The sequence below is a fragment of the Enterobacter cloacae complex sp. Mu1197 genome (assembly GCF_040059225.1).
Taxonomy (GTDB): domain Bacteria; phylum Pseudomonadota; class Gammaproteobacteria; order Enterobacterales; family Enterobacteriaceae; genus Enterobacter; species Enterobacter quasiroggenkampii.
In genome coordinates, this window is the sequence record NZ_CP157375.1 from 1,944,240 (window position 1) to 1,999,476 (window position 55,237).

Consider the following 55,237-nt stretch of genomic DNA (forward strand, 5'->3'; position numbering starts at 1 on the left):
AAAGAGATGCTCGGTCTTAACATCGTGGAATTTGCCGGCGACGATGCGGCGCTGATTGAGAGCCAGGTCACCACGCTCTGCCAGCGGCTGGATGAGCTGATTGCGCAGGGCGAAGGCGGTGTGATTGGCTGGCAGCTCTGTAACGATCTGGCCGGAATTGAGCGTATCTATGCGATGCGTAAAAAAGCCGTGGGCCTGCTCGGCAATGCGAAAGGGGCGGCGAAGCCGATTCCCTTTGCCGAAGATACCTGCGTGCCGCCTGAGCATCTGGCGGATTATATCGTCGAGTTTCGCGCCCTGCTGGACAGCCACGGCCTGAGCTACGGCATGTTCGGCCACGTCGATGCCGGGGTACTGCACGTGCGTCCGGCGCTGGATATGTGCGACCCGCAGCAGGAGATCCTGATGAAGCAGATCTCCGACGATGTGGTGGCCTTAACCGCCAAATATGGCGGTCTGCTCTGGGGAGAGCACGGGAAAGGATTCCGCGCGGAATACAGCCCGGCATTCTTCGGCGAACAGCTCTATGCGGAGCTGCGCAAGGTGAAGGCGGCTTTCGACCCGCATAACCGCCTCAACCCGGGTAAAATCTGCCCGCCTGAAGGCGTGGACGCGCCAATGATGCAGGTGGATGCCGTCAAGCGCGGCACGTACGACAGACAGATCCCGATTGCGGTGCGCTCCTCCTGGCGCGGCGCGATGGAGTGTAACGGCAACGGCCTGTGCTTTAACTTTGATGTGAAAAGCCCGATGTGTCCGTCAATGAAAATCACCAGCAACCGTATCCATTCTCCAAAGGGGCGGGCGACGCTGGTGCGTGAATGGCTGCGTCTGCTGGCCGATCGCGGGGTTGACCCGCTCAGGCTTGAGCAGCAGCTTCCGGAAAAACGGGCCAGCCTGCGCTCGTTGATTGAACGCACCCGCAACAGCTGGCATGCCAACAAGGGCGAGTATGATTTCTCCCATGAGGTGAAAGAGGCGATGTCCGGCTGTCTGGCCTGTAAAGCCTGCTCAACCCAATGCCCGATTAAAATCGACGTGCCGGAATTCCGCTCGCGCTTCCTGCAGCTGTATCACACCCGCTACCTCCGCCCGGTGCGCGACCATCTGGTGGCAACGGTGGAAAGCTACGCGCCGCTGATGGCGCGCGCGCCGAAGACCTTCAACTTCTTTATCAACCAGCCGCTGGTGCGCAAGCTCTCCGAAAAACATATCGGCATGGTCGATCTGCCGCTGCTGTCGGTGCCGTCTCTGCAGCGCCAGCTCGTCGGGCATCGCTCGGCGAACATGACCCTGGAGCAGCTGGAGGCACTCACGCCTGAGCAAAAAGCGAAGGTGGTGCTGGTGGTGCAGGATCCGTTTACCAGCTACTACGATGCCCAGGTGGTGGCGGATTTCATCCGCCTGACCGAAAAGCTGGGGTATCAGCCGGTGGTCCTGCCGTTCTCACCCAACGGTAAGGCGCAGCACATTAAAGGCTTCCTGACGCGCTTTGCGAAGACCGCGCAGAAAACCGCTGACTTCTTAAACCGCGTGGCGCAACTCGCGATACCGATGGTCGGCGTCGACCCGGCGCTGGTGCTGTGCTATCGCGATGAATACAAGCAGACGCTGGGCGACAAGCGCGGTGATTTCCACGTTATGCTGGTGCACGAGTGGCTGCCGATGGCCCTGGAAGACAAAGCTGTTCAGGACGTCAGCGGTGAGCCGTGGTATCTGTTCGGACACTGCACGGAAGTCACCGCGCTGCCGGGCGCCCCCGCGCAGTGGGCGTCCGTCTTTGCCCGCTTCGGCGCGAAGCTGGAGAGCGTCAGCGTGGGCTGCTGCGGCATGGCCGGCACCTACGGGCACGAAGTGAAAAACCACGCCAACTCGCTCGGTATCTATGAGCTGTCCTGGCATCAGGCGATGCAGCGTTTGCCGCGAAACCGCTGTCTGGCAACGGGCTACTCCTGTCGAAGCCAGGTGAAACGGGTAGAAGGTAACGGGGTACGTCACCCATTGCAGGCTTTACTGGAGATAATTGGATGATCTGGAAACGTGCCGTGACGCTGCAGGCGCTGAACGCCATGGGCGAGGGGAATATGGTGGGGCTGCTGGATATCCAGTTCACCCGCATTGGCGACGATGATATCGAGGCCACCATGCCCGTCGATCGTCGCACACATCAGCCGTTTGGTTTATTGCACGGCGGGGCGTCCGTCGTGCTGGCCGAAACTCTGGGCTCGGTGGCGGGATATCTCTGTACCGAAGGGGAGCAGAAAGTGGTCGGACTCGAGGTGAATGCTAACCATATCCGCTCGGTACGCAGCGGGCGCGTGCGCGGAGTTTGCCGCGCGCTGCACGCCGGTAGCCGCCATCAGGTATGGCAGATTGACATTCTCGACGAGCAGGATCGCCTGTGCTGCTCGTCGCGGCTGACGACGGCGGTCGTGTAAAGTTTTCAGATGTTTTGCCTTTGGTCAAAAACTAGTCAGTGGGTTGTGATATACTGGTCAGGTTTTGTACATAAGCGAGGACATCATGGATACTGAAATAACCCCAACACAGCTGGCAATTGAATATTTACGTCGCGATAAGAGCAATCTGTCCCCGGCGCAGTACCTGAAAAAGCTGAAACAGCTTGAGCTGGAATTTACAGATTTGCTGGCGCTCTCTTCGAATGAGCTGAAAGAAGAGATCTACTTTGCCTGGCGGTTGGGCGTTCACGTCCATTGAGAGAGTAATGTTGAAAAGGCCGCAAGAGCGGCCTTTTTTGTGTCTGACGTTCAGTATTTAGCGGGGAGCTTGTTGATTTTAATAAGCCTGCCTTCTTCCATTTCGATAAATCCGCCGGTTTTTAAATCCGCCAGAATGCGCATCACGCCGCTGCGGGAGAGCTGGGTTTTCTCCCTGATATACCTTTCCGCCGTCACGCTGCCGCGATAGCTCTCATCTTCATCCATCAGTTTTATGAGCTGCTGGCGAATCATCTCATACGCCGTGGGCGCGCCCTGCGGCATCACGTTGTTATAAAGACGGCTATAGACAAACATCAGCTGTTGAGAGAGCAGTCCCCATAGCCCTTTTTCTTTAATAATGTCAGCTACCTGTTCAGTAGGGATACTGCCAATCAGGCAAGGGCTCACCGTGATGAGGTAATCATTAAAATAGATGTCTGTCAGGTTAGCCAGACCAAACAGGGTAGGGCTGCGGGAGGTCGAGAGCATCATGTTATCGCTGCTGCGGTAGATGGCAATCGTTCCCTCAAGGATTAAATAACAGATCCCCTGACCGTCAACCTCTAGGTTAAGTCGTTCGCCGCGGCCCGTTCGACGCACGGTGCAATAGGGCTCCAGATGCGCGATCAGTTCCTGGGCGTAAGGGGAGCCGCGAGACGATTTATCTGTATAGGACATAGCCGTAAACCTGGAAGATAATCTTATGCTTATAGTTTCGCTCTTCTCTCGCGCTATCTCCAGATATTATTGTGATTTCAGTACTTCCGAGGTAAATGGTTAATTTCTATCAGCACGCCACGTTCCATGGTGATGTATTTCCCCGTACGCAGTTCTGCCAGAATCCGCATAATCCCGCTGCGGGAGAGATAGGTACGGCTCTTAATATAGGCCGCTGCGGTGATGTTTTGTCTAATTGTCTCAGGTTCCTGCATTAATTCAACCAGCTGAAAGCGGATGATATCGTATGCGGACATCTGTGAAATTTGAGCGCAGTGCTCGTACACCCGCGATGCAGTATAAATCAGCAATTTAGAAAAGTGTTCCCAGAGATCGTGCTGTGCAACCACTTTATTAAACGCATCCAGCGACACGCAAGCGAGTTCTGATGTCTCCAGGGCCCTGACGTAAAGATGTTCCGATGAAAACTGACTGCTGACACCCAGTATAAAGGGAGCCGATTCCGAATTTAACACAATACCGTCGCCGCGGCGGTGCAACGCCACGCTGCCGTGTAACAGCATAAAACAGTGGCGTTCGTCATTTCGGTAATACTGTACGACTTCACTTTTCGAAAGAATGATCTTCTCTGCGCCAGGAAGGACATTATCAATTAAACGCTCTATGTGTCTTAAGGGTTTTAATCCCAGCACCAACGATTTCTCATTGTCTAATACGGCTGCAATTCGCGTGTTCATAATATACCTCACGTCAACAGATGCGATCGTTTTCCAATCGACATGGAGAATTATCTTAAAAAGCTGCGAAGCAGGGAATAACACTCAAAAGTCTAATAATAGACCGGAGGTGTTGAGAATCTTAACGCTATGAATTTTATCGTTAAACGGTGAAGGTCTAAAAGTAGACTGGCGATAAAACACGCAATCAAAATGTTTATTATTTGTTAAACCCCAGTCTACAGCTAGACCTGAAAAAAGATTGTTTCGTAGAAAAGTGTTGTATAAATTTTGACTCGTCGACAGAAACACAAATCTGAAACGCTCGACACGATGAGAGCTATATTTTGTTTCTGATGGCCTCTGAAAAAGAATGGCAGAATGAGGAACGTCTGTTTTGCCTGAATATCAGTAATAAATAAAGTAATACAGGAAATGGCTTTATGAAAAAGAAAATTATTGTTGCCATCTTTACGGCAGGCTCTGCATTGACAATGACTCAGGCTTTCGCGGCGGCAGGTACGATTAATTTTAACGGTAATATTTTGGATAATGCCTGCGATGTAGATGTGGCATCTCAGAATCAGGTCGTGGTTCTCGGCGATTATTATAAAACAGAATTTCCGACAACGGGTTCCAGAACCGCAGCGACGCAGTTCGATATCGTACTGAAAAACTGCCCGGTGACCGTTACCTCCGCGAAGGTGCGTTTTGACGGCACGCCAGATTTAACCGACGGAAACCTGCTGGCGATTGATTCCTCCGTTGTGGGAGCAGCAACGGGCGTGGCCATCAACCTGATGACGGCCGATAAGGCCGATCTGCCGCTGCATGGTAGCAACAGCTATTCCTATGTGCTGAGCAGCACCGCTGATAATACGCTCAATTTCTATGCTCAGTATATTTCAACTGCGGCATCAGTGACCGCGGGCCCGGCTAACTCGGTTGCTAACTTCTCTGTGGTTTATAACTAAGTCTTTTGCAGTAATCAGTATGGGGCCACCCGGCCCCTTTGTTTTATGAGGTATTCAATGCGTTTTATCACAACAATTGGCCTGGCCGCGGCAGCGTTACCGCTGACATTTTCAATGGCCAATGCTGGCGTCATTATTGGCGGCACACGCGTTATTTTCGACGGTGCAAAAAAAGAAGCATCCATTAGCGTGGACAATGCCGATAGCGTGCCCTTTTTAATTCAGTCGTGGATTGACGTGCCGGAGGGGAAAACAGATAAAGCGCCTTTTATCATTACGCCTCCGCTTTATCGACTGGATGGTGGCCAGAAAAATATCGAACGCATTGTCATGACCGGGTCACTCCCTCAGGAACAAGAAAGTTTATTTTGGCTCAATATAAAAGCCATTCCTTCTGCAACGAAACAGGCTAATTCACTGCAAATTGCAGTTAAAACGCGTATCAAGTTGATTTATCGCCCGGCAAGTCTTCACGCGTCAACGCCCGAAGATCAGGCCGGAAAATTAACATGGCAACGCAACGGGAATGAAATTCAGGTAATGAATCCGACTCCCTATGTCATCAATTTTAATGAAATATCCGTGGGCGGAAAAAAACTGGACGATGTTTCGTATGTATTACCCGGCGCGTCGGCCCGATTTCCGTTATCTCATGGAACCCGCGGAAATACGCTGACGTTTAACGTTATCAACGATTATGGAAGCCCCGGCGCGTTGCATCAAGCCAGTTTGTGATTTTGGCAAACGGTAATACCCGCATTACTCAGGTCATCCGCAATGAAAATACAACATCATAAAGTACGACGCCTGGCGACACTCATCGCTCTGGCGATGACGGGGTCTTCTCCCACGCTTTATGCCAGCGAAACGTTTAATACTGAACTGGTTGAGCTGGATAACCCAGGCATGGGGAAAGCCGATTTATCCGCGTTTGAAGCAGGCTCTCAGGCGCCGGGTACGTACCATGTTGATATTATTCTTGACGATCGGCTCATTGAGACCCGGGATATTACCTTTGACGCAGCGAAAACGCCCGACGGAAATGACGTATTACAGCCGTGCCTGAGCATTGAACAATTAAAACAGTGGGGCGTGAAGACAGCGCTGTTTCCTCAGCTGGCCTCAGCGAAAAGCACCTGTGCCGATCTTATGGCCATTCCGCTGTCCTCGACGGATTTCCAGTTCAACGCGCAGCGTCTGGTTATCAGTATTCCGCAGGCCGCTATCGATATACCGGCGCGTGGCTATGTGCCGCCGGAAATGTGGGACGAGGGTATCAATGCCGCCATGCTCAATTACAGCCTGAGCGGGGCCAATACCTGGGCGAAAACCGGTGAGGCTGCCAGAACTGACAGCCAGTATGCCAACCTGCGTCCGGGGATCAACATTGGGCCGTGGCGCCTGCGCAACTACACAACCTGGTCCCGGGAGGCGTCGGGTCAGGATAAATGGGACACCGTATACACCTATGCACAGCGGGCTGTTATTCCCCTGAAGGCGCAGTTGACACTCGGCGACAGCTCTTCCCCGGCTGACGTGTTTGACAGTATGCCTTTTCGCGGCGGTCAGTTGGCATCCGACGATGACATGCTGCCGGATTCTCTGAAGGGCTACGCGCCCGTGGTTCGCGGTATTGCGCGCACGAATGCGCAGGTGGTGGTGCGCCAGAATGGCTATCAGATCTATCAGAGCTACGTCGCCCCGGGGGCGTTTGAGATTACCGACATGTATCCGACGGGCGGTGCCGGGGATCTTGACGTGACAATCAAAGAGGCGGATGGAAGCGAACAGCATTTCACACTGCCTTACGCCTCACTGCCGGTGCTGCAGCGCGAAGGGCGTCTGAAGTATGCCATCACGGGCGGTCAGTATCGCGCCTACAACAGCAGCGTGGAAAAGACGCCTTTCGGGCAACTGACAGGTATTTATGGTCTCCCGCATGGCCTGACGCTATACGGTGGCGTGCAGGGATCGGGCAAGTACCGGTCGTTCGCCGTTGGGGGGGGAACAAACATGGGGGATTTTGGTGCGCTCTCCACCGACGTCACCCAGGCCTGGTCTACACCGGATAACACGGCAAAAACCAGCGGGCAGTCCTGGCGCGCGCGGTATAGCAAGAACTTTATCGATACCGGAACGAACTTCTCGATTGCGGGGTATCGCTATTCGACCAGCGGCTACTACGGGATGCAGGAAGTGCTGGATTCCTGGGGAGACAGTACCGCGCTGCAGGACAGGAGGCGTAACCGCGCCGAATTGACCATGAGCCAGACGCTGGGCGGGGATTTAGGTTCTCTGACCCTCAGCGCCGCGCGGGAAGACTACTGGAATTCGGATAAATCGATGGCGTCGTGGAGCGTCGGGTATAACAACTACTGGCATAACATCAGTTATGGCGTGACCTGGACATACAGCAGAAACGCTAGCACAGCCTCTTATGGTAGCGGGAGCAGCAAAACGTATGACCACGACCAGCTTCTGGCATTTAACGTCAGTGTGCCGTTGGATAAATTCCTCCCGCAGACGTGGGCAAACTATGGCATGAACGCCAGCAAGAATAATGGCACCACGCACAACCTGGGTATGAACGGCGTGGCCCTGGAAAACCATGCCCTGAACTGGAACGTGCAGCAGGGCTACGGTACGGACGGCGTCGACTATACCGGCAACATGAACGGTGACTACAAAGGTACCTACGGCGAAGTGACTGCGGGCTATGGCTACGACAGGAGCAGCGAGCGCCTGAACTACGGCCTGCAGGGGGGGATCCTGGCCCACGCGGACGGTATCACCTTTTCCCAGCCGCTGGGGGAAACCAATGCCCTGATTAAGGCACCCGGCGCCCACGGGGTGGATATTCGAAACCAGTCAGGTATGCGAACGGACTACCGGGGCTTTACGGTAGTCAGCAATCTCTCCGTGTACCGTAAAAACGACCTCACGCTCGATCCAGAAAATATGCCTGACGACGTTGAGCTGGAGATCAATACGCGTACGGTCACGCCGACGCGAGGGGCGGTCGTCAGGGCTGATTACCTTTCCAAAGTGGGGCGCAAGGTGCTGATGACCCTGATGGACAACGGCCGCTTCGTTCCGTTTGGGGCGGTGGTGACGCTCGCCGAAGACGGTCGCGGTGGCTTTATCGTTGGCGATCGAGGACAGGTCTATTTAACCGGCATGAGCGAGCAGGGGACACTGATCGTGGCATGGGGAAATCAGTCCGCCCAGCAGTGTCGCGTGGATTTCACCCTGCCGAAACAGGCCACCTACGGTGGCGTCACCCTCATTAACGCCCTTTGCCGTCAGGAACTTTAAGATGAAAACGATGAAATTTATGCTGTTGCTCTGTTTTTTTGCGGGCTGGAATTATGCCCACGCCGGGACGTGCACGACGATCGTACCGCAGACGTCTACGCTGTCGGTAGGTACCCTCACCGTGCAGCGCGATGCGCCTGTGGGAACGGTGATATTTTCCGGGGCAGCGTCAAACACGGGATCCTATCTGACCGGCTGCAGCAATCCATTAATGCTAGGTTTTAGCATGCGTTATAACGGCGCCACGCTCAGTACCTATGGGAATCATGTTTACAACACCAACGTCAGCGGGATTGGGATCCGATTTTCATCGAATAATTATTTCGAAAACCCGAGCAATACCTTCTCATATAACGCACAAACCTCGTACGTCGACTGGTATGGCGGAAAAATTGAACTGGTGGTGACCGGGCCGGTTTCCTCAGGGGCGCTCACGCCCGGCGTAATCGGTGTGGTAACCCTTCAGGGCAGCGACGCTATTTATCGCGATGGTCTGATAACGCAGTTGAGCAACGGAACGATCAATGCCCTGGCGTGCACGATCAATACGCCACAGTTGACCTTCGCCATTGGAAATATACCTGCCTCTTCCTTTAACGCAGGCGTGGGAACGTCGCCGGCAGGGGCGCAAAATACGCAGAATCTCGGATTAAACTGCAGCGCCGGGACCAATATCAACGTCACGTTAAGCGGCATCCAAAACCCGGATATCAGCAATACCAGCGTGATGGCCCTTACGGGGCAGGGTAATACCGGAACGGCAAAAGGGGTGGGCGTTCAGCTCCTCTATAACGGTACTCCGCTAGCCATGAACAGCCGCCTGCTATTAAAACAGTCCGCGGGTGGGGTCGAAACACTCCCATTAACGGCCCGTTATTATCAAACGCTGGGGACCGTTCAGTCGGGAACGGCAAACGCCTCGGCCACGCTTAATTTAACCTACCAGTAGCCGGTGAGAAGATGAAAATATCGAACAAAAAAACTCTCCTGCTTGCCCTGTTGAGCTGGAAGGCGTTTTCCGCCGATGCGGTCAATATCGGCGTAACGGGAAATATCGTTGCGTCGCCCTGCGTATTTAACGGGGGGAATACGAATCTGGATATCAACCTCGGCAATATTCAGGCTTCCAATATGGTGACGCCAGGGTCCACGTCAGACCCGGTTGCGTTCGATCTGCTCTTTACAAGCTGTCCGCTGGGAACCCGTAGCGTCACGGTGACGTTCGCAGGAACCCCTGATCCCGCAGCAGGCGCGGACTACTACATGAACAGCGGCTCGGCCACCGGCGTTGCCGTCGCCATGAGTGACGCCGCAACCGGCTCGCTTAAAGGGACGGGCTCCAGCATCACAAAGACCATTGCGGCAGACAGCACTGCAACAATGCCTATGCAGGCCTGGGTAAAATCCGCTTCAGGCGGTACTACGCCCGGAAGCATCAGTGCCGTTGTCGTGATGACGATGCAGTACAACTGAATGTCAGTGATACCTGTTTATTAAAGATGTTGGTATGAACTATGTTAAATATTCTGATTCAGGAAACGGATCTGTTTTTTCAGGCAGGGCTGCAGGATTTTTTAGAGAGTTTTTTTAAGCATAACTTTCATCGCACTATCACATTTAAACCTGGCTTAACCCATGAAAATGTCAGTCAGGCCGATATTATTATCCTGTCATTATGTCAGGGTGAGACACTGACCTGTTTTCCCGAGTTACTGGCCCGGCAAAAAGGGATTGTGATAGGGTTCGTCGACGATGAGCAGTCGGTTTCGGCGTTGCCCTCCTGCTTTCAGGACATCATTTTACTTCCTCGCCGTGCATCGATTGATCGTATCAGTGGCGAACTGTTTATCGCGTGGTTCAGGACGCGACTACCGGGTTACACGTGGACTAACAGGAACTGTTTCAACTGCCAGCATAAAAGTTTATCCCGGCAACAAATTCGTATTATGGTGAATTTTTACAGAGGACTGTCGGTTATGCAGACCGCTCACGCGCTTGATATGAGCGAGAAAACGGTCTTTACCCACAAATATATGATGATGCAAAAATTTAATCTGCGAAACGATTACGAGATGATCGCATTGCTGAGAAGGTTGATGGAGAAAAAGAGCCGGCCGAACCTGCTTCGCGAATTGCTGGAAAACAATGATGCACGACCAGGCAACTTTCTATCAAAATCTATCAGGCAACTTAACAATATTGAGTAACACTCCTCTTTGCATTTCGATATAGCCGCCTTCTTTTAATGCCGACAGTATGCGCATCACGCCACTACGGGAGAGGTGGGTTTTATCTCTGATATAGCTTTCTGCAGTAACGTTGAGTCTGAATGAGGATTCTTCGTTTGAGAGGGCATAAAGTTGTGCGCTTACAATGTCATAAGCGGAAGGTCCCGTTAAATCTTCATAACTGTGAAATAGCTTACCTGCCAGGCCCATCAGATGATATGCCAGGGGCTCCCAAAGGTTATGATTCTTAATTGTCTCATTAACAAAATCCGTTTTGAGGGTAACGATGTCACAGTTATTAAACGTTTTGATATAGCCGCGCATCTGGGTCTGATGCAGATTACTGAGGCCGATCACCGCGGGTCCTTGAACCGTTGCCATCGCTAAATCGTCGTTGCCGCGGTGAATCATGACGCGTCCTTTGAGTAATACATAACAGAGACGTTCATTGCCAACCACAAAATTTAATCGACGGCGTGGCAGCACTTTTTTCAAATCTGAACCGTGTTTAAGATAATCGATCAGCAATTTTGTCGCTGATGAAGGATCACATACCCATTTTGTGGAGAACTCATCGAGCATACGTGCGCCTGTCCGTCAAACCTTCCAGTAGTCATGGGATTCAGTATAGCGTGGATCCTGCTGAGTCTTCCTGAGGCGCCAATTTTGTTCAGTATTTCAGCGGTAAGTGATTGATAGAAATCAAAATTCCGCGTTTAAGCTCAACGCATCCGGCATCCCGAAGATCTGCAAGAATCCGCATTATACCGCTACGAGACAGGTAGGTTCTGCTTTGGATGTAATTCGCTGCGGTAATATTGCTGCGAATTCGCTCCGATTCGTTCATCAGCTCAAGCAACTGGAACCGGATTATCTCATATGAGGACATCTGCGATATCAACGTGCAATGCTCGTAAACGCGAGAAGCGGTGTAAATCACTAACTTACATAAGCTTTCCCACAGTCCAAAACTCTCGATAAGCAGATTGAATCGTTCCAGTGGAAGGCGACTCATCACAGCATTTTCATTCACTCGGACGTAAAGGTTTTCGGTCTGAGAGAACTGATTACTGATCCCCATAATGAAAGTCGCTTGTTCAGAGTTAAGCACCATACCATCGCCTCGACGATTCAGCGTGACGCCGCCTTGATGAAGTATATAGCAGGTTCTTTTTTTACCGGAATGATAGCGCAGGATTTCGCCTTTATTCGCATTAAAACGTGTGGCAAAGGGAGCGATTTGTTCAATCATTTTATCGATATCACTCACGGGCTTGAATGCATGTGCAGGTGTAACCTCAGTAAATTCCCCCGTTGAAATTTTAGTATTCATATTAATCACTCCAGACGCTCTTTGAGTCAGTCAAAAAGATGTGTCAGGGATTATCTAACCGCGAAGAGTGTAAATAAATAATAGGTTGGTTTCATAATGGACCCGGCCATTAACAAATATTTAATAATCTGGCGAGGGGCGTTTAAAATAATTTTTTCGCGTTAAGGAAATGTTAACATTAAAGTCTACGGTTGGGCTAAAAAGCATTTGTCGGGAAAATTAAACTTCTGTAAATTTCGCCTCAGCAAGTGAGAGGATGAAAACAAAGTTATCGAATAAATATCTTTGCGTTCTGCTTACTGCACGTTGGAAATGAGATATCTGGCGCAAAAAATAAATGGTCTAAATCCATCTGGATGTTGCCGCCTAAATTTCGGTAATTTATAAAGTTATTAAGGAAATTAATTCATGAAAAAGAATATTATTGCTGCTGCTTTCGCTGCGACTGCTGCTCTGACCATGTCTAATGCTTTCGCTGCTGCTGGTACCGTTAATTTCACCGGCGAAATCATCGATGCAGCGTGCACCGTTGACGCGGGTTCTGTAAACCAGACCGTTGATCTGGGCCGTTACAGCAAATCTGAATTTACCGCTGCTGGCGATAAAACCGCTGCGACTAAATTCTCTATCGTTCTGACCGACTGCCCGGCAACCGTAACAGGTGCAACTATCAAGTTTGACGGTTCTGCGGACCCAGCAAACTCCAACCTGCTGGCTGTAACCGGTGGCGCAACGGGCGTTGCTATTAACCTGATGACGGCTGATAGCCAGGATCTGCCGTTGGCGGGCGTAAACAGCCACGTATACAGCCTGGCTGAAACTGTACCAAACACACTGGACTTCTTTGCTCAGTACGAAGCAACGTCTGCAACTGTCGGCGTAGGTCCAGCAAACGGTGTAGCGAACTTCTCCGTTAGCTACCAGTAATCTTCCTGACCGGAAACATATATGAGGGCCGGTATACGGCCCTTTTTTATCGAGGTGTAAAATGAATTTTCTTAGCAAAACTTTAATTGCCTGCGCAGTAATTTCAGCAAGCGTGTCCTTTGCCAATGCGGGTGTCATTATTGGCGGAACGCGTGTCGTCTATGATGGCAATAAAAAAGAAGCTTCCATTGATGTTAACAACCCGGATAAGACGCCGTACCTTATTCAGTCGTGGGTTGAAACATTAAATGGTGGCGCTGAGAAAGCTCCTTTTATTATCACCCCTCCGTTGTATCGACTCGATGGTGGCCAGCAAAATATTGAGCGTGTCGTAGTGACCGGCAACTTGCCACAGGATAAGGAAAGTCTTTACTGGCTAAATATTAAAGCGATACCGTCAGCGCCCAAAAAAGATAATACGCTGCAAATTGCGATCAAAACGCGCATTAAGCTGATTTATCGTCCGGCAGGATTAAAATCTCAGCAGCCGCAGGAGTTGAGTCATCAGTTAACCTGGCGCCGCAATGGAAACCAACTTCAGGTTACCAACCCAACCAGCTATGTCATTAACTTCAATGAAATCAGTCTGGGTGGTAAAAAAATTGAAAATGTTTCGTATGTACTTCCTGGGGAATCAATGAATTTCACGCTGCCTGCTGGCGCTAACTCAACCTCTATTAATTATAAAGTCATTAATGATTATGGGGCGGTGAGTGACGTGCAAAGCGCAAGCTTGTGAAAATAATTGGTTTTGGAATGTCGTTTCCAAGGTGACGTGAATGATGATAGTAAGGGAATATAATAATTTTAAACCTGCGCGATTGGCTTTATTAATTGCATTTGCCCTTGCTGGCTCAATGCAGAATACCATGGCGCGTGATTACTTCAACCCGGACCTGGTTGAACTCGATAATCCGCAAAATGGGGGTAAAGCCGATCTCGCTGCGTTTGAAGCGGGCTCGCAGGCGCCGGGAACCTATCACGTCGATGTGATGCTGGATAACGAACTCGTTGATACGCGAGATATCGAATTCAAAACCTCAGGTGCTCCCAATGATGAGGGGAAATTAGAACCTTGTCTGACCGTGGAGCAGCTTAAAGAATGGGGCGTAAAAACCGAGCTGTTCCCGGCGCTGGCAGTGGACAACGAGCGTTGTGCGAACCTGCACGCGATACCTTCCGGATCCACTGAATTTCAGTTTGGCGCGCAGCGTCTGCTTATCAGTATCCCTCAGGCGGCAATTTCTCGTCAGGCCCGCGGATACGTTCCACCGGAACAGTGGGATGACGGAATCACGGCTGCACTGCTCAACTACAGCCTGAGTGGGGCCAATAACCGCTCGCGCAACGGGAGCAGTGATACCAGCAACACGCAGTACGCTAATTTGCGTCCGGGAATCAACATCGGGCCATGGCGTCTGCGCAACTACACGACCTGGTCACGAGATGAAGATGGCAAGGACAAATGGGATAGCGTTTATACCTACGCCCAGCGCGCGATCGTACCGCTAAAAGCGCAGATGACGCTCGGGGACAGCACTGCGCCTGCTGATGTTTTCGACAGCATGCCGTTCCGCGGTGCGCAGCTGGCATCCGATGATGATATGCAACCTGACTCCCTCAAAGGGTACGCACCCGTCGTCCGAGGTATCGCGCGTACCAATGCGCAGGTTATTGTCCGTCAGAATGGGTATGAGATTTATCAGACCTACGTTGCGCCTGGCGCCTTCGAGATTACGGATATGTATCCGACAGGGGGAGCTGGCGATCTGCAGGTCACGATAAAAGAGGCCGACGGTAGCATTCAACAGTTTACCGTTCCCTTTGCGTCACTGCCTGTACTGCAGCGAGAAGGGCGATTCAAGTACGCCGTCACGGGTGGGCAATATCGTTCCTACAACAGTAGTGTAGATAAGACGCCGTTTGCGCAAATTACGGGCATCTATGGCTTACCGTATGGCTTAACGGCTTACGGCGGTGGTCAAACGTCGAGCCACTACCAGTCGGTCGCTGCCGGTATGGGTAAGAATATGGGGGATCTCGGCGCAGTTTCTGTCGACGTTATTCAGGCATGGTCCACCCCACAAAATCTGCCGAGCGATAGTGGCCAGTCCTGGCGCGCCCGCTACAGTAAAAACTTTGTCGAAACTGGCACTAACTTTGCTATTGCAGGCTACCGCTATTCGACAAAAGGTTATTACGGAATGCAGGAAGTGCTTGATTCCTATGGTGATACGGGTTCATTGCAGAACCGGCGTCGTAACCGTATGGAGCTGACGATGAACCAGTCTCTGGGCGGCTCGTTAGGCTCGATCATGGTGAGCGCTGTCCGTGAAGATTACTGGAATTCCGGGCGAGCGATGGAGTCCTGGAGTCTGGGGTATAACAATTTCTGGAACGGCATCAGCTACGGTTTAACCTATACCTCCACGCGAAACGGGAACCCTGGAACATACGGTAACCCTACGAGCTATGACAAAGACCGAATGGTGGCGTTTAACATCAGCGTGCCGCTGGATAAATTCCTGCCGCAGACGTGGGCAAACTACAGCGTTAATAACAGTAAAAATAACGGAACGACCCATACAGTTGGCATCAACGGGACCGCGCTGGAAAACAATGCCCTGAACTGGAACGTTCAACAGGGGTATGGCAGCAATAATGTCGGATACAGCGGCAACGTGAACGGTGATTACAAGGGTACCTATGGTGAGGTGACGGCAGGGTACAGCTACGACCAGAACAATGAGCGTCTGAACTATGGTATTCAGGGCGGCGTCATCGCGCATGCTGACGGCGTGACGTTATCGCAACCGCTGGGTGAAACGAACGTCCTGGTAAAAGTCCCGGGGGCGAAAGGTCTGACGGTGCGAAACCAAACGGGCGCGAAAACGGACTATCGGGGATATACAACGGTAAATAACGTCAACGTCTACCGTAAAAACGATATTGTAATCGATCCAGAAAGTATGTCCGATGATGTAGAACTGGATCTCACGACCCGAACCGTTGTGCCAACGCGTGGGGCTGTTGTTCGCGCTGAATACACTGCCAACGTCGGTCAACGTGCATTATTTACGTTATTGCGTGGTAACGGAAAGCCTGTTCCATTTGGGGCGATTGTCAGCGTCAATGGGATTAAAAACAGTGGCTTTATTGTCGGTGATAATGGACAGGTTTATCTCACAGGCTTAGGCGAGAATGTCGACCTTATTGCTCAGTGGGGTGAGGGTAGTGATAAACAGTGTAAAGCCTCATATATTTTAAAACCTACCGATGTTAAAAATAACATTGCGGTTGTCAGTACTGTCTGTCGATAGGAAAGAAAATGAATGCATTTAAATATTTTTTGCTGTTGCTTTTGACATTAATATCCGTAGAAAGCTTTGCAGGCTGTACGAACAATATCTCTGCGCAAAACTTTAATTTGAATTTTAGTACAATTACTGCGCAGCGCGATGTGGCGCCGGGAACGGTTGTCGCTGCACAGTCGGGTATTTACAATGTGAATTTCTCATGTACTGATTCCACGAATAATTATCAGGAAGCGATGAGTGGTAGTTCCCTTGGGAATAGTCTCTATGATATAGGCGTAAGTGGATACGGCATTCGTGTGTCAGAAAATGATTCAGGCGGCGGTTTCCATCATTACTTTCCGATGTCATTTACTATTGGCAGCTATAGTGCTTCTTATATGTATAAAGTTGAGTTGGTCAGGACTACCGCTCCAGCTGTATCAGGTGCACTTCGCAGTGGACAAATTGCTAACATATCTATTTCAAACCAATTTTTCATTGCGACATGGAACATTACTGGCGGAAGCATTACAACACTTGCCTGCAGTCTTTCTTCGGGCTCGCTGAGTTTTCCGATAGGTAATATCCCTGCGACAAGCTTTGGCTCAACAGTGGGTACAACGCCAGCCAATGCTCAGGTTGCCCAGAATCTCGGATTGAGCTGCAATCCTGGCGCAAATATCAACATTTCTTTAAGTGGACAGCAAAACCCTGATGTGGCCAATACCAGCGTTTTAGCCTTATCGGGCCAGGGTGGTCCGGGGGTGGCACAGGGAGTGGGGGTGCAAATATTATATGGTGGCACACCTCTCAATCTTAATAATACCGTTTTCCTTAAGCAATCTGGCGGTGGGCTGGAGTCATTCCCAATCGTAGCCCGTTATTATCAAACTAAGACGGCAGTGAGTCCAGGTACGGCGAATGCAACCGCAACATTAAATATTACTTATCAATAGGAGGGTAAATCATGAATTTTAAACTTATGGCTATTGCGGCGATGGTATCTTTTTCATCCATGGCGGCTGATACGGTAAATATTAACGTTACGGGTACTATTGTTGCTTCTCCTTGCGTAATCAATGGAGGAAGTGCCAACCTGAACGTGGATTTAGGTTCGACTATTCAGGCCTCTACACTTGCCAGTGCGGGAGCAACCTCTACCCCCGTGGCATTTACTCTTCCGATAACAGCATGCCCTGTAGGAACGAGTAGTGTGCAAGTAACCTTCAGCGGAACGCCGGACCCTGTCGCAGGTGCCAACTATTATAAGAGCACAGGGACCGCGACTAACGTAGCGGTGGGGCTGTATCAGGCCAGCAATGGCAATCTGTTGGGGAACGGGAGTTCTGTGACCCAAACCGTTCAAGGCGATCGTACCGCCTCGTTAGCTATGCAGGCAAAAGCTTATTCTGCATCGGGTAGCGTCATGCCGGGAACCATTAATTCCGTTATTGTTGCCACCATGCAATATAACTGATTAATTATGATTAAAGCTGAACGCCCGCTTATAAGCGGGTGCCAGAGGTGTGCTATGTTTATAAAAAATTATTCGGTCGTATTGGTTTTTTTAACCTTACCGCTAATGGGTAGAGCGGACTCCAATATTAATATTTCCGGCCAGGTCATTGCCAGCCCGTGTGTCGTTGACACGGGCACCGTTTCTAAAGTGGTCAATCTGGGGGAAGATACCAAGCAGAATCTCATTAATGCCGGTGATGGGGGCGTCTGGTCTGACTTTGATCTGCTGGTGCAAAGCTGCCCTGCAGGCACCAGCAGCGTAACGGCCAAATTTACCGGTAATGCCGATACGCAAGATCCCACCGCATGGAAAAACAGCGGGACCAGCAACAATGTTGCATTACGTATCGCCAGCAGGGATCATGCGACAACATATAGCGTAAACAGCACAATGCAGGTGAATGTCGATAGCAGCACGCGCAGTTCAACCTTTCCGCTGTCAGCGAGAATGTTTACGCCGCAAGGAAATTCCACTGCCGGAACGTTCCTGTCGGTAATGAACGTTGATTTTACCTATCAATAACGGCTGAAATATCTTTTCCAAGAAAAATAAGTTTGAGACTTCCATGCTGATAAATTCCTTGCTTGAGCATGCTATATGTGGTGTTCGGTTCCAGCCTATCTATTCTTCACAGGAAAAAAAGATAAAGGCATGGGAAATGCTAAGTGCCTTACGCCAGGGGATCGACTGCGAAACCTTTTTTGAAAAGATGTCGTTAAATGCTAGCTTTCGTTTATTATGCTGGCAGTTGCGTATAGCTTCTCTTTGTGTAGACAGTGAAGCGTATTTTATTAATGTGCCTGCGAAATTACTCTGTCGTTCAGTTTTGATTGATGAACTATTGCCCAGCCTGCATTCTGGCATTGTTATTGAGATACAAGATCCCTGTAATTTTATTTCATTGTCAAAAAAAGAACAGGAGATTTTTTACTCCATGCATCAAAAAATAAAAAATACAGGTGCAAAGATATGGCTGGATGATATTAAACATGAGCATTTGTCACTGCTGGGTGAACGCATTTGTTTATTTGACGGTGTCAAGGTAGATAAAATGAGTCTATGGGAAAACAGAGGTTCCCCATGGGTATTAAAGTCAATGATTGCCTACTGCTCGTTGATGGTAGAGCAGGTGCTTATAGAAGGCATCGAAGATAACGAACTACTTGCTTTGGCTCAGGGTACAGGATGCAATTTAATGCAAGGATTTCTTTGGCCTGAGAAAAGGTTGAGTATTGATTATGTCCCGGTCTGATAAATGATAAATGTTTTAATTAAAGAAGAAGATTTTTTATATCACCATAGCCTCAGGTCATTTATTAGCGATTTTTTTAAAAATGAATATGCGAAAAATGTCCATTTTCTCAAAGGCTACGCGCCTGAGAATATTTCCCGGGCGGAAATTATCGTTTATGCGTTCAGTAAGGGTGAACATCATACCTGCTTTCCAGAATTAAAAAGCGCGCGTAAATGCGTCATCATTGGTATTACTGAAGCGGAAGAACCGTCATCATCGTTTTTACCGTTCTGCATTCAGCAGACTTATTTTGTATCACGCTCAGCGCCACTCTATCTGTTGAAAAGGGTATTCCGTCAGGCATGGGTGGCCTACAGTGCGTCAGCTATCCCTGTCTTTTTAAAAGCCTGTGAAAGCTGTAAGCATAAAACGTTATCACAGCGCGAACTCAATATTATGGCCGGTCTTTACAAGGGGGAGTCCGTCAAAAACATAGCCAGAGAGATGATGCTCACGCCAAAGACGATCTATGCCCATAAGTATGCTGTTATGCATAAGTTCAACCTGAGCAGTGAACACGAGTTGCTTGAGCTCCTGAACCGCTTACTGGAAAAACGGTGTAACCCCAATTTGTTTCGCGAAGCATTAGAGCAGTTTCGTTAGCGTTTACCCGGCTCCAAAAACACTTATCATTGGGCCGGGTAGACCAGAAGCTACAGGGTGTTTTCCTTAGATATTCACCGCGTTAATCAGCCGCGACTTCATGGACTGATACGCCGACGCGGCATAGTCCTCCGCCCAGCGCTGGTCCTCAATCGCCTCCAGTTGCACCGCGCAGTACTTCGTTTCCGGGGTTTTGGAGATGGGATCGAGGTTGTCCTGGGTCAGCTCGTTGCAGGCGCCAATCCACCACTGATAGGTCATATAGACGGCCCCGGCGTTGATACGCTCGCTGATGCTGGCGCGGGTAATCACTTTCCCGCGACGTGAACGTACCCAGACCAGCTGCCCGTCAGTAATGCCCAGCTTTTCTGCATCGGCAGGGTTCATTTGCACCCGACCCGGCTCGTCGGCCAGGCTTTGCAGCGCGGCGCAGTTCCCGGTCATGGAGCGGCAGGAGTAGTGTCCCACCTCGCGTACCGTACACAGCACCAGCGGGAAATCCGCATCCGGGGTTTCCGCCGGCGCGCGCCACGGTGCGGCAAAGAGTTGCCCTTTACCGCTCGGCGTGTCGAACTGATTGTCTTTGTACAGGTACGGCGTACCGGGGTGATCCAGCGTCGGGCAGGGCCACTGCACGTGGCCCATCTCGCCCATTTTTTCATACGTCACGCCGTAGAAGAGCGGGCACAGCGCGCGCATCTCATCCCAGATCTGCTGGTTGGAGTCATAATGCATCGGATAGCCCATCTCGGTGGCGAGCAGGCTGATGATCTCCCAGTCGCGCTTCACGTTGCCGCTGGCGTCGATGGCTTTGCCAAAACGCTGGAAGCCGCGATCGGCACAGGTAAAGACGCCGCCGTGTTCACCCCATGAGGTGGCCGGGAGCAGAACGTCCGCCACCTCTGCCGTTTTGGTCATAAAGATGTCCTGAACCACGACAAAATCGAGCGCCTCAAAACCGCTGCGCACCAGGCCGAGATCGGCTTCGGTCTGAAGCGGATCTTCTCCCATGATGTAATAGGCCTTAACCTTGCCTTCCAGCGCAAGGTGAGGCACTTCGGTAATGCGCGTCCCGACGCGATCGTCCATCGCATTGACGTCAATTCCCCAGGCGTCGGCGAACTTCTGCCTGACCGCCGGATCGGTCACATCCTGATAGCCGGGGAACATATTCGGCAGAACGCCCATATCGCAGGCACCCTGGACGTTGTTTTGACCGCGCACCGGCCCGACGCCGACGGCGGGGCGACCGAGATTCCCGGTCAGCAGCGCCAGGCTGGACAGCCCTTTGACCACATCCACAGCCTGACCAAACTGGGTCACGCCCATCCCCCACATCACGGTGGCGGAAGGGGCCGCCGCGAAGGTGCGCATTGCCTGGCGGACGTCACGGGCGGGGATGCCGGTAAGATGTTCGACCTTTTCCGGCGCATAGTCTTTTACCGTTTGCCGGTAGGCCTCAAGCCCCTCCGTAAAGCGCGCCACGTAGCTTTTATCGTACAGCTCCTCTTCCAGCAGCACATAGCCAAAGGCGTTCACCAGCGCCATGTTGCTGCCATTTTTCAGCTGCAGATGTTGGTCGGCAATACGTGCCGTTTCAATACGCCGCGGATCGCAGACAATAATTTTTGCGCCGTTTTCACGCGCTTTCAGCACGCGGCGGGCGACGATAGGGTGGGAGTCCGCGCAGTTATAGCCAAAGACCAGCAGGCATTTTGAGTTTTCAATATCGCTAATGGAGTTGCTCATCGCGCCGTTACCGAGCGTTTCCTGTAAACCGGCGACGGACGGGCCATGACAGACGCGCGCACAGCAGTCCACGTTGTTGGTGTTCAGCACCGCGCGGGCAAACTTTTGCATCACGTAATTGGTTTCATTGCCGGTTCCGCGAGAGGATCCGGTGGTCATGATCGACCGCGGCCCGTGCTGCGCTTTAATACTGCTGAGCCTGTGGGCGGTGTAGCGGATCGCCTCTTCCCAGGTAACGGGGGTGAAGGCTTCGCCTTTGCGGTAGCGGATCATGGGCTGGGTGAGGCGGGGGGTGAGCAGACGGGTATCGTTAAGGAAGTCCCAGCCGTAAAATCCTTTCAGACATAAAGTGCCCTGGTTTGTGACTCCCGCTGCTGCTTCGGCACGGATGATACGGTTATTTTCAACGACAAGGTTCAATTTACAGCCTGCACCGCAGTACGGGCAGACGCTGGCGATCTTTTTCATCAATAACAGACCTGTTAAGAAATGAAGCAAAGTTGACTGGAAACCCAGTCCCGTATGCGGAAATAAGCAGGAACCGTGCCAGGTTGGTTTTGCGTGGATTACAGGGGGTTATGCGGGGAGGGCGCGTGTCATCGTCAGGCCGATCGTCAGTTTTGACGATGACACGTTAGGGGGCGTGGCGAGCAGGAGCTCAGAGATCGTCCATCGTGTAACCCACCACGATTTCCAGCGTCTTACGAATCACATCCGCCTGAACCACGTCATTGGTGGCTTCCAGCGTCTGAATGAGCCAGAGGATGATCGCTTTATTGGAAAGATGACCTTCGGAGGCCAGAACACAGCGTACTGCCGTAGAAAAAATAGCGGACTCTTCAGCAAAACGATCGCCTGCATGGCGGAAATACTCCGCCAGCGCACTGTCTAAAAAAGCAGAGTGGTATTCGGGTTGAAGCTGAATATTTTGTCTCATTTGTTCTCACCGTAGCTGTTAAATTGCAGTCAATGTATTTTTTTGGGATCGGACGGTTTTCCACTTCCAAATAACGGCACAACATTGTCTCGGTTATCGTTGAGAGATCCCTCTCTTTTCGTTCGTCCTTGCGCGGTTCTGCGACGTGTAAAGGCGGTGCTGTTTGAGCCGATCTCGGCAATCACCACCGCAAGTGTCTCCCGCCGCTGGGGATCCTTTTCATGTTCTTTCATGACCCGCAGACGCTGTAGCAAGCCTTCAGTTGTCACCGGTCCCCGCTCTTTCAGAAGAGAGAGAACGGCTTCACCGATAAGCTGGTCTATCAGTCGGTCTGCGTTACTGCTATTCATATCCTTACCGTTCGAAGAGCAGACCAAGAAGCATGTGGTAATGCTCTTCCTCTTCCGGGCCGTCGGCCTTTTCGAGGCGACTGAGCAATTTTGTACAAAGCGATTTGCGATTAAGGTTTCGCCCGTCGCTGAGAATTTCAACAACCACCTGGCCCAGCGTTTCCTGCTGGGTAGGAAGCGTGGCTTTTTCGAAGTACTGTGCGATTGCTGCTGCGGAATCTGCGACGTAACCTTTCTGCTGCATGTTTCGCTCCTGTAAAATTTTGTAATCAGTAACGTTACATTTAAGGTATACATAATTTCCAAATCTGTACATGTAAAATGTACAATTTTTTAGATTTTTTACGATATATCTTATAAATCATTTATTTTTCATTGCGTTGGGTTGGCGTTGCGATGGGGGTAGAGTGCAGGATATATTGTACAAAAAGCGCCGCTGCTGGTAAGTTGTACAGCCGAGTCAAAAGGTCTCGTTAACTGCCGTAAATGGTTGAGATGTAAATTATTTGTCAGGCAATTAATGTGCTATAAATGAACATTACCCACGTCTTTCGTGGCCAAAACCCTAACCCCCAGGAATAGCATGCTCACAACCATCATTTACCGCAGTCATATCTGCGAGGACGTTCCAGTGAAAGCGCTGGAAGCAATGGTCGCTGCTGCAAATCGTAAAAATCGGCAATCCAATGTCACGGGGATCTTGCTGTTTAACGGCACACATTTTTTTCAACTGCTGGAAGGGCCGGTTGAGCAGGTTTCGGCTATCTATGAGCAGATCTGCAACGACCCGCGCCACCATAACGTGGTCGAGTTAATGCGCGATCACGGACCTGTCCGGCGTTTTGGCAACGTGGGTATGGAGCTTTTTGATTTGCGCCACTTCGACAGGGACGAGGTACTGCAGCAGGTGCTCAATAAGGGGACGACACGCTACCAGCTGACGTATAACGACCGCCCTCTGCAGTTTTTCCGCACCTTTGTCGAGGCCACGGAAAAAGCGAACTATTTTGAACTGCCGCCTGCGGACTCATGGGAATTCGTTCGCGAAGAAACGCGCTTGTCCGCGCAACCTGAGGTGGTCGCGAAGGGGGCGGATTGCAGCTTCGCGTTCCAGCCGATAGTCGATCCATTTATGCAGCAGGTTGTCTCCTGGGAGGCGCTTCTCCGCACCCCGTCCGGCGACTCGCCGGGGGCTTATTTCGCCAGCCTTCCGCATGAGGAAGTGTACGCGTCTGATTTGCAAAGCAAGCAGGTGGCGCTCTCCATGGCCAGCGCGCTGGGGTTACAGGACCAGACGTTATCCCTTAACCTGCTTCCTATGACGCTGGTTAACATTCCCAACGCCGTGGATTTTCTGCTTACCGCGATCGAAGCAAACGGTTTTGTACCTGAACAAATCGTGGTGGAGTTCACCGAGAGCGAAGCCATTTCCCGCTTTGATGAGTTCACGGATTCGGTCAGGCAGTTAAAAAGCGCGGGTATCAGCGTGACGATCGATCACTTTGGTGCCGGTTTTGCCGGGCTGCAGCTACTGGCCCACTTCCAGCCTGACAGAATTAAGATTAATCGTGATTTGGTCGCGAACGTGCATAAAAGTGGCCCCCGACAGGCCATTATTCAGGCCATCATCAAATGCTGTTCCTCGCTTGAAATCCAGTTCTGCGCGGTGGGAGTAGAGAAGGCGGAAGAGTGGATGTGGCTGGAATCTGCGGGGATTTCCCAGTTCCAGGGGCATCTTTTTGCCAGCCCCCGGCACGGCGGGATTCCAGCCATTGCGTGGCCGGAGAAAAAGTTCGAATTGTGATAAAGCTGTACGCAATCGGACAGACGTAACTGTACGAACGGTAAATTTTATACAACAATGTATTAACAGGCGAATGGCGTCGTAAGCCATTCACCCGTTCAAAATGCGGTCTTAGTTATACAAATGGTGTGTACAATCTGATAAGGTTGGTGCAGTTAGGTATGGAAGTTCTGAGCGTGAGGGAGTTAATGGCCTATTACAGTATCGGCGAAGTGGCCGAACGATGCGGTATCAACCCCGTTACGCTGCGTGCCTGGCAGCGCCGTTATGGATTGTTGAAGCCGCAGCGCAGCGAAGGGGGTCATCGTCAGTTTGACGATGAAGATATCCTGCGTATCGAAGAGATCAAACGCCTGATGAAGAGCGGCGTTTCGGTCGGGAAAGTAAAAGCCTTGCTGGAAAACAAGGAAGTTTTGACTCAGGGTAACTGGGTCTCGTTCCAGGAAGAGATGATGACCGTTCTGCGCTATGCCAGCCCGGCAAAGCTGCGCGCCAAAGTCGGTGAGTTCCGCCGCGATCACCCGATAGACGCCCTGATTGACAATATTATTTCTCCCGTCCGTCAGCGGATGAACCAGGACCAAAATACCGTGCGTCACATGGCGAGCCTGTTTGACGGGGTCCTGATCGAATTCGCGATCGCAAGCCTGGCGGAGTCTCGCAAAAAAGCCGGTAAAGATGCGCTCCTGATTGGCTGGGAGTGTGATGACCGCACCCATCTGTGGCTTGAAGCCGCGCGCTTATCGCAGAAGGGTTGGCACATTGATGTCCTGGCAGAACCGATTGATTCGCCACGTCCCGAGCTTTTCCCGGGGCAAAAAATCTTCGTCTGGACGGGGAAATCGCCAACGCCTCGACAGCAGGAACAGCTCGACCACTGGCGTGAGCAGGGGTTTGCTGTCTCATTCCATCATTGAGTGTAAGAGGCCTTGAGGGCCTTTTTTTGTTTTTGTCACTTTCCATGCAAAATCTATCTCAAGAATAGGCATTATTCCTGCAGATGAGATTTACGCGGCTAATTTTAAAGAACATCTAATTTTTTCTGGGGCTTTGCAGTTGGCTACTTGTTCAATAGGGGACTGTGTCCCCTTATTAATACTCAGCGAGTATGGCGCTCATTCCATGCATCTGAAAATTGAATATTACCGTCAAGAATTCTCCAGGTGATTTTTTCATATTGAATGCTGACGCTTTCTATGTGATTCATTTTATCGTTTCCCGCCAGCTTAACATTTGGAACGCTGCAGTGGACGCCAGTTAATTTCACATTCTCCATAAGAACGGTATAGTAGCAGACCTCCTGGCCTGCATCATTGATGTGATAAAACCTTATTTCTGCGCTTTTCAGCGTTTGCCCGGTTGCTGCAGCCTTGTAAAGATATGGCGTAGAGCTATCAACTTCTTTTTCAATCATCATAGACGAATGTTGGCGGGTGCCGGTGATTTTGCCGTTAGCGCTGTCAACGGGCAAATTTATACCATGGCTCAGGCCGATAATTTCAATGCTTCCTTCACGATCTTGTACGTCAACAGATCCTTTGATATCTGCACCGCCATCGTCTTTAAGCCACATATAGGGAGGTATAGGCATTTTATTATTTCCTTAGTTTTTTGGTTAACTTCATTGTTAAAATATAGAAAGAGGTAGTGATGATTAGCATTGCAAGCCAGTCAATGAATGAATAAGCATCATACATAGATTCAGCATTTTCATTTCCGGTGATAGTGATTGCTGTTGTTCGGGCTAAATCATAGTTAATATATGACTCAGGACCCGGTAATATATGGCCTATCGCAAATAATAAAATGAGAAAATAAATAATTTTACTTGACCTACGAGCAAGGATTTTTAATGTAGCCACCCACTACTACCTCCACCCATCCTCGCGCCATCAGTGACCGTATGCATGGAACCTGAATAAGCGATGTACTCATTAGCGCGTTATGAATCATCGCAAAATCAGACATGTTGGCGATAGTTATGCATCCTTTTGAAACCGTGCCGGGATGTAGTCGGAAATTTCCACGTTTTACATTTTCTATCCATGCGTAATCATCTATACCCCAGTCATCACGCCACAAAGCAAACCAGTCAGATTTACCAAAAGCATTTCGGCCAATAAATCTGTTAGCTGCATCGTGAATCTCCTCTTTTTTTTGGGAGAACCAGTTACCCTCCCTGCGATCAACAATCCAGTATTTCCCCGGGGGAATAGGGCCAGTATTGGCGACATGTCCGCAACTGGCATTGTTTCTGTTGGCTCCCAACCCGGAATGCGCCATGAACACGCCCACACCATACAGATTGAAAGGCGCGTAATCTGCGCCATTCAGAATCATCTTTCCCTGTAACGCCATATGCCACCTTAATTCCTTTGCAAGAGTGTGGTTAATGCTACAGTGATTAATAATGTGATCCAGAGTGAGTGTATGATTTTCAGAAAAAGACTCACATCAACAGGTTGTCTACTGCTGAGGAGCGCTTGCTGGCCGGGCACCTGAAGCCCTGGCCTTCTTTTAGTGCGCCAAATCGCATCTGTTAGACTGAGTTCACGACAATCAAAGAGGCTATCTCAAAAATAGGCATTTCCGATGCATATTTTACTTTTCACCTCTCCGCCACAAACCCCACGACGAAATGCATTATTAATCAATGCATTGAACAATTAAATCCATCCTGCCTGCATCTTGTCACAGGGTCTATGCTTAATAAAAGTAGGCAAAAAGGGCGGTTTAACCGAATGCCCCTGCTGACAGAGGGTTGAAGTGATAATCGTTATCACTAACATGGTGTTATGCCCTGATGGCTTATCAGATGAGGTGGACCTATGGAACTGCATTCAGAAACCTTTAATCCTGCCGATTTCGCCTGGCGCGGGTTAACGCTCACGCCAGCGGCGGCGGCACATATTCACGAGCTGGTGGCGAAAAAGCCCGAGATCCTGGGTGTGCGTTTGGGTGTCAAACAGACCGGCTGCGCAGGTTTCGGTTACGTGCTTGATACCGTCACCGAACCCGAGAAAGATGACCTGGTGTTCGAGACCGACGGCGCAAAATTGTACGTCGCGCTGCAGGCCATGCCCTTTATCGATGGCACCGAAGTGGACTACGTCCGCGAAGGCTTAAATCAGTTATTCAAATTTCATAACCCGAAAGCCCAGAACGAATGCGGCTGCGGCGAAAGCTTTGGGGTATAGGCGGAACTATGTCTCGTAATACTGAAGCAACGAGTGAAGTAAATACCTGGAGCGGCGGGCACCTCAACTATAAAGAGGGGTTCTTCACCCAGCTGCAGACCGATGAGCTGGCAAAAGGCATCAACGAGGATGTCGTGCGGGCGATTTCGGCGAAACGTAACGAGCCCGAGTGGATGCTGGAGTTTCGCCTGAGTGCCTACCGCGCCTGGCTGGAGATGGAAGAGCCGCACTGGCTGAAAGCGCATTATGACAAGCTGAACTACCAGGATTACAGCTACTACTCCGCGCCGTCCTGCGGCAGCTGTGATGACACCTGCGCCTCGCAGCCCGGCGCGGTGCAGCAAACCGGCGCGGAGAACAGTTTCCTCAGCAAAGAGGTGGAAGAAGCCTTTAACCAGCTGGGCGTACCGGTGCGCGACGGGAAAGAGGTGGCGGTGGACGCTATCTTTGACTCGGTCTCGGTGGCCACCACCTACCGCGAGAAGCTGGCAGAGCAGGGGATCATTTTCTGCTCCTTCGGCGAAGCGATTCACGATCATCCGGAACTGGTGAAAAAGTACATCGGGACCGTTGTGCCTTCAAATGATAACTTCTTTGCGGCGCTTAACGCGGCGGTGGCCTCGGACGGTACCTTTATTTACGTGCCGAAAGGCGTGCGCTGTCCGATGGAGCTTTCCACCTATTTCCGTATTAATGCCGAAAAAACCGGCCAGTTCGAACGTACCATTCTGGTGGCCGATGAGGGGAGCTACGTCAGCTACATCGAAGGGTGCTCCGCCCCGGTCCGCGACAGCTATCAGCTGCACGCGGCGGTGGTGGAGGTCATCATCCATAAAGACGCCGAGGTGAAATACTCAACGGTGCAAAACTGGTTCCCGGGCGACGGCAATACTGGCGGTATCCTGAACTTCGTGACCAAGCGTGCGCTGTGCGAAGGGGAAAACAGCAAGATGTCGTGGACCCAGTCCGAAACCGGTTCGGCCATCACCTGGAAATACCCGAGCTGCATCCTGCGCGGGGATAACTCCATCGGCGAGTTCTACTCGGTGGCGCTCACCAGTGGTCATCAGCAGGCGGATACCGGCACCAAGATGATCCACATTGGTAAAAACACCAAATCGACCATTATCTCGAAAGGTATCTCCGCCGGACACAGCCAGAACAGCTATCGCGGGCTGGTGAAAATCATGCCGACGGCCACCAATGCGCGAAACTTTACCCAGTGTGACTCGATGCTGATTGGCGCAGACTGCGGTGCACATACCTTCCCGTACGTCGAATGCCGCAATAACACGGCCCAGCTGGAGCACGAGGCGACCACGTCACGGATTGGGGAAGACCAGCTCTTCTACTGCCTGCAGCGCGGGATCAGCGAAGAAGACGCCATCTCAATGATTGTCAACGGCTTCTGTAAGGACGTGTTCTCTGAACTGCCGCTGGAATTTGCCGTTGAAGCCCAGAAACTCCTCGCCATCAGTCTTGAACACAGCGTCGGTTAAGGAAAGCACATGTTAAGCATTAAAGATTTACAGGTCAGCGTAGAAGATAAAGCCATCCTGCGTGGCCTCAATTTTGACGTTAAGCCGGGCGAAGTCCACGCCATCATGGGGCCGAACGGTTCCGGGAAAAGTACGCTTTCTGCAACGCTGGCCGGGCGCGAAGATTATGAGGTGACCCACGGCTCGGTCGAGTTTAACGGCAAAGATCTGCTGGAGATGTCGCCGGAAGATCGTGCGGGAGAGGGCATTTTTATGGCCTTCCAGTACCCGGTCGAAATTCCTGGCGTCAGCAACCAGTTCTTCCTGCAGACGGCGCTGAATGCGGTGCGCAAATACCGTGGGCTGGAGGCGCTCGACCGCTTCGACTTCCAGGATCTGATGGAAGAGAAAATCAGGCTGCTGAAAATGCCGGAAGATCTGCTGACCCGCTCGGTGAACGTCGGTTTTTCCGGCGGCGAGAAAAAGCGTAACGACATTCTACAGATGGCGGTACTCGAGCCCGAGCTGTGCATTCTGGATGAGACCGATTCCGGTCTGGATATCGACGCCCTGAAGATTGTCGCTGACGGCGTCAACGCCCTGCGCGACGGCAATCGCTCGTTTATTATCGTCACCCACTACCAGCGCATTCTGGACTACATCAAGCCGGATTACGTCCACGTGCTTTACCAGGGGCGCATTGTGAAATCCGGTGATTTTACGCTGGTTAAACAACTGGAGGAGCAGGGTTATGGCTGGCTTACCGAACAGCAGTAATGCGCTCCAGCAGTGGCACCGGCTGTTTGAAGCCCAGGGCGGCACGCGCTCGGCGCAGGCGCAGCAGCATCTGCAGCAGATGCTGCGTCTTGGCCTGCCGACGCGTAAGCATGAGAACTGGAAATATACCCCGCTTGATGGCCTGCTGAACGCCGAGTTTGTTACCCGTCTGGCGGATCTCAACCCAGCGCAGCGCGACGCGTTGGCCTTGCGTGTCGATGCCGTGAGCCTGGTGTTTGTCGATGGCCAGTTCCGTCCGGAACTGAGCGACACGCTCCAGGAGAGCGGCTTTGAGATTGAGATAAACGACGATCGCCAGCGCCTGAGCGCCCCGGTTCAGCCCGAGGTTTTTCTGCACCTGACCGAGAGCCTGGCCCGCAGCGTGACGCATATCGCCGTGAAGCGTAACCAGCGTCCGTCAAAGCCGCTGCTGCTGATGCATATCACTCAGGGTCTGGACGGCGATGAAATCAATACCGCGCACTATCGTCACCATCTTGAGCTGGCGGAGGGCGCGGAGGCCACGGTCATCGAACATTACGTCAGCCTCAATGAGACGCGTCACTTTACCGGGTCGCGTCTGACGATGAACGTGGCGGCCAATGCCCAGCTACACCACATCAAACTGGCGTTTGAGAATGCCCAGAGCCACCACTTTGCCCATAACGACATTGTCCTGGGACAGGATGCCGCCGCGTACAGCCACAGCTTCCTGCTCGGCGGGGCGGTGCTGCGCCACAACACCAGCACGCAGCTTAACGGGGAAAACACCACGCTGCGCATCAACAGCCTGGCGATGCCGGTTAAATCGGAAGTGTGTGACACGCGCACGTGGCTGGAGCACAACAAAGGCTACTGCAACAGCCGCCAGCTGCACAAAACCATCGTCAGTGATAAAGGGCGCGCGGTGTTTAACGGCCTGATTAACGTGGCGCAGCACGCCATTAAAACCGACGGGCAGATGACCAACAACAATCTGCTGTTAGGGCGACTGGCGGAGGTGGACACCAAACCGCAGCTGGAAATCTACGCGGATGACGTCAAATGCAGCCACGGTGCGACGGTCGGGCGAATCGACGACGAGCAGATGTTCTACCTGCGCTCGCGCGGCATCGACAAGCAGGCGGCGCAGAAAATGATTATCTACGCGTTTGCCGCCGAACTGACGGAAGCGCTGCACGATGGTCAGTTAAAACTGCAGGTGCTGGATCGGATCGGTCAGCGCCTGCCTGGAGGCGAAGCATGAGTTTTCCCGTCGAGAAAGTGCGGGCAGATTTCCCGGTTCTGACCCGTGAAGTAAACGGTCTGCCGCTGGCCTACCTGGACAGCGCGGCCAGCGCGCAGAAGCCGAATCAGGTGGTGGATGCCGAAGCCGAGTTCTATCGCCACGGCTATGCTGCCGTGCATCGCGGTATTCATACCCTGAGCGCCGAGGCGACCCAGCGGATGGAAAACGTGCGCACGCAGCTTGCCGCCTTCCTTAATGCCCGCTCGCCGGAAGAACTGGTCTTTGTTCGCGGGACCACCGAAGGGATCAACCTTGTCGCTAACAGCTGGGGCAACGCGCAGGTCCACGCGGGGGATAACATCATCATCACCCAGATGGAGCACCACGCCAATATCGTGCCGTGGCAGATGCTCTGCGAGCGCGTGGGCGCCCAGCTGCGGGTGATCCCGCTAAACGCTGACGGAACGCTTCAGCTTGAGCAGCTTGACCTCTTGCTGGATGACCGTACGCGGCTGGTGGCGGTTACCCAGGTCTCCAACGTGCTGGGGACAGAAAACCCGGTGGCAGAGATCGTCGAAAAGGCCCATCAGGCAGGCGCAAAGGTCCTGATTGACGGTGCCCAGGCGGTGATGCACCACGCGGTTGACGTCCAGGCGCTGGACTGTGATTTCTACGTCTTTTCAGGCCACAAACTCTATGGGCCGACCGGGATCGGCGTGCTGTATGTGAAAGAAGAGATCCTGCAGGCGATGCCGCCGTGGGAAGGAGGCGGGTCGATGATCGCCACCGTCAGCCTGACGGAAGGCACGACCTACGCGCGCGCGCCGTGGCGTTTTGAGGCGGGCACGCCCAACACCGGGGGGATTATCGGGCTGGGGGCGGCGGTCTCCTACGTCTCTGCCATCGGCCTGGACGCCATTCAGGAGTACGAACAGCTGCTGATGCGCTACGCGCTGGCGGAACTTGCCAGCGTGCCGGATTTGACCCTCTACGGGCCTGCCGATCGGCAAGGGGTGATTGCGTTTAATCTCGGGAAACACCATGCCTATGACGTGGGCAGTTTTCTCGATAACTACGGCGTGGCGGTCCGTACCGGGCACCACTGTGCCATGCCGCTGATGGCGTTTTACCAGGTACCGGCAATGTGCCGCGCATCGCTGGTGATGTACAACACGACGGAAGAGGTCGACAGGCTGGTGGCGGGGCTTAAGCGCATTCACCAGCTGCTGGGCTAACGGAGAGGCGAAAGATGGCAGAGCTGCCGGACAAAGATAAATTACTGCGCAACTTCTCGCGTTGCGCAAACTGGGAAGAGAAGTATCTCTATATCATTGAGCTGGGACAACGCTTACCACCGCTCGGTGAAGAGGCGCACAGCGCAGAGAACAGTATTCGGGGCTGTCAGAGCCAGGTGTGGATCGTGATGGCGCAGTCTGATGACGGCACGATCGAATTGCGCGGCGACAGCGATGCCGCCATTGTTAAAGGGCTTATTGCCGTCGTTTTTAGCCTTTACCAGCAGATGTCGGCGCAGGATATCGTCGCGTTCGATGTCCGTCCATGGTTTGAAAAAATGGCCTTAACCCAACACCTCACCCCGTCCCGTTCTCAGGGACTGGAAGCGATGATTCGCGCCATCCGCGCCAAAGCTGCAATCCTTAGCTAGACTTACAGAACTGCATTCATTCTGTTTCGCGAGGTGGTTCCCACCTCGCTGGTTTTTCAGCTTTCTGGCGTTCTGTCAGTGAATAAGGAATCTCAGCATGAAGCGCGCGTCTCTCATTACTCTATTACTCCTCAGTTCGCTCGGTGCCGTTAATTCGGCCCGTGCGATGGACTATCCGTTGCCGCCCGCAGGCAGTCGTCTGATTGGGCAAAATCAAACCTACACGATACAGGAAGGGGATAATAAGCTGCAGACCATTGCCCGTCGGTTTAATACGGCGGCGCAGGTGATCCTGGAAACCAACAATACCATTGCGCCGGTAAACCCTGCGCCGGGAACCGTGATAACCATTCCGTCGCAAATGCTGTTGCCGGATACGCCCCGCGAGGGAATTGTGGTGAATCTCGCTGAGCTTCGGCTCTACTACTTCCCGCCGGGGCAAAACATTGTTCAGGTTTTCCCCCTGGGCATTGGTCAGCTGGGGCTGGAAACGCCGGTGACGACCACGCGGGTAAGCCAGAAAATCCCTAATCCGACCTGGACACCCACGCCTGGCATCAGAGCACGCTCTCTGGAGCAGGGCATTAAACTGCCTCCGGTTGTTCCTGCCGGGCCAAATAACCCCCTGGGACGCTTCGCGCTGCGTTTAGGCGTGGGGAATGGGGAATATCTTATCCACGGTACCAGCGCGCCGGACAGCGTCGGCCTGCGGGTCAGTTCTGGCTGTATGCGGATGAACGCTCCGGACATTAAGGCCCTGTTCGAACAGGTGCGGGTGGGCACGCGGGTGCAGATTATTAATGAACCCGTGAAGTTTTCCGTTGAGCCGGATGGTAGACGCTATATTGAGGTCCACCGTCCGCTGGCGCAGGTAGAAGGGGAAAATCCACAGGTCTCGCCCATTACCCATTCCGCCGAGTTTGCGACCTTTGTTTCCCAGGCGGGAAGCGATAAGGCGCTAATTGATAAAGCGCTGTCACGTCGCGCCGGGATCCCGGTTATCGTGTCGGCCGGTAGCGGCCCGTCAGCCAGCAATAGCGTGTTGTCGGTGCAGAACAGCCGGGTATCTGCTGCGGTAGCGGAAGATGAAGGGGAGAAGGTGACGCAGTAGCCGTTTGACGCAGGCAAAAAAAATGGCGCACAATGTGCGCCATTTTATTAACAGGTACTATTACTTACGGTATTTAGTAGCCTGGTTGTCCAGACGCTGGTTAGCGCGAGCTGCGTCGTCTTTAGCAGCCTGAACGTCGGAACGGATTGCGTTCACGTCGTTGCTCAGCTGGTCAACTTTAGCGTTCAGAGTCTGAACGTCAGAAGACAGCTGATCGATTTTAGCGTTGCTGGAGCAACCAGCCAGCAGAGTAGAACCCAGGATTACCGCGCCCAGTACCAGTTTAGTACGATTCATTATTAATACCCTCTAGATTGAGTTAATCTCCATGTAGCGTTACAAGTATTACACAAAGTTTTTTGGGTTGAGAATATTTTTTTGATGGGAATACACCTATTTTTGATCGTTCGCTCAAAGAAGCATCGAATCAGCCGGTTTCGGGTAAAAATCTAAGGAAAAAAAGGCATTTATCATCGGATTCATCTTAGATAATTCGCAATTAAATAGAAAAACCCGATTTGCATTTTGAATGACTTTGGCTAATGCCAGGAATAAAAAAAGCGCCCGACGGGCGCTTTTTATCCAAATTAATTCGTTCGGGAATTATTACAGCACGTGAACAGATGCGGTATTGGTGGTGCCGCTTGGTACCAGCGCGCCAGAAACCATGACCACAACGTCACCTTTCTGTGCCAGACCGCTTTCCAGAGCCAGTGCTTTACCCTGAATGTAGAAATCGTCAGTAGAGGCGATCTCTTTAACCAGATGCGCAACGACGCCTTTGCTCAGCACCAACTGACGAGCGGTGGTTTCGTTGGTGGTCAGGGCCAGGATGGTCGCATCCGGGAAGTATTTACGCACGGCGCGCGCAGATTTACCGCCCTGAGTGGCAACCACAATCAGTGGGGCTTCCAGTTTCTCAGCGGTTTCTACTGCACCGCGGCATACTGCTTCGGTGATACGCAGCTTGCGGCTGTCGTTATTGAAGTCCAGACGGCTGGTCATCACGCGGTCAGTACGTTCACAGATGGTCGCCATGATGCCGACCGCTTCCAGCGGGTATTTACCTTTCGCGGATTCGCCGGACAGCATAACTGCATCAGTACCGTCGAGGATGGCGTTTGCCACGTCGCCTGCTTCAGCGCGGGTTGGGCGTGGGTTTTTGATCATGGAGTCCAGCATCTGCGTTGCGGTGATAACCACTTTACGCGCGCGCACACACTTCTCGATCATCATCTTCTGCGCGAAGATCACTTCTTCAACCGGGATTTCAACGCCCAGGTCGCCACGTGCAACCATGATGCCGTCAGACGCTTCGAGGATTTCGTCGAAGTTGTTCAGGCCTTCCTGGTTTTCGATTTTGGAGATGATCTGGATCTTCTCGCCGCCGTGCGCTTTCAGGTGCTCACGGATTTCAACCACGTCGGAACGCTTACGGATGAAGGAGGCCGCGACGAAGTCAACGCCTTGCTCGCAGCCGAAGATCAGGTCCTGTTTGTCTTTTTCAGCCAGGGCTGGCAGCGCGATGGAGACGCCCGGCAGGTTAACGCCTTTGTTTTCGCCCAGGTCGCCGTTGTTCAGCACTTTACAGATAACTTTGTTGCCTTCGATAGCGGTGACTTCCATACCGATCAGGCCATCGTCGACCAGCACGGTGTTACCGACGGACAGATCGCTGGTGAAGCCTTCGTAGGTCACTGCAACGATTTCGCTGTTGCCGACGACGGATTTGTCGGTGGTGAAGGTGAAGGTCTGGCCCGCTTTCAGAGAGACGTCGTTACCGCCTTCCAGTTTGATGGTACGGATTTCTGGACCTTTGGTATCCAGCAGGATGGCCGCTTTTTTACCGGTCTTGCTCATCACGTTGCGCAAGTTCTGGATGCGCTGGCCGTGCTCTGCGTAGTCACCGTGGGAGAAGTTCAGACGCATCACGTTCATGCCGGCGTCCAGCATTTTGCTCAGCATCTCTTCAGATTCGGTTTTCGGGCCGATAGTACAAACAATTTTCGTCTTTTTCATGACAGTCTTAGTCTTTAAGTTGGGAAGGATATGGAAATCTCGCTCCGGGGGCGCACCGCCGCGGAGTCAAACCTGTGTTGCAAAAGAGTATATGACACGCACTAAGGATAGGAGACATCAAATGAGCGTGCAGAAGAAAGTGTGCCTGAGTGACAGCCCAACGAAGGAGAGAAGAAGTTGTACGTTGTTTTTTGTATTCCAAGCGCTGAAACCATTCACCAGGGATTTGGCGCGCATTATACGCTGATTTTAAGATAAAAGGAAAATGGAAACGGTGTTTCAGAAATAATCAATGCTGTTTCACATAATATTGTTATCAAGGCGTTAAGCCATGATGACAACTTATGGCGGCAGGTGAGTAACCTGCCGCCGTTTGCTTATTTTTGCAGCGCCTGGCTGAGGTCCGCAATCAGGTCTTTTGGATCTTCAATTCCCACCGACAGGCGGATCAGCTGCGGCACAATGCCGTTCGCCAGCCGTTGTTCCAGCGGAATCGAGGCGTGCGTCATGCTGTAAGGCTGGCTTACCAGACTCTCCACGCCGCCCAGACTTTCCGCAAGAGTGAACAACTTCAGGTTGCGAATCACCTCGGTGGCGCGTTGCGCATCGCCTTTTACCACGATGGAAATCATGCCACCGGGCAGCGCCATCTGCGTGCGGGCAAGCTGATACTGTGGATGCGATTCCAGGCCAGGATAGAACACCTTTTCGACCAGAGGGTGTTGCTCGAGCCATTGCGCAATCGCCAGCGCGTTGGTGCTGTGCTTTTCGACCCTCAGCGCAAGCGTGCGAATACCGCGCAGCGTCAGGAAGCTGCTGAACGGATCCAGGACGCCGCCCACCGCGTTTTGCAGATAGCCCAGCTTGTCCGCCAGTTCCTTGTTGTCCCCGACAATCGCCAGCCCGGCCACCACGTCAGAGTGGCCGTTAAGGTATTTGGTGGCAGAGTGCACCACGATATCGAAACCAGACTCCAGCGGACGGTGGATCACCGGCGACGCGAAGGTGTTGTCCGCCACGCTGATGACGTTATGACGACGGGCAATGGCCGCGATGGCCGCCAGATCGGCCAGCTTCAGCAGCGGGTTGGTCGGCGTCTCGACCCACACCATACGCGTCTGTGGGCGAATGGCGGCCTCGAGCCCGGCCAGGTCGTCCGGTTTAACCCAGCTGACCTGCAGCCCGGTGCTGCGCTTGCGCACATTTTCGATCAGGCGGTACGTCCCACCGTAAACGTCATCAATGGCGACAATATGGCTGTCTTTATCCAGCAGTTCGAGCACCGTGGAGATGGCCGCCAGACCGGAGGCAAAAGCGTAGCCGCGCGTGCCGCCTTCCAGTTCGGCAATCGCCGTTTCCAGCGCATGGCGGGTAGGGTTGCCGCTGCGGGAGTACTCATAACCGGTATGCTCCCCGGGCGCGGGTTGCGCAAACGTCGAGGTGGCGTAAATCGGCGGCATGACGGCGCCGTGCTGGTCGTTGAATTCGCCGCTGTGTACGCTGAGGGTGGCCAGATTTTTCATCATTGATTCCTTTATTGCTGTAGACGGTTGCGCCAGGCGGTCAGAACGTCGCTGCGCGTAATCAGACCGAGAAAACGGTCGTTGTCATTAATGACGGCCACCAGGCCGCGGTCGAAGATGGCGTTCAGGGCGCTTTCCGGCGCGTGTTTATCAAGGAACTCGACCTGACGCGTCATGGCTGCCGTCACCGGCAGCGCGAAGCTATCGCCGTCGCCGCCGATATGCCGCAGGAGATCCCACTCGTCGATAATGCCCACCACCTTGCCGTTCTCCAGCACCGGCAGTTGGGAGATGTCATACAGACGCATGCGCGCCAGGACGGTAGAGAGCGTGTCGTCCGGGGCAGCGGTGACGGTGGCGCCTTCATCGTGGCGCAGGGCGATGTAGTCAGAGAGATCGCCGGCCTGAGGACGCGTGATGAGCCCCTGCTGTCGCATCCAGTCGTCGTTAAACATCTTCGAGAGATATTTGTTGCCGCTGTCGCAGGCGAAGGTCACCACCCGCTTCGGCGTGGTTTGTGCCTGGCAATACTTCAGCGCGGCCGCCAGCAGCGTGCCGCTGGAGGAGCCCGCCAGAATGCCCTCCGTTTTCAGCAGCTCGCGCGCGGTGGTGAAGGCCTCGCGGTCGGTGATGCGCCAGGCGCGATTCACCCCTTCAATGTGGGCCAGCGGAGGAATAAAGTCTTCGCCAATTCCCTCAACCAGCCAGGAGCCCGCGTCGTGGTAGCGTCCGGTTTCCACCTGGTCGGCGAGAACGGATCCAGCCGGGTCAGCCAGGACAAATTCCGTGTGCGGAGAGTGCTCGGCGAACCACGCCTGCAGGCCGCCCAGCGTGCCGCCTGAGCCGACGCCCACCACGATGGCGTCGATTTTGCCGTCAAGCTGTTCATACAGTTCCGGCGCCGTGGTGGTGCGGTGCGCCAACGGGTTGGCTTCGTTGTTGAACTGGTCGATGTAAAACGCGCCGGGCAGTTCGTTCGCCAGACGCTGGGCGTAATCCTGGTAATAGGCAGGATGGCCCTTGTTGACGTCGGAGCGGGTCAGCACCACCTGGGCACCCAGCGCGCGCAGGTGGAAAATCTTCTCGCGGCTCATTTTGTCCGGCACCACCAGGATCAGCGAGTAGCCTTTCTGGGCGGCGATCAGGGCCAGGCCGAGACCGGTATTGCCCGCCGTGGCCTCAATAATCGTGCCGCCTGGCTGCAGCTGGCCGGTACGTTCCGCTTCGTTAATCATCGACAGCGCAACGCGATCCTTAATCGACCCGCCCGGATTTTGGTTTTCCAGCTTCAGGAACAGCGAGCAGGGACCGGTATCAAGCTTATGCAGCTGGATCAGCGGGGTACGACCAATCAGTTCGGTGACGGAGTGATAAATCGTCATGATGTTTTCCTTTCTGGATGTCATGACGGGATGATAGGGCGGTGAAATTTTCTCAATAAAGAACCATTCACTGCCGTTTAGAACAGAAAGGAATATAAATGCTATTTCTGGATGGCAGGACAGCAAGACGTAAAGTTGTCTGGATGTGAGGATGGCTATATCGGGATAAAATGCTGCAAAAATGAGCGTTTTTTGCGCCCGTCCGCCAGCAGATATGCATCCGGCAGATAATCATTGCTGAAATTGGTCTAAATGCTTCCCACCCGGTAAATCCGCTGTTTATTGCCGAAAGTTATAACACATTCTTTTTTGTTCATTTAAAAGCTGATAACGCCTGTTTACTATCGTTTGGACATCCATACTGCTAAACCGCCACGGGCGGCACGGATAACGAATAAGAATGATTGTACTGAGCAATATTTCGAAGGTTTTTGATAACGGAAAGGTGGCACTCACAGCCGTTGATAATGTCAATTTGACGATAGCACAGGGACAAATATACGGAATCATTGGTTACAGCGGCGCAGGTAAAAGTACGCTTATCCGCCTGCTGAATGGTCTGGAAAAACCGAGCAGCGGCAGCGTAACCATCAACGGGCAGAACATTTCTGCCGCAAAAGGTGAAGCACTGCGCCAGGCGCGTCTGAAGATCAGCATGGTGTTTCAGCACTTCAACCTGCTGTGGTCGCGCACGGTCAGCGAGAATATTGCGTTCTCGATGCAAATTGCTGGCGTACCGAAAGCCGAAATTAAGGCCCGCGTGGCCGAGCTTATTGAACTCGTTGGCCTGAAAGGTCGCGAGCATGCTTATCCGTCACAGCTGAGCGGTGGGCAAAAGCAGCGCGTGGGCATTGCGCGTGCGCTGGCTAATCGCCCGGATGTGCTGCTCTGCGATGAAGCCACCTCCGCGCTTGACCCGCAGACCACCGATCAGATCCTCGATCTGCTGCTGGATATTAACCGTCGGTTCAAGCTGACCATCGTGCTGATCACGCACGAGATGCACGTGGTGCGCAAAATCTGCGACCGCGTGGCGGTGATGGAGAACGGTAAAGTGGTGGAAGAGGGAGACGTGTTGAGCGTCTTTACCCATCCGCAGCAGCCGATTACGCAGCAGTTTGTTCGTCAGGTGAGCCAGTACGCTGAAGAAGAAACCTTCAATACCGAACTGGCAAACGATCTGGAAGGCACGGTTATCAGGCTGACCTTTACCGGGCACAGCACGCACAAACCGATTGTGGGCGAACTGACGCTGCGCTACGGCCTGCCGTTTAACATCCTGCACGGAAAAATGACCCAAACCGCTCACGGCGTGTTTGGTCAACTCTGGGTGCACGTCGTGGCATCTGATGAACAACTGAACAATATCCTCGCCGACCTGCAGCACAGCGATATTGAAGGCGAGGTGATTAAACATGGCTGAGAATCTCTTTCCGCATCTCAAGTGGGATCAGCTCTGGGCGGCGACGCTGGAGACGCTGTACATGACCGCGCTTTCCGGCATAGCGACCTTTGTGCTGGGCATCGTGCTGGGTCTGGCGCTGTTTTTAACCGCGCGCGGCGGATTGTTCCACAACCGCACGGTGTATAGCGTCATTTCGATTGTGGTGAACGTGTTCCGCTCGATTCCGTTCATCATTTTGATTGTGCTGCTGATCCCGTTCACCAAGACCGTTGTCGGCACCATTCTTGGTGCCAACGCGGCGCTGCCGGCCCTGATTGTGGGTGCCGCACCATTCTACGCACGCCTGGTGGAGATCGCCCTGCGTGAAGTGGATAAAGGCGTGATTGAAGCGACGCGCTCGATGGGCGCACGACTGAGCACGCTCGTGTTTCGGGTTTTACTGCCGGAATCATCACCTGCACTGGTATCGGGTATTACGGTAACGCTGATTGCGCTGGTGAGCTACAGCGCAATGGCGGGGGTGATTGGCGCCGGTGGTTTGGGAAATCTGGCTTATCTGGAAGGATTCCAGCGCAACCATGGTGACGTCACGCTGGTGGCAACGGTGACCATTCTGATCATCGTTTTCATTATCCAGTTCTGCGGCGATGTCATTACTTCACTGTTAGATAAACGCTAATAAATACACACAGGAACCACATCATGAAAAAGACACTGACACTGATCGCCGCTGCAACCCTGAGTGCCCTGAGCTTCGCCTCCTGGGCCGACACCCTGACCGTGGGCGCATCCAATACGCCGCACGCCGAAATTCTGGAGCAGGCAAAGCCGATTCTGGCGAAGCAGGGTATCGACCTGGAGATTAAACCGTTCCAGGACTACATTCTGCCGAACACCGCGCTGGCAGGTCATGACATCGATGCGAACTATTTCCAGCACATTCCTTACCTGAACAGCGTGCTGAAAGATCATGCGGGCGATAAGGACTACGATTTTGTCAGTGCGGGCGCGATCCACATTGAGCCAATCGGCATCTACTCCAAAAAATACAAGTCGCTGAAAGATCTGCCGGAAGGTGGCAAGATCATCATGCGTGACGCGGTTTCTGAAGAGGGTCGTATTCTTTCCATCTTCGAGAAAGAGGGCGTGATCAAGCTGAAGCCGGGCATCGATAAAGTGACCGCGCGCATCAGCGACATCGTCGAGAACCCGAAAAAGCTGAAGTTCACGCCTAACGTTGAAGCGTCTCTGCTGCCGCAGATGTACAACAACAACGAAGGCGATGCGGTGGTGATTAACGCCAACTACGCGATTGACGCCGGTCTGGATCCGGTTCACGACCCGATTGCGGTTGAGAGCGGTGAAAACAACCCGTATGCCAACATCATCACCGTGCATCGCGGTGACGAGAAGAAGAAAGACATCGTCGCGCTGGTGAACGTGCTGCACTCGAAAGAGATTCAGGACTGGATCCGCACCAAGTACAAAGGCGCGGTCATTCCAGTAAACAACTAATTAGCTGATTTTACAGATGAAGCCCGGCGAGTTCCTCGCCGGGCTTCTTTTTTGTATCCGGCAGGAGAATCATTTAAGCTCAACGTTTAACAGGCAATGGAGTGATGACGATGGGTAACGTGACCAAAGATGAAGCGCTGTATCAGGAGATGTGCCGGGTGGTCGGGAAGGTCGTGCTTGAGATGCGTGATTTAGGGCAGGAGCCAAAGCATATTGTCATTGCCGGGGTACTGCGTACCGCGCTGGCGAACCAGCGCGTGAAACGCAGTGCATTGACAACCGAGGCAATGGAAACGGTGGTTAAAGCGCTGGCCGGGTAAGGCGCCAGCGTTTCGCAAGCTGCTCGAGCGAGCAGCAGAGCAGGTAGTAGACCACGCCCGTAAAGATAAAAATGGCCGCCGGATAGATTTGCACCCGGTTGTTGACCTGTCCCGCCACCGTGGTCAGCTCCGGGACGTTCACGATAAACGCCAGCGACGTATCCTTCAGCAGGCTGATAAAAATCCCCACCAGCGACGGCAGAATATTCCTCAGCGCCTGCGGCAGCAGCACGCGCCACAGGGTTTGCTGCGTGCTGAATCCCTGTGACAGCGCGGCTTCGAACTGCCCGGTCGGCAGCGCGCTCAGCCCGGCCAGCACCGAGTGCATCACGGTGGCCGCCGTAAACCAGGCCAGCGCCAGCGTGACGGTCAGCGCCCCGGGTAGATCGCCCCCGGTCATGAGCGGCAGGAGATACCACATCCAGAAAATCACGAAGATGAGCGGGATCCCGCGAATCAGCTCTGCCCATAAAAAGAGGACTTTTCGCACGAGCCCGGTAAAGCGCCAGGCCAGGCACGCGAGCAGTATCCCTCCGGGCAGAGCGATAACCGCAGCGCCTGCTGCCATCATTAACGAAAGCAGTACGCCTCCCGGTTCACCGGCTGCCGCGCGTCCCCACAGCAGATAATCGAGGTTATCGGTGATGACATTAAGTCCGGCAATCATGTTTTTCACTCCCTGTGGTGGCGACGATCGGGCGTTTACGTTTCGCCTGCGGCCCAAGGCGGACCAACACCATTCCCATGACCAGACCGGTCAGCAGATAGAGTGCAGTACCGAGGGTAAATGCCTCCAGCGCGTGCGCGTTAAAGCTTTCGATCTGCCTGACCTGGTAGGTGAGCTCGGCGAAGCCTATCCCGCTGGCGAGTGAGGAGAGCTTCATCAGGTTGAGATACTGGCCCACAACGGGCTGCCAGGCGTTAGCCAGCCCCTGCGGCAGCAGGATGTAGCGAAACACGCGCCATGCTGAGAATCCCTGGGCCAGCGCCGCCTCCCGTTGCCCGACTGGCACAGAACGCAACCCGGCTTCCACTTCTTCGATTAAAAACGCCGAGGTAAAAACGCCCAGCCCCCAGGCAGAGCATAAAAATTCGGGCGTAAACCACCAGACGTCGCCGGGCAGAATGGACCAGCTGTGATCGGCGTTGACCACGTCGCGAAACGCCTGCGGCAGCCCGTTCCAGGCGGCAAAATACCAGAACAGCAGCTGCACCAGCAGCGGCGTATTGCGAAACAGCGATACCCAGCCGCTGACGATCGCTTTCCCGACGCGTCCACCGGACAGGCGCAGGAGCATAAAGAGCAGTGCGAGCAGGCTGGCCAGCGCGATCCCCGCCAGCGTCACCCACAAGGTGGTGAGAAATCCGGAAAGTATCCACTGCAGAGGCTGTCCGGTCAGTACCCCCTGCCAGTCGAGCGCGGGCATTACAGATGCTCCTGATGCAGCGGATCCAGCACCTTTTGCAGGAAACGCTGCGCGCGCGGATGCGCTGGCTGGCTGAAAAACTGCGCTGGCGGCGCGGTTTCCAGAATTTGCCCGCCGTCGATAAAGACAATCCGGTCGGCGATTTCCCGGGCAAACTGCATCTCATGGGTCACTACGATCATCGTGATCCCGCTGTGGGCGAGGGCTTTCATCACGAACAGCACTTCACCAATCATCTCCGGATCCAGCGCGGAGGTGGGTTCATCGAACAGAATGATTTGCGGTGAAGAGGCGAGGGCGCGGGCTATCGCCACGCGCTGCTGCTGTCCGCCGGATAGCTCTGCCGGGAAATGGTGGGCCTTTTCCAGCATCCCCACTTTCTCCAGCAGGGCCAGCGCGCGCGCCTGGGCTGGCTGTGGCTTCCAGCCGTGAACGTGCTCCAGTGCCAGGGTGATGTTCTGGCTGGCGGTGAGATGGGCATAAAGATTGAACTGCTGGAATACAAACCCCACGCGGCTTCGCAGCTGGCGCAACCCGCTACCGGAGAGCTTTCCGGTAGGCTTGTTGTCGACCAGGATCTCTCCGCCGCTCAGGGGTTCAAGCTGGTTGATAAGACGAATCAGGGTGGATTTACCGGAACCCGACGGGCCGAGGATAGCAACCACTTCACCGGGCGTGATGGTGAGGTTGATGTCGTTCAAAACCTGATGGTCACCGTAGCGTTTGTCCACATGACGAAACTCGACGCTGGCCTGTTCCAGATGTGAAAAATCCGCGGCACCGGCCGCGGAGTGTGAAAATAAACCTGAGAGCATAATTACCTGGCTTCTATTTTAAAGCCGCGAGGCTGTGGAGCAGGGGTGCCAGGACCAAACCAGACATCATAGATTTTTGCCGCCTGACCGGTCTTCTCGAGATTAACCAGCTCGTCGTTGACGGCTTTCAGCAGTGCCGTTTCACCTTTCTTCACCCCCACGCCGATCTCTTCTTTACTGAGCAGGTCGGGCAGGATTTTGAAGTTGGCTTTGTCCGGCGCCTGCGCCAGCAGACCGGCCAGAATGGTGCTGTCCTGAGTGATGGCCTGTACGTTGCCGTTGCGCAGTGCGGTCAGCGCCAGGGGAATGTCGTCATAAGAGAGGACGCGGGACTGCGGGAAACGCTGGTGCAGCGCCTGCTCGCCCGTTGTGCCTTTGACTGCACCAATGCGCGCCCGGCTATAGTCATCGAGCTTGTCCGGTGATTTCGCCGGAACCAGGAACTGCTGGCCAGTGACGAAGTAAGGCGTCGAGAAATCAATGACCTGTGCGCGTTCCGGGGTGATAGTAATATCCGCCACGATCAGGTCGGCTTTGCCGGACTGCAGCAGCGGAATGCGGTTGGCCGGATTGGTGGCAACCAGTTCAAGCTTCACGCCGAGCGATTTTGCCAGCGCTTTGGCGAAGTCTACGTCGTAACCCACGATCTCATGCGTTTTGGCATCAATCGAGCCAAACGGCGGGTTGGCATCAAACGTGGCCACTTTCACCACCCCTGCTGCCTTGATATCCGCCAGCTGATCGGCCTGCGCCTGCGCTGAAAACAGGCCCCAGGCTGCCACTACGCCCAGAGCCAGCGTCCGTTTTTTAAACCCTTTCATTTTTGCTGCCATAGTCATACGCCATCCCGTTGTTTTTGTTTTACCCCGTTACGCTCCCATAAGGGAAAGCTATCGCCAAATAAGAAATCGTTCTTTGCTATGAGCAAAAAAGCATTAGTGAACAAGGTGTTAATGAAGAGTGAAAAGGACGAGGGTGCTATTTGCAGATCCTGCACATCGACAGTGGATTTTGGTATTTCCCCTGCACGGGATTGGGGTGCTTAACTGAAGGCAGATACGGCGAGAGAGGGTAAGACGATGAAAAAATGGATCAGCACGTTACGGCGGTTTTTTGCGGCCCGGCCAGCGAATGCGGAGAACAGCGCGCAACGTGTTCTTGAGTCGATACTGCCTGTCGCCAGCCTGTATGGCGTAGACGTTGCCAACATTGACCCGGAGTGGTTCCATGATAAAACGCCACGCTGAACTGCGCCGCACGCGCGAAACGTACTGGAACGAAGTGTGCGTGACGTTTAACGAGTGAAATAAAAAAGCACCGGTTTCCCGGTGCTTTTTTATTAGATCTTGCAGGCGTCGCCGCAGTCGTCGTCGGCGACAATCGCCTGCGCTTTTTTATCCGCGTCGTCCAGACGTTCTGCATTACGCTCTTCTGCTTCATCCAGACCGTTAAACACTAAGTTATCGAGATCAATTTCCATGTTGCACCTGCTCTGTTCAGTTTTCGATACTGGCACAGTATAGGGCAAAAAAAGCCAGCAATGTACCTCGCAGCACATAAGGATAATCCCTGCCATACTCAGTGCTTTATCGCTGAGGAGAGCACATGATTACACTCTGTAAAACCTGTGGAACCGCCTACGACACGCAGCCGGACAGATGCCCAATTTGTGAGGATGAACGCCAGTATGTGCCCATCACGGGGCAGGTGTGGACCGATCTCGATACCGTCAACGCGACGCACAGCAACAAATGGCAGCAGCTGGAGCCGCGATTGTTCGGTATCAAAACGGTTCCGGCGTTTGCTATCAACCAGCGGGCGCTGCTTCTGCAAACGCCGCACGGCAACATTCTCTGGGACTGTATCGCCAACATTGACCCGGCAACCAAAACGCTTATTAACGCCCTTGGCGGCATCAGCGCGATTGCGATTTCACATCCGCACTATTACACCACGATGCAGGAGTGGGCTGCGGCGTTTGACGCGCCGGTGTACCTGCACGCCAGCGACAGAGAGTGGGTGATGCGCGACAGCCCAGCCATTCATTTCTGGGAAGGCGATGCGCTGGAGATTTTCCCGTCTGTTACCCTGCTGCGTCTGGGCGGGCATTTTGCCGGGGGAACGGTGCTGCACTGGCAGGAGGGGGACGGGGTGCTGCTGGTGGGCGATATTCTGCAGGTCACGCCGGGTAAAGACGCCGTCTCGTTTATGTGGAGCTACCCGAACTATCTTCCGCTGCCTGCCCGCACCGTGGCGTCCGTCGTGAGTCATCTGGAAGGCAGAACGTTTGAACGTCTGTATGGCGCGTTCGAAGGGCAGAACATCCTCGCTAACGCGGACGAAATTGTGCAGCGGTCGGGCCAGAAATATATTGCTTGTCTGAAGTAAACCACGATGGGTAAACTTTACGAGTGTGATCTCGATCATACCTAAACTAAAACAGATAAAAGAGACATTGCTATGCAACATATCATTGAAGGTTTTCTCAGCTTTCAAAAAGAGATTTTCCCGCAACGTAAAGAACTCTTCCGCAGTTTAGCGTCCAGCCAGAATCCCAAAGCGCTGTTCATCTCATGCTCCGACAGCCGTCTGGTCCCGGAACTGGTCACCCAGCAAGAGCCAGGACAACTCTTTGTCATTCGTAATGCTGGCAACATTGTGCCGCCGTTCGGACCGGAGCCAGGCGGTGTGTCCGCTACCATCGAATACGCCGTCGTGGCGCTGGGCGTCACGGATATCGTGATTTGCGGTCACTCCAACTGCGGCGCGATGAAGGCGATTGCCGATAACGCGAACCTGGAGCCGATGCCTGCCGTGTCACACTGGCTGCGCTATTCCGACGCGGCAAAAGCCGTGGTAGAGAAGAAAACCTGGGATAAGCCGATCGATAAAGTTAACGCGATGGTGCAGGAAAACGTCTTTGCGCAACTGAGCAACATCAAGACCCATCCGTCCGTCGCGGTGGGCCTGCGTAATAACTCCATCCGACTGCACGGCTGGGTGTACGACATTGAAAGCGGCGAAATCCTCGCGCTGGATAAAGCGACGAAAAGCTTCGTCTCGCTGTCGGAAAACCCGGAAGTCTTCTTCGAGTAATCCGCAACAGCAGGGCACGGATGCCCTGTCAGTTTTCAAAATAGGGTAATCTCCGCCGCACGCGTGACGCGGTTTTTTCCGCCGCTTTCGCCATCGCCTCTGCAATCTCTGCACACTCCACCAGCCCCTGAACGAAGGGACGATCGTGCATCAGCCACGGTATCGCACCGAAGGCGATGCGCCCGCGAACGGTGTCAGGCGCTTTTAAGGTGTAATCCTCGCCGATATCGGGTATCTCATCGCCGGTCGCTTCCAGCTGTTTTCGCAGCGTCGGGAAGGGCAGATCTTTCGTTTTGAGCGGCTTTTGTCCGCGTGCGTCAATAAATACGTCGAAACGATAGACGGTCTCTTTTGTGGTTATCACCGTTCGATCGCTGCCAACGTCGAGCGTGTAGTCGTCATCGAGTGCGGCCACGCTGATGATGCCGGCTTCGCGAAGTGCGAGCAGCCTGCGGATAGACTGCGGAGGAATGGCGGCATAGTTGTCGATAAATACCCGAGCCAGCCCCTGCTTAAAGCGTTTTCTGTCCTGCTCGCTGAGATGGGGAACGATCTCCTGAACGACCTCATGCAGCCGCAGCACGGTATAGCGCCAGGCCACGGTACGGCGTTCCCGTTTGTTGCGTTCAACCTCGTTGAGATTCTCTTCCGCCCAGGTAAAGGGGCCGTGGCGTTGACGATCCTCAAACCAGGCCTCACGAACAGTGTCCGCATTCAGCGTATGCAGAGACATCTTCTCGCACCACGCCGGATCGGCAAGCTGAAGCTCTTTGACCATCAGGGCAAAAATGCGGTCAAGCAGGCCATCCGGTCCTTTGGCGATCTCGCTTTCCACCACGAATTCGGTCAATACCGACAGCGGCTCGTAAGGAATAGGGCAGTAAAAATCGGCTTCCGGCAGAATGCCCGTCCGGGACATCAGCGTAATGTGTAACCCTTCGCTGCCGTTGTCGAGGATGAATTTACCGTCACGAAACGCACCGTGCTGCATCACCACCGCCATAGCCGCGTCCAGGCCGCTCAACGAGGTGCCCATAATGCCCACTCGGCAAGGGGGAATGCGGGCGTCCATCAGACCGGACCACGGGCTTGGGAAGAACGTGCGCGTGGCTTCATCCTCCTCTGGCCAGACGTGGCCGGTGGCAATAACCGTCAGGTCGAATTGATCCGGTAAGGTGCGGTCGTTGACCGAAATCGTCACGCCGGTTGTCGAAGGGATGATGTCGGTGACCTTCGCGGATTCATGGACTTTAACCTCGAACCCCAGCTTTTTCGCCTCTTTTACGATTGAACGAAAGCTGTCGCGAAAGTACTCTCCCAACAGGAGCCTGGGCAGGAACTGTCGGTCATGCAGGCTGGCTTTATCCACCTTAAAGCGTGCCAGATGGGCGTCGCTCTGTTCCTTAAGCCAGTCGAGGTAGGTCATAAAAATGGGCGGGATTTCAATGCTCGCAATGTTCGCCAGCATCAGCCGGGAATTATCGTCGTCGTTATAGGGCATGCCCACGCCGGCTTCATCGGCCTGTTCAAAGACGGAAACGGAGAGCGGCGTGCTGTTTTGAAGCAGGTGATAAAAGGTGTAAATCCCTGTGGGGCCGGAGCCGATAATCGCGATCTTCTTCATCGACACGTTTCCTGTGTTTTTTTCCATAGGAAAAGCGTAGCAGGAGAATAATGATGAAAATAAAGGATTAAGAAAATTCAGGCTATCAGAGGAGAATTTGCACCATTTCAGGACTGAAATGGTGCGTCCGAGTGGACTCGAACCACCGACCCCCACCATGTCAAGGTGGTGCTCTAACCAACTGAGCTACGGACGCAGAATGGTGCGTTCAATTGGACTCGAACCAACGACCCCCACCATGTCAAGGTGGTGCTCTAACCAACTGAGCTATGAACGCAACGTGTTGTCGGTGACAACGGGGACGAATATTAGCGGCACAGCACCGAGGTGGCAAGAGGGAAAATGCAATTTTCTCTCTGATTTCACGCGATTGCTGTATTACCGCGCAAAGTGAAGAGAAAGTAGCCGCCGGGTGGCGGCTACTGCGTATTTAACGTGCAGCGCGTTGCAAAATGATCGTGGATGGCTGGCGCTGCAGGAAGCGCATGCGCATCATCATCATAATCGCCGCCGACGTCAGGCCGATGATAAAGCCCATCCAGAACCCCGCCGGTCCCATGCGGTCCACCACCAGGTCGGTCAGGGCCAGAATATACCCACACGGCAGACCCAGCACCCAGTAGGCGATGAAGGTGATAAAGAAAATGGAGCGCGTGTCTTTATAGCCGCGCAGCACGCCGCTGCCAATCACCTGAATGGAGTCCGAAATCTGGTAAATCGCGGCCAGCAGCATCAGGTGCGATGCCAGCGCGACGACCTCCGGGTTATCGTTATAGAGCAGGGCAATCTGCTCGCGCAGCGCCACGGTAAAAAGCGCCGTGCAAATGGCCATGCAGACGCCGACGCCCAGCCCGGTGCGCGCGGCGGTTTGCGCGTCGAGCGTCGAGCCTTGCCCCAGGCGGAAGCCCACGCGGATCGTCACTGCCGCGGCCAGCGACATCGGCAGGACAAACATCAGGGAGCTGAAGTTCAGCGCAATCTGGTGCCCGGCGACGTCCACAATGCCCAGCGGGGAGACCAGCAGGGCGACCACGGCAAACAGGGTCACCTCAAAGAACAACGCAAGGGCAATCGGCAGCCCTAGCTGCACCAGACGCGTCATGATGCTCCAGTCCGGCGTGCTGAATCTGTTCTCGTTACGAATATCGCGCATGGAGCGGGCGCGCTTCACGAAAGTAAGCATCGAGAAGAACATGACCCAGTAAACGGCTGCCGTTGCCACGCCGCAGCCGACGCCGCCCAGCTCCGGCATCCCGAAATGACCGTAAATAAAGACATAGTTAACCGGGATGTTGACCAGCAGCCCGATAAAACCCATCACCATGCCGGGCTTGGTTTTCGCCAGGCCTTCACACTGGTTACGCGCCACCTGGAAAAAGAGATAGCCCGGCGCGCCCCAGAGCAGCGCGCGCAGATAGCCCACGGCTTTGTCCGCTAGCGCCGGGTCAATATTATGCATAGCGCGAATGATATGGCCCGCGTTCCAGAGCACCACCATGATCAGCACGGAGACAAACCCTGCCAGCCAGAAACCCTGGCGAACCTGATGGGCGATGCGCTCGCGACGGCCCGAGCCATTGAGCTGAGCGATAACAGGCGTGAGCGCGAGCAGCAGACCGTGGCCGAACAGGATGGCCGGAAGCCAGATTGACGTGCCGATAGCCACGGCCGCCATGTCGGTGGCGCTGTAGCCACCTGCCATTACCGTATCCACAAATCCCATTGCGGTCTGGGCCACTTGCGCGACGATCACTGGTATAGCCAGTGCCAATAACTGGCGCGCTTCATTCATGTACTTCTGCACGTGAACACCTTTATTTTGTAGTTATTTGAGAGACTAAAAAAGCCGCCGAAACGGGCAGCAAGAAGAAAATGCAGGGGGGTGCCAGCTATTGTAGCGGGCTTTAGCTATTTATCTAGTGAAAAAATCGCCAGAAAATGCGCTCCGCTGGCAACCTGTTTTTCCAACTGTTATTGTGGAGGGATTAAACGGTGTCATCACCGTTCGGAAAAAACAGGAGTTGTAAGCATGTTTACTGGTATTGTGCAGGGCACTGCCAAAGTGGTGTCCATTGATGAAAAACCTAATTTCCGTACTCATGTTGTTGAGCTGCCGGAATATATGCTTGAGGGTATCGAAACCGGCGCCTCGATTGCCCATAACGGCTGCTGCCTGACCGTGACCGAAATTAACGGCAACCAGATTAGCTTTGATTTAATGAAAGAGACGCTGCGGATCACTAACCTGGGCGAGCTGGTGGTAGGCGATACCGTCAACGTTGAGCGCGCGGCGAAGTTCAGCGATGAGATTGGCGGCCATTTGATGTCGGGGCACATCATGACCACTGCCGAAGTGGCGAAAATCGTGACCTCGGAAAATAACCGTCAAATCTGGTTTAAAATGCAGGATCCGTCATTAATGAAATACATCCTCTATAAAGGATTTATTGGCATTGACGGGATTAGCCTGACCGTGGGAGAAGTGACGCCAACGCGTTTTTGCGTGCATTTAATTCCTGAAACGCTGCAGCGCACCACGCTGGGCGCCAAAAAACTGGGGCATCGCGTGAATATCGAAATCGATCCGCAAACCCAGGCGGTGGTGGATACGGTTGAACGCGTGCTGGCAGCTAAAGAAGCCGCAATAATAAAGACCGCAGAAGAAGAATAAAAAAATAACCCCGGATAGCCGGGGTTATTTTTTTAGCGTGCGACACGCAGTCCGTGTTCAATCCCCCGGCTGAATACCACCTGCCAGAGCTGAATATCCCGTGCGCGAAACGCCCCCGCGCAGGCATTCAGATAATAGCTAAACATCCGTTTGAATCGTTCTGAATAGTTGTCCGCAATCTCGGGCCAGGCTTTCTGGAAACGTTCATGCCACGCCATTAAGGTGGTGTCGTAGTCCGCGCCAAAGTTATGCCAGTCTTCCATCACGAAATGGGATTCACTGGCGTTGGCGATCTGGCGAACGGATGGTAAACAGCCATTCGGAAAGATGTATTTATTGATCCACGGGTCAACGTTATTGTCGGTCCGTTTAGAGCCGATGGTGTGCAGCAGGAAGAGCCCGTCCGGTTTCAGATTACGATCCACCACCTCAAAGTAGGTATCGTAGTTTTTTGGCCCCACGTGCTCGAACATGCCGACGGAAACGATCCGGTCGAACTGCTCGTTCAGGTCACGGTAGTCCTGCAGCCGGATATCCACATCGAGACCCTGGCAACGCTCCCGCGCCATTTTTTGCTGTTCCGCTGAGATCGTCACGCCGACCACGCTGACGCCATAGTGCTTCGCCATAAAATACGCCAGCCCGCCCCAGCCGCAGCCGATATCCAGCACGCGCATGCCGGGCTGTAGCTGCAGCTTTTCACTGATCAGACGCAGCTTGGCCTGCTGTGCTTCCTCAAGCGTCGACGCGTCTTTCCAGTAGGCGCAGGAGTATTGCATGAAAGGGTCCAGCATGCGGCTGAACAGGTCATTGCCGAGATCGTAATGCTCTTTGCCGACGATCCATGCGCGTTTTTTACTTTGCAAGTTAAACAGTCGGGCAGAGGCGACACGCAGGGTGTCTTTCAGATTGCGGGGGAGTTGATTTTCCAGACCGGCACGCAACACGCTGGCAAAAAAGATATCCAGCCGTTCACATTCCCACCAGCCATCCATATAACTTTCTCCCAGGCCTAGCGACCCTTCCCGCAACACGCGTTTAAAAAAGTCGGGATGTTTAACCTGGGGATCGGATGGCGAAGATCCGTTGATAGTGATGCCTGCTCGACCTAACAGTTCACTGACGATCCGGGACCAGTTGTCGTCCGGAACGCTGACTTCTTCTATACACGATGAACTCATAGCTTCTCCATCACCCTGATGTGATCAGAACCTTCAAACAGCGTAGACGCTTTTTTTGGTTTGTGAGAAATCTCACGGTAAATACCGCGAGGCTAGTATCCGACGTAGAACAGAGGAAGGGAGATAACCCTTGCCGAAATGCCTTCCATGGTAAAACGGGAGCACTCCGGCTCCCGTTAACACTTAATATTTATCGTATTTAATCGAACCAAATTTAGTATAGGCCTCAAAATTTGGTGATTCAATAGAAAATTGTTAGCAACCTAATCACTGAAATGTAACATGATTTCTGGCGCAATCAGGCATGCGAGGTTTCCACCTGCGCACCGCTATCCTGCTCACGCTGCGCGGAAGCCTGCATGCGGTAACCCAATACCGCCAGCGCAACGGTGACCAGCATCACGCTGGTGGTGGTTAACAGCGGCGTCGCAATCAGCGCCGAGACCACCAGGCTTGCCAGGAAGCACAGACCCAGCTGCAGTGTATTTTGCAGCGCGGCGGCGCGGCCTGTCGCCTGCGGGAACGGACGTAACGCCTGTGCCACCACGATCGGGTAAATCGCCCCGTTCGCCACGGCCATCACGCAGAAGGGAATCAAAATTTCAGCCAGGCCCGCGCCCGGAATAAACCCGACGGCCCAGGTACCGATGACGCTCAGCGCATAGAGCACCAGCAGCCATGGCAGCATCTGCTGACCTTCCCATTTTTGCAGCGCCGCGCGGCAGCCGTACCCGCCCACCAGGAACGCGATGGTCTGCGGAACATAGCTCAGACCGATGGCCGCCGGGCTGTAGCCCATATCGTGCAGAATAAACGGCGAGCCGGTGAGCCACGCGAAGAAGCTGGCCGAACAGGCGGCATAAATCAGGACATTCCCGCGATACGCTTTGGCGCTCAGCAGGGAGGTGAAGGTAATCGGCTTCGCGTCGGCATGCGCCTCTTTTTTATGCGCGGGCTCAAGGGCAAACGCCGGCAGCATCAGCACCAGCGTGATGGCAAACAGCGTGGCAAAAATGGCCTGCCAGTCAAAGTGCGCGAGGATCCAGCTGCCCAGCAGCGGAGCCAGGGCAGGGGAAAGACCCACCAGCGGCATAATAGTGGCGAAAATACGGTTTGTGCGGTTAGCCGGATAGTAGTCGGTCACCAGCGCCTGCCAGGTCACCGCCGCAGCACAGACGCCCACGGCCTGAATAAAGCGCAGCACCAGTAGCCAGGTAGCATCGCGCACCCACAGCATCCCCAGACAGCCCACGGCAAAAATGGCCAGACCCAGCAGCAGTACCGGTTTACGGCCAAAGCGATCCGAGAGCGGTCCCCACAGGAGCTGCGCGAAAGCAAAACCGGCAAGGAACAGGCTCAGGCTGGCGCTGATGGCCGCCGCAGGGGTTTGCAGGTCTTCCTGCATCGCAGCAAACGCGGGCAGGTACATGTCGGTGGCCAAAAAGCCCAGCACGCTTAAGCCGCTGAGCCAGACTAAAAATCCTTTCCTGGGTTGCATTCTCTTATTCTCCTGAGGAGGCAGGTGTACGTTGGCGCAGAGTGTAGGGAGTGCAAAGCGGCTTGTGAAACGCTAATATTTGGCGGGTGCATTCAAATTTTTTGCAGGCAGAAAATGTGGTCAGATTATTCTCTTGAAGTGGTCGATGCTGTTGCGCGTAACGGCAGCTTTAGCGGTGCAGCGCAGGAGTTGCACCGCGTCCCTTCGGCCATCAGCTACACGGTGCGTCAGCTTGAGGAGTGGCTGGCGGTTCCGCTGTTTGAGCGGCGGCATCGCGACGTGGAATTAACGCCGGCAGGCGCGTGGTTTTTGAAGGAAGGGCGTTCTGTTATCAAAAAAATGCAGATCACCCGCGAACAGTGTCAGCAGATCGCCAACGGCTGGCGGGGACATCTCGCCATCGCGGTGGATAACATCGTGAAGCCGGAACGCACCCGGCAGATGATCGTGGATTTCTATCGTCATTTCTCTGACGTTGAGCTGCGGGTCTCGCAGGAGGTGTTCAACGGGGTGTGGGATGCGCTGGCGGACGGCAGGGCGGAGATGGCGATTGGCGCGACGCAGGCGATCCCGGTTGGGGGACGTTACGCCTTTCGCGACATGGGGATGCTGAGCTGGAAATGCGTGGTGGCACGCGATCATCCCCTGGCGGCAATGGACGGGCCGCTGAGCGACGATACGCTGCGTAACTGGCCCTCGCTGGTGCTGGAGGATACGTCCCGTTCACTGCCCAAGCGTATCACCTGGCTTCTGGACAACCAGCGGCGGGTGGTGGCCCCTGACTGGGAATCGTCGGCGACGTGCCTCAGCGCCGGGCTGTGCGTCGCGATGGTGCCCGTTCATTTTGCGCGTCCGCGCATC

Annotated in this window: 58 protein-coding genes and 2 tRNA genes (2 of these 60 only partly in view); 35 read left to right on the forward strand and 25 right to left on the reverse strand. The window is 53.5% G+C overall.

Translation table 11 applies throughout. The features are described from left to right. From ABFV38_RS09210 to ABFV38_RS09220, 3 genes are all read left to right on the forward strand, one after another. A protein-coding gene (locus ABFV38_RS09210) for an FAD-binding and (Fe-S)-binding domain-containing protein (RefSeq protein WP_048027558.1) crosses the window boundary here: on the forward strand, positions 1 to 2,031 show its 3' portion. 1,026 nt of this gene lie to the left of the window's left edge; the window shows 2,031 of its 3,057 coding nt (coding positions 1,027-3,057); its start codon lies off the left edge, out of view; the stop codon is at positions 2,029 to 2,031. Next, positions 2,028 to 2,438: a 1,4-dihydroxy-2-naphthoyl-CoA hydrolase gene (menI, locus tag ABFV38_RS09215; protein WP_021241102.1), complete on the forward strand. Its 411-nt coding sequence runs from the start codon at positions 2,028 to 2,030 to the stop codon at positions 2,436 to 2,438. The genes ABFV38_RS09210 and menI overlap by 4 nt, the downstream gene beginning before the upstream one ends. A gap of 85 nt (positions 2,439 to 2,523) precedes the next feature. Beyond that, entirely contained in the window at positions 2,524 to 2,718 is a 195-nt protein-coding gene (locus ABFV38_RS09220; RefSeq protein ID WP_003857766.1) for a YdiH family protein, read from the forward strand. A 50-nt stretch (positions 2,719 to 2,768) separates the two neighbouring features. Here ABFV38_RS09220 and ABFV38_RS09225 read toward each other — a convergent pair whose 3' ends face one another. Both ABFV38_RS09225 and ABFV38_RS09230 read right to left on the reverse strand, forming a co-directional pair. Further along, positions 2,769 to 3,398, reverse strand: a complete 630-nt coding sequence (locus ABFV38_RS09225; RefSeq protein ID WP_045910285.1) for a helix-turn-helix domain-containing protein — start codon at positions 3,396 to 3,398, stop codon at positions 2,769 to 2,771. A gap of 77 nt (positions 3,399 to 3,475) precedes the next feature. Further along, a complete protein-coding gene (locus ABFV38_RS09230) occupies positions 3,476 to 4,135 on the reverse strand; it encodes a winged helix-turn-helix transcriptional regulator (RefSeq protein WP_048027559.1) in 660 nt (219 codons plus the stop codon). A gap of 422 nt (positions 4,136 to 4,557) precedes the next feature. On the opposite strand from ABFV38_RS09230, the gene ABFV38_RS09235 reads away from it, so the two are divergent. The 6 genes from ABFV38_RS09235 to ABFV38_RS09260 are packed head-to-tail and all read left to right on the forward strand — an operon-like array spanning position 4,558 to position 10,610. After that, positions 4,558 to 5,088, forward strand: coding sequence for a fimbrial protein (locus ABFV38_RS09235; protein ID WP_048222693.1), 531 nt, complete (start codon positions 4,558 to 4,560; stop codon positions 5,086 to 5,088). A 57-nt stretch (positions 5,089 to 5,145) separates the two neighbouring features. Next, positions 5,146 to 5,823, forward strand: coding sequence for a molecular chaperone (locus tag ABFV38_RS09240; RefSeq protein ID WP_348959202.1), 678 nt, complete (start codon positions 5,146 to 5,148; stop codon positions 5,821 to 5,823). 42 nt (positions 5,824 to 5,865) lie between these two features. Then, the gene (locus tag ABFV38_RS09245; RefSeq protein WP_348959203.1) at positions 5,866 to 8,403 is read left to right on the forward strand and encodes a fimbria/pilus outer membrane usher protein; all 2,538 of its coding nucleotides are present in this window, start codon (positions 5,866 to 5,868) and stop codon (positions 8,401 to 8,403) included. A gap of 1 nt (position 8,404) precedes the next feature. Then, the gene (locus tag ABFV38_RS09250; RefSeq protein ID WP_348959205.1) at positions 8,405 to 9,352 is read left to right on the forward strand and encodes a fimbrial protein; all 948 of its coding nucleotides are present in this window, start codon (positions 8,405 to 8,407) and stop codon (positions 9,350 to 9,352) included. Positions 9,353 to 9,363: 11 nt separating this feature from the next. Continuing rightward, complete coding sequence (locus ABFV38_RS09255) at positions 9,364 to 9,876, forward strand: fimbrial protein (RefSeq protein ID WP_348959207.1); 513 nt, start codon at positions 9,364 to 9,366, stop codon at positions 9,874 to 9,876. Positions 9,877 to 9,917: 41 nt separating this feature from the next. Then, positions 9,918 to 10,610: a LuxR C-terminal-related transcriptional regulator gene (locus ABFV38_RS09260; RefSeq protein WP_348959209.1), complete on the forward strand. Its 693-nt coding sequence runs from the start codon at positions 9,918 to 9,920 to the stop codon at positions 10,608 to 10,610. Here the strand turns inward: ABFV38_RS09260 and ABFV38_RS09265 are convergent. Both ABFV38_RS09265 and ABFV38_RS09270 read right to left on the reverse strand, forming a co-directional pair. Then, entirely contained in the window at positions 10,575 to 11,213 is a 639-nt protein-coding gene (locus ABFV38_RS09265) for a winged helix-turn-helix transcriptional regulator (RefSeq protein ID WP_072061296.1), read from the reverse strand. The genes ABFV38_RS09260 and ABFV38_RS09265 overlap by 36 nt on opposite strands. An 88-nt stretch (positions 11,214 to 11,301) precedes the next feature. Next, a complete protein-coding gene (locus tag ABFV38_RS09270) occupies positions 11,302 to 11,964 on the reverse strand; it encodes a winged helix-turn-helix transcriptional regulator (protein ID WP_048027568.1) in 663 nt (220 codons plus the stop codon). A gap of 408 nt (positions 11,965 to 12,372) precedes the next feature. Between ABFV38_RS09270 and ABFV38_RS09275 the strand changes: the two genes are divergently transcribed. The 8 genes from ABFV38_RS09275 (at position 12,373) to ABFV38_RS09310 (ending at position 19,603) form a co-directional block, all read left to right on the forward strand. Further along, positions 12,373 to 12,891 (forward strand): fimbrial protein, encoded by a 519-nt coding sequence (locus ABFV38_RS09275; RefSeq protein WP_045910295.1) that lies wholly within the window; start codon positions 12,373 to 12,375, stop codon positions 12,889 to 12,891. A 61-nt stretch (positions 12,892 to 12,952) separates the two neighbouring features. Then, positions 12,953 to 13,630: a molecular chaperone gene (locus ABFV38_RS09280; RefSeq protein WP_045910296.1), complete on the forward strand. Its 678-nt coding sequence runs from the start codon at positions 12,953 to 12,955 to the stop codon at positions 13,628 to 13,630. A 40-nt stretch (positions 13,631 to 13,670) separates the two neighbouring features. Beyond that, positions 13,671 to 16,211: a fimbria/pilus outer membrane usher protein gene (locus ABFV38_RS09285; protein ID WP_348959211.1), complete on the forward strand. Its 2,541-nt coding sequence runs from the start codon at positions 13,671 to 13,673 to the stop codon at positions 16,209 to 16,211. A gap of 8 nt (positions 16,212 to 16,219) precedes the next feature. Then, positions 16,220 to 17,143: a fimbrial protein gene (locus ABFV38_RS09290; RefSeq protein ID WP_072052290.1), complete on the forward strand. Its 924-nt coding sequence runs from the start codon at positions 16,220 to 16,222 to the stop codon at positions 17,141 to 17,143. An 11-nt stretch (positions 17,144 to 17,154) separates the two neighbouring features. Further along, on the forward strand, positions 17,155 to 17,664 hold the full coding sequence (locus tag ABFV38_RS09295) for a fimbrial protein (RefSeq protein ID WP_045910298.1): 510 nt from the start codon (positions 17,155 to 17,157) through the stop codon (positions 17,662 to 17,664). A gap of 54 nt (positions 17,665 to 17,718) precedes the next feature. Further along, entirely contained in the window at positions 17,719 to 18,228 is a 510-nt protein-coding gene (locus ABFV38_RS09300) for a fimbrial protein (protein WP_196346182.1), read from the forward strand. A gap of 43 nt (positions 18,229 to 18,271) precedes the next feature. Then, entirely contained in the window at positions 18,272 to 18,958 is a 687-nt protein-coding gene (locus tag ABFV38_RS09305; RefSeq protein WP_348959212.1) for an EAL domain-containing protein, read from the forward strand. Positions 18,959 to 18,961: 3 nt separating this feature from the next. Then, on the forward strand, positions 18,962 to 19,603 hold the full coding sequence (locus ABFV38_RS09310; protein WP_348959214.1) for a LuxR C-terminal-related transcriptional regulator: 642 nt from the start codon (positions 18,962 to 18,964) through the stop codon (positions 19,601 to 19,603). Positions 19,604 to 19,669: 66 nt separating this feature from the next. On the opposite strand, the gene fdhF is transcribed toward ABFV38_RS09310, so the two are convergent. From fdhF to ycgZ, 4 genes are all read right to left on the reverse strand, one after another. Then, positions 19,670 to 21,820 carry a formate dehydrogenase subunit alpha gene (gene fdhF / locus ABFV38_RS09315; RefSeq protein ID WP_262805516.1) on the reverse strand — a complete coding sequence of 717 codons (2,151 nt, stop codon included), beginning with the start codon at positions 21,818 to 21,820 and terminating at the stop codon, positions 19,670 to 19,672. Positions 21,821 to 22,010: 190 nt separating this feature from the next. Next, on the reverse strand, positions 22,011 to 22,289 hold the full coding sequence (locus ABFV38_RS09320; RefSeq protein ID WP_023327185.1) for a biofilm development regulator YmgB/AriR family protein: 279 nt from the start codon (positions 22,287 to 22,289) through the stop codon (positions 22,011 to 22,013). Positions 22,290 to 22,318: 29 nt separating this feature from the next. Continuing rightward, positions 22,319 to 22,639: a hypothetical protein gene (locus ABFV38_RS09325; protein ID WP_048222719.1), complete on the reverse strand. Its 321-nt coding sequence runs from the start codon at positions 22,637 to 22,639 to the stop codon at positions 22,319 to 22,321. 4 nt (positions 22,640 to 22,643) lie between these two features. Next, positions 22,644 to 22,883: a regulatory protein YcgZ gene (gene ycgZ / locus ABFV38_RS09330; protein ID WP_348959217.1), complete on the reverse strand. Its 240-nt coding sequence runs from the start codon at positions 22,881 to 22,883 to the stop codon at positions 22,644 to 22,646. A 339-nt stretch (positions 22,884 to 23,222) separates the two neighbouring features. Between ycgZ and ABFV38_RS09335 the strand changes: the two genes are divergently transcribed. Continuing rightward, positions 23,223 to 24,443, forward strand: a complete 1,221-nt coding sequence (locus ABFV38_RS09335; protein ID WP_039266179.1) for a diguanylate phosphodiesterase — start codon at positions 23,223 to 23,225, stop codon at positions 24,441 to 24,443. Between the two features lie 188 nt (positions 24,444 to 24,631). Next, positions 24,632 to 25,360 (forward strand): MerR family transcriptional regulator, encoded by a 729-nt coding sequence (locus ABFV38_RS09340; protein ID WP_039266180.1) that lies wholly within the window; start codon positions 24,632 to 24,634, stop codon positions 25,358 to 25,360. Positions 25,361 to 25,542: 182 nt separating this feature from the next. On the opposite strand, the gene tssD is transcribed toward ABFV38_RS09340, so the two are convergent. Next, positions 25,543 to 26,034 (reverse strand): type VI secretion system tube protein TssD, encoded by a 492-nt coding sequence (gene tssD, locus ABFV38_RS09345; RefSeq protein WP_045910305.1) that lies wholly within the window; start codon positions 26,032 to 26,034, stop codon positions 25,543 to 25,545. A 242-nt stretch (positions 26,035 to 26,276) separates the two neighbouring features. Further along, positions 26,277 to 26,801, reverse strand: coding sequence for a DUF2778 domain-containing protein (locus ABFV38_RS09350; protein WP_348959219.1), 525 nt, complete (start codon positions 26,799 to 26,801; stop codon positions 26,277 to 26,279). A 470-nt stretch (positions 26,802 to 27,271) separates the two neighbouring features. Here ABFV38_RS09350 and sufA point away from each other — a divergent pair, with 470 nt between their 5' ends. From sufA to ABFV38_RS09385, 7 genes are all read left to right on the forward strand, one after another. Then, entirely contained in the window at positions 27,272 to 27,640 is a 369-nt protein-coding gene (gene sufA / locus ABFV38_RS09355; protein ID WP_008500631.1) for a Fe-S cluster assembly scaffold SufA, read from the forward strand. A gap of 8 nt (positions 27,641 to 27,648) precedes the next feature. After that, positions 27,649 to 29,139: a Fe-S cluster assembly protein SufB gene (gene sufB / locus ABFV38_RS09360; RefSeq protein WP_348959221.1), complete on the forward strand. Its 1,491-nt coding sequence runs from the start codon at positions 27,649 to 27,651 to the stop codon at positions 29,137 to 29,139. Positions 29,140 to 29,148: 9 nt separating this feature from the next. After that, positions 29,149 to 29,895 (forward strand): Fe-S cluster assembly ATPase SufC, encoded by a 747-nt coding sequence (gene sufC / locus ABFV38_RS09365; RefSeq protein WP_048027583.1) that lies wholly within the window; start codon positions 29,149 to 29,151, stop codon positions 29,893 to 29,895. After that, a complete protein-coding gene (sufD, locus tag ABFV38_RS09370; protein WP_348959223.1) occupies positions 29,870 to 31,141 on the forward strand; it encodes a Fe-S cluster assembly protein SufD in 1,272 nt (423 codons plus the stop codon). Before sufC ends, sufD begins: the two co-directional genes overlap by 26 nt. Then, entirely contained in the window at positions 31,138 to 32,358 is a 1,221-nt protein-coding gene (gene sufS, locus ABFV38_RS09375; RefSeq protein WP_348959225.1) for a cysteine desulfurase SufS, read from the forward strand. Before sufD ends, sufS begins: the two co-directional genes overlap by 4 nt. A 14-nt stretch (positions 32,359 to 32,372) precedes the next feature. Continuing rightward, positions 32,373 to 32,789, forward strand: coding sequence for a cysteine desulfuration protein SufE (sufE, locus tag ABFV38_RS09380; protein ID WP_348959226.1), 417 nt, complete (start codon positions 32,373 to 32,375; stop codon positions 32,787 to 32,789). A gap of 97 nt (positions 32,790 to 32,886) precedes the next feature. Continuing rightward, complete coding sequence (locus ABFV38_RS09385) at positions 32,887 to 33,900, forward strand: L,D-transpeptidase family protein (RefSeq protein ID WP_348959228.1); 1,014 nt, start codon at positions 32,887 to 32,889, stop codon at positions 33,898 to 33,900. Positions 33,901 to 33,960: 60 nt separating this feature from the next. On the opposite strand, the gene lpp is transcribed toward ABFV38_RS09385, so the two are convergent. From lpp to ABFV38_RS09405, 4 genes are all read right to left on the reverse strand, one after another. Beyond that, positions 33,961 to 34,197, reverse strand: a complete 237-nt coding sequence (lpp, locus tag ABFV38_RS09390; RefSeq protein ID WP_010430241.1) for a murein lipoprotein Lpp — start codon at positions 34,195 to 34,197, stop codon at positions 33,961 to 33,963. A gap of 309 nt (positions 34,198 to 34,506) precedes the next feature. Then, a complete protein-coding gene (pykF, locus tag ABFV38_RS09395) occupies positions 34,507 to 35,919 on the reverse strand; it encodes a pyruvate kinase PykF (RefSeq protein WP_045284943.1) in 1,413 nt (470 codons plus the stop codon). Positions 35,920 to 36,296: 377 nt separating this feature from the next. Beyond that, complete coding sequence (locus tag ABFV38_RS09400) at positions 36,297 to 37,442, reverse strand: PLP-dependent aspartate aminotransferase family protein (RefSeq protein ID WP_348959412.1); 1,146 nt, start codon at positions 37,440 to 37,442, stop codon at positions 36,297 to 36,299. Between the two features lie 11 nt (positions 37,443 to 37,453). Continuing rightward, positions 37,454 to 38,824, reverse strand: coding sequence for a cystathionine beta-synthase (locus ABFV38_RS09405; protein ID WP_348959230.1), 1,371 nt, complete (start codon positions 38,822 to 38,824; stop codon positions 37,454 to 37,456). 400 nt (positions 38,825 to 39,224) lie between these two features. Between ABFV38_RS09405 and ABFV38_RS09410 the strand changes: the two genes are divergently transcribed. The 4 genes from ABFV38_RS09410 to fumD all read left to right on the forward strand — a co-directional run bounded on the left by ABFV38_RS09410 (position 39,225) and on the right by fumD (position 42,064). Further along, positions 39,225 to 40,247: an ATP-binding cassette domain-containing protein gene (locus tag ABFV38_RS09410; RefSeq protein ID WP_045910313.1), complete on the forward strand. Its 1,023-nt coding sequence runs from the start codon at positions 39,225 to 39,227 to the stop codon at positions 40,245 to 40,247. Continuing rightward, positions 40,240 to 40,908, forward strand: coding sequence for a methionine ABC transporter permease (locus ABFV38_RS09415; RefSeq protein ID WP_235403345.1), 669 nt, complete (start codon positions 40,240 to 40,242; stop codon positions 40,906 to 40,908). Before ABFV38_RS09410 ends, ABFV38_RS09415 begins: the two co-directional genes overlap by 8 nt. Positions 40,909 to 40,931: 23 nt before the next feature. Further along, positions 40,932 to 41,744, forward strand: a complete 813-nt coding sequence (locus ABFV38_RS09420; RefSeq protein WP_008500616.1) for a MetQ/NlpA family ABC transporter substrate-binding protein — start codon at positions 40,932 to 40,934, stop codon at positions 41,742 to 41,744. A gap of 110 nt (positions 41,745 to 41,854) precedes the next feature. Beyond that, positions 41,855 to 42,064: a fumarate hydratase FumD gene (gene fumD / locus ABFV38_RS09425; RefSeq protein ID WP_023343959.1), complete on the forward strand. Its 210-nt coding sequence runs from the start codon at positions 41,855 to 41,857 to the stop codon at positions 42,062 to 42,064. On the opposite strand, the gene ABFV38_RS09430 is transcribed toward fumD, so the two are convergent. From ABFV38_RS09430 to ABFV38_RS09445, 4 genes are read right to left on the reverse strand one after another with little or no spacing between them, the layout of a single operon-like run. Beyond that, entirely contained in the window at positions 42,045 to 42,731 is a 687-nt protein-coding gene (locus ABFV38_RS09430; RefSeq protein WP_048030750.1) for an amino acid ABC transporter permease, read from the reverse strand. The two genes, fumD and ABFV38_RS09430, sit on opposite strands and share 20 nt — an antisense overlap. Further along, positions 42,715 to 43,491: an amino acid ABC transporter permease gene (locus ABFV38_RS09435; RefSeq protein WP_048030749.1), complete on the reverse strand. Its 777-nt coding sequence runs from the start codon at positions 43,489 to 43,491 to the stop codon at positions 42,715 to 42,717. Before ABFV38_RS09435 ends, ABFV38_RS09430 begins: the two co-directional genes overlap by 17 nt. Next, complete coding sequence (locus ABFV38_RS09440) at positions 43,491 to 44,306, reverse strand: amino acid ABC transporter ATP-binding protein (protein ID WP_048222746.1); 816 nt, start codon at positions 44,304 to 44,306, stop codon at positions 43,491 to 43,493. The genes ABFV38_RS09435 and ABFV38_RS09440 overlap by 1 nt, the downstream gene beginning before the upstream one ends. Before the next feature lie 2 nt (positions 44,307 to 44,308). After that, a complete protein-coding gene (locus ABFV38_RS09445) occupies positions 44,309 to 45,139 on the reverse strand; it encodes an ABC transporter substrate-binding protein (protein ID WP_080347292.1) in 831 nt (276 codons plus the stop codon). 246 nt (positions 45,140 to 45,385) lie between these two features. On the opposite strand from ABFV38_RS09445, the gene ABFV38_RS09450 reads away from it, so the two are divergent. Further along, on the forward strand, positions 45,386 to 45,553 hold the full coding sequence (locus tag ABFV38_RS09450) for a hypothetical protein (protein ID WP_032666818.1): 168 nt from the start codon (positions 45,386 to 45,388) through the stop codon (positions 45,551 to 45,553). A gap of 92 nt (positions 45,554 to 45,645) precedes the next feature. On the opposite strand, the gene ABFV38_RS09455 is transcribed toward ABFV38_RS09450, so the two are convergent. Beyond that, the gene (locus ABFV38_RS09455; RefSeq protein WP_003857665.1) at positions 45,646 to 45,786 is read right to left on the reverse strand and encodes a hypothetical protein; all 141 of its coding nucleotides are present in this window, start codon (positions 45,784 to 45,786) and stop codon (positions 45,646 to 45,648) included. A 125-nt stretch (positions 45,787 to 45,911) separates the two neighbouring features. Here ABFV38_RS09455 and ABFV38_RS09460 point away from each other — a divergent pair, with 125 nt between their 5' ends. Beyond that, positions 45,912 to 46,694 (forward strand): MBL fold metallo-hydrolase, encoded by a 783-nt coding sequence (locus ABFV38_RS09460; RefSeq protein ID WP_348959233.1) that lies wholly within the window; start codon positions 45,912 to 45,914, stop codon positions 46,692 to 46,694. A 72-nt stretch (positions 46,695 to 46,766) separates the two neighbouring features. Continuing rightward, entirely contained in the window at positions 46,767 to 47,402 is a 636-nt protein-coding gene (locus ABFV38_RS09465) for a carbonic anhydrase (protein ID WP_109844381.1), read from the forward strand. A gap of 28 nt (positions 47,403 to 47,430) precedes the next feature. Here ABFV38_RS09465 and ABFV38_RS09470 read toward each other — a convergent pair whose 3' ends face one another. The 4 genes from ABFV38_RS09470 to mdtK all read right to left on the reverse strand — a co-directional run bounded on the left by ABFV38_RS09470 (position 47,431) and on the right by mdtK (position 50,830). Continuing rightward, positions 47,431 to 49,026 (reverse strand): FAD-NAD(P)-binding protein, encoded by a 1,596-nt coding sequence (locus ABFV38_RS09470; protein ID WP_348959235.1) that lies wholly within the window; start codon positions 49,024 to 49,026, stop codon positions 47,431 to 47,433. A gap of 119 nt (positions 49,027 to 49,145) precedes the next feature. Then, positions 49,146 to 49,222: transfer RNA gene (locus tag ABFV38_RS09475), tRNA-Val, on the reverse strand. A 4-nt stretch (positions 49,223 to 49,226) separates the two neighbouring features. Beyond that, positions 49,227 to 49,303 (reverse strand) — tRNA-Val (locus ABFV38_RS09480). Between the two features lie 153 nt (positions 49,304 to 49,456). Further along, on the reverse strand, positions 49,457 to 50,830 hold the full coding sequence (gene mdtK / locus ABFV38_RS09485; RefSeq protein ID WP_048222752.1) for an MdtK family multidrug efflux MATE transporter: 1,374 nt from the start codon (positions 50,828 to 50,830) through the stop codon (positions 49,457 to 49,459). A 225-nt stretch (positions 50,831 to 51,055) separates the two neighbouring features. Here mdtK and ABFV38_RS09490 point away from each other — a divergent pair, with 225 nt between their 5' ends. Then, positions 51,056 to 51,697 (forward strand): riboflavin synthase, encoded by a 642-nt coding sequence (locus tag ABFV38_RS09490; RefSeq protein ID WP_008500602.1) that lies wholly within the window; start codon positions 51,056 to 51,058, stop codon positions 51,695 to 51,697. Between the two features lie 32 nt (positions 51,698 to 51,729). Here the strand turns inward: ABFV38_RS09490 and cfa are convergent, their stop codons facing one another. After that, a complete protein-coding gene (gene cfa / locus ABFV38_RS09495; RefSeq protein ID WP_008500601.1) occupies positions 51,730 to 52,878 on the reverse strand; it encodes a cyclopropane fatty acyl phospholipid synthase in 1,149 nt (382 codons plus the stop codon). A gap of 298 nt (positions 52,879 to 53,176) precedes the next feature. Continuing rightward, complete coding sequence (gene punC / locus ABFV38_RS09500; protein ID WP_348959238.1) at positions 53,177 to 54,376, reverse strand: purine nucleoside transporter PunC; 1,200 nt, start codon at positions 54,374 to 54,376, stop codon at positions 53,177 to 53,179. Positions 54,377 to 54,490: 114 nt separating this feature from the next. Here punC and punR point away from each other — a divergent pair, with 114 nt between their 5' ends. Further along, positions 54,491 to 55,237, forward strand: the 5' portion of a protein-coding gene (gene punR, locus ABFV38_RS09505; RefSeq protein ID WP_039266192.1) for a DNA-binding transcriptional activator PunR. The gene runs 165 nt beyond the window's last position; the window shows 747 of its 912 coding nt (coding positions 1-747); the start codon lies at positions 54,491 to 54,493; its stop codon lies beyond the right edge, outside the window.

Excerpts from the sequence above, each read along its gene's own strand:
- menI (WP_021241102.1), top strand. The coding sequence starts at position 2,028 with ATGATCTGGAAACGTGCCGTGACGCTGCAGGCGCTGAACGCCATGGGC.
- ABFV38_RS09220 (WP_003857766.1), top strand. The coding sequence starts at position 2,524 with ATGGATACTGAAATAACCCCAACACAGCTGGCAATTGAATATTTACGT.
- ABFV38_RS09225 (WP_045910285.1), bottom strand. The coding sequence starts at position 3,398 with ATGTCCTATACAGATAAATCGTCTCGCGGCTCCCCTTACGCCCAGGAA.
- ABFV38_RS09230 (WP_048027559.1), bottom strand. The coding sequence starts at position 4,135 with ATGAACACGCGAATTGCAGCCGTATTAGACAATGAGAAATCGTTGGTG.
- ABFV38_RS09235 (WP_048222693.1), top strand. The coding sequence starts at position 4,558 with ATGAAAAAGAAAATTATTGTTGCCATCTTTACGGCAGGCTCTGCATTG.
- ABFV38_RS09240 (WP_348959202.1), top strand. The coding sequence starts at position 5,146 with ATGCGTTTTATCACAACAATTGGCCTGGCCGCGGCAGCGTTACCGCTG.
- ABFV38_RS09245 (WP_348959203.1), top strand. The coding sequence starts at position 5,866 with ATGAAAATACAACATCATAAAGTACGACGCCTGGCGACACTCATCGCT.
- ABFV38_RS09250 (WP_348959205.1), top strand. The coding sequence starts at position 8,405 with ATGAAAACGATGAAATTTATGCTGTTGCTCTGTTTTTTTGCGGGCTGG.
- ABFV38_RS09255 (WP_348959207.1), top strand. The coding sequence starts at position 9,364 with ATGAAAATATCGAACAAAAAAACTCTCCTGCTTGCCCTGTTGAGCTGG.
- ABFV38_RS09260 (WP_348959209.1), top strand. The coding sequence starts at position 9,918 with ATGTTAAATATTCTGATTCAGGAAACGGATCTGTTTTTTCAGGCAGGG.
- ABFV38_RS09265 (WP_072061296.1), bottom strand. The coding sequence starts at position 11,213 with ATGCTCGATGAGTTCTCCACAAAATGGGTATGTGATCCTTCATCAGCG.
- ABFV38_RS09270 (WP_048027568.1), bottom strand. The coding sequence starts at position 11,964 with ATGAATACTAAAATTTCAACGGGGGAATTTACTGAGGTTACACCTGCA.
- ABFV38_RS09275 (WP_045910295.1), top strand. The coding sequence starts at position 12,373 with ATGAAAAAGAATATTATTGCTGCTGCTTTCGCTGCGACTGCTGCTCTG.
- ABFV38_RS09280 (WP_045910296.1), top strand. The coding sequence starts at position 12,953 with ATGAATTTTCTTAGCAAAACTTTAATTGCCTGCGCAGTAATTTCAGCA.
- ABFV38_RS09285 (WP_348959211.1), top strand. The coding sequence starts at position 13,671 with ATGATGATAGTAAGGGAATATAATAATTTTAAACCTGCGCGATTGGCT.
- ABFV38_RS09290 (WP_072052290.1), top strand. The coding sequence starts at position 16,220 with ATGAATGCATTTAAATATTTTTTGCTGTTGCTTTTGACATTAATATCC.
- ABFV38_RS09295 (WP_045910298.1), top strand. The coding sequence starts at position 17,155 with ATGAATTTTAAACTTATGGCTATTGCGGCGATGGTATCTTTTTCATCC.
- ABFV38_RS09300 (WP_196346182.1), top strand. The coding sequence starts at position 17,719 with ATGTTTATAAAAAATTATTCGGTCGTATTGGTTTTTTTAACCTTACCG.
- ABFV38_RS09305 (WP_348959212.1), top strand. The coding sequence starts at position 18,272 with ATGCTGATAAATTCCTTGCTTGAGCATGCTATATGTGGTGTTCGGTTC.
- ABFV38_RS09310 (WP_348959214.1), top strand. The coding sequence starts at position 18,962 with ATGATAAATGTTTTAATTAAAGAAGAAGATTTTTTATATCACCATAGC.
- fdhF (WP_262805516.1), bottom strand. The coding sequence starts at position 21,820 with ATGAAAAAGATCGCCAGCGTCTGCCCGTACTGCGGTGCAGGCTGTAAA.
- ABFV38_RS09320 (WP_023327185.1), bottom strand. The coding sequence starts at position 22,289 with ATGAGACAAAATATTCAGCTTCAACCCGAATACCACTCTGCTTTTTTA.
- ABFV38_RS09325 (WP_048222719.1), bottom strand. The coding sequence starts at position 22,639 with ATGAATAGCAGTAACGCAGACCGACTGATAGACCAGCTTATCGGTGAA.
- ycgZ (WP_348959217.1), bottom strand. The coding sequence starts at position 22,883 with ATGCAGCAGAAAGGTTACGTCGCAGATTCCGCAGCAGCAATCGCACAG.
- ABFV38_RS09335 (WP_039266179.1), top strand. The coding sequence starts at position 23,223 with ATGCTCACAACCATCATTTACCGCAGTCATATCTGCGAGGACGTTCCA.
- ABFV38_RS09340 (WP_039266180.1), top strand. The coding sequence starts at position 24,632 with ATGGCCTATTACAGTATCGGCGAAGTGGCCGAACGATGCGGTATCAAC.
- tssD (WP_045910305.1), bottom strand. The coding sequence starts at position 26,034 with ATGCCTATACCTCCCTATATGTGGCTTAAAGACGATGGCGGTGCAGAT.
- ABFV38_RS09350 (WP_348959219.1), bottom strand. The coding sequence starts at position 26,801 with ATGGCGTTACAGGGAAAGATGATTCTGAATGGCGCAGATTACGCGCCT.
- sufA (WP_008500631.1), top strand. The coding sequence starts at position 27,272 with ATGGAACTGCATTCAGAAACCTTTAATCCTGCCGATTTCGCCTGGCGC.
- sufB (WP_348959221.1), top strand. The coding sequence starts at position 27,649 with ATGTCTCGTAATACTGAAGCAACGAGTGAAGTAAATACCTGGAGCGGC.
- sufC (WP_048027583.1), top strand. The coding sequence starts at position 29,149 with ATGTTAAGCATTAAAGATTTACAGGTCAGCGTAGAAGATAAAGCCATC.
- sufD (WP_348959223.1), top strand. The coding sequence starts at position 29,870 with ATGGCTGGCTTACCGAACAGCAGTAATGCGCTCCAGCAGTGGCACCGG.
- sufS (WP_348959225.1), top strand. The coding sequence starts at position 31,138 with ATGAGTTTTCCCGTCGAGAAAGTGCGGGCAGATTTCCCGGTTCTGACC.
- sufE (WP_348959226.1), top strand. The coding sequence starts at position 32,373 with ATGGCAGAGCTGCCGGACAAAGATAAATTACTGCGCAACTTCTCGCGT.
- ABFV38_RS09385 (WP_348959228.1), top strand. The coding sequence starts at position 32,887 with ATGAAGCGCGCGTCTCTCATTACTCTATTACTCCTCAGTTCGCTCGGT.
- lpp (WP_010430241.1), bottom strand. The coding sequence starts at position 34,197 with ATGAATCGTACTAAACTGGTACTGGGCGCGGTAATCCTGGGTTCTACT.
- pykF (WP_045284943.1), bottom strand. The coding sequence starts at position 35,919 with ATGAAAAAGACGAAAATTGTTTGTACTATCGGCCCGAAAACCGAATCT.
- ABFV38_RS09400 (WP_348959412.1), bottom strand. The coding sequence starts at position 37,442 with ATGAAAAATCTGGCCACCCTCAGCGTACACAGCGGCGAATTCAACGAC.
- ABFV38_RS09405 (WP_348959230.1), bottom strand. The coding sequence starts at position 38,824 with ATGACGATTTATCACTCCGTCACCGAACTGATTGGTCGTACCCCGCTG.
- ABFV38_RS09410 (WP_045910313.1), top strand. The coding sequence starts at position 39,225 with ATGATTGTACTGAGCAATATTTCGAAGGTTTTTGATAACGGAAAGGTG.
- ABFV38_RS09415 (WP_235403345.1), top strand. The coding sequence starts at position 40,240 with ATGGCTGAGAATCTCTTTCCGCATCTCAAGTGGGATCAGCTCTGGGCG.
- ABFV38_RS09420 (WP_008500616.1), top strand. The coding sequence starts at position 40,932 with ATGAAAAAGACACTGACACTGATCGCCGCTGCAACCCTGAGTGCCCTG.
- fumD (WP_023343959.1), top strand. The coding sequence starts at position 41,855 with ATGGGTAACGTGACCAAAGATGAAGCGCTGTATCAGGAGATGTGCCGG.
- ABFV38_RS09430 (WP_048030750.1), bottom strand. The coding sequence starts at position 42,731 with ATGATTGCCGGACTTAATGTCATCACCGATAACCTCGATTATCTGCTG.
- ABFV38_RS09435 (WP_048030749.1), bottom strand. The coding sequence starts at position 43,491 with ATGCCCGCGCTCGACTGGCAGGGGGTACTGACCGGACAGCCTCTGCAG.
- ABFV38_RS09440 (WP_048222746.1), bottom strand. The coding sequence starts at position 44,306 with ATGCTCTCAGGTTTATTTTCACACTCCGCGGCCGGTGCCGCGGATTTT.
- ABFV38_RS09445 (WP_080347292.1), bottom strand. The coding sequence starts at position 45,139 with ATGGCAGCAAAAATGAAAGGGTTTAAAAAACGGACGCTGGCTCTGGGC.
- ABFV38_RS09450 (WP_032666818.1), top strand. The coding sequence starts at position 45,386 with ATGAAAAAATGGATCAGCACGTTACGGCGGTTTTTTGCGGCCCGGCCA.
- ABFV38_RS09455 (WP_003857665.1), bottom strand. The coding sequence starts at position 45,786 with ATGGAAATTGATCTCGATAACTTAGTGTTTAACGGTCTGGATGAAGCA.
- ABFV38_RS09460 (WP_348959233.1), top strand. The coding sequence starts at position 45,912 with ATGATTACACTCTGTAAAACCTGTGGAACCGCCTACGACACGCAGCCG.
- ABFV38_RS09465 (WP_109844381.1), top strand. The coding sequence starts at position 46,767 with ATGCAACATATCATTGAAGGTTTTCTCAGCTTTCAAAAAGAGATTTTC.
- ABFV38_RS09470 (WP_348959235.1), bottom strand. The coding sequence starts at position 49,026 with ATGAAGAAGATCGCGATTATCGGCTCCGGCCCCACAGGGATTTACACC.
- ABFV38_RS09490 (WP_008500602.1), top strand. The coding sequence starts at position 51,056 with ATGTTTACTGGTATTGTGCAGGGCACTGCCAAAGTGGTGTCCATTGAT.
- cfa (WP_008500601.1), bottom strand. The coding sequence starts at position 52,878 with ATGAGTTCATCGTGTATAGAAGAAGTCAGCGTTCCGGACGACAACTGG.
- punC (WP_348959238.1), bottom strand. The coding sequence starts at position 54,376 with ATGCAACCCAGGAAAGGATTTTTAGTCTGGCTCAGCGGCTTAAGCGTG.